The sequence below is a fragment of the Paracoccus albus genome, from assembly GCF_027913035.1.
In the GTDB taxonomy this organism is placed as follows: domain Bacteria; phylum Pseudomonadota; class Alphaproteobacteria; order Rhodobacterales; family Rhodobacteraceae; genus Paracoccus; species Paracoccus albus.
The window spans coordinates 1-56,725 of record NZ_CP115778.1 but is presented as its reverse complement, the minus strand read 5'-3'; the positions used below and the strand labels follow the sequence as shown (position 1 = coordinate 56,725).

General features: G+C 59.9%; 54 protein-coding genes (1 of these 54 cut by a window edge). 36 read left to right on the top strand and 18 right to left on the bottom strand.

Annotated elements, in window-relative coordinates; all coding sequences use genetic code 11:
• The 10 genes from PAF20_RS18510 to PAF20_RS18465 form a co-directional block, all read left to right on the top strand.
• Positions 1-1,111 carry the 3' portion of a CaiB/BaiF CoA transferase family protein gene (locus PAF20_RS18510; RefSeq protein WP_353620632.1) on the top strand. The gene continues 38 nt to the left of window position 1, outside the view, so only the last 1,111 of its 1,149 coding nucleotides appear in the window; its start codon lies beyond the left edge, outside the window; its stop codon occupies positions 1,109-1,111.
• The gene (locus PAF20_RS18505) at positions 1,108-1,989 is read left to right on the top strand and encodes a branched-chain amino acid ABC transporter permease (protein ID WP_271073633.1); all 882 of its coding nucleotides are present in this window, start codon (positions 1,108-1,110) and stop codon (positions 1,987-1,989) included. Before PAF20_RS18510 ends, PAF20_RS18505 begins: the two co-directional genes overlap by 4 nt.
• Before the next feature lie 3 nt (positions 1,990-1,992).
• On the top strand, positions 1,993-3,072 hold the full coding sequence (locus tag PAF20_RS18500) for a branched-chain amino acid ABC transporter permease (RefSeq protein WP_271073632.1): 1,080 nt from the start codon (positions 1,993-1,995) through the stop codon (positions 3,070-3,072).
• Complete coding sequence (locus PAF20_RS18495) at positions 3,069-3,836, top strand: ABC transporter ATP-binding protein (RefSeq protein WP_271073631.1); 768 nt, start codon at positions 3,069-3,071, stop codon at positions 3,834-3,836. The genes PAF20_RS18500 and PAF20_RS18495 overlap by 4 nt, the downstream gene beginning before the upstream one ends.
• Positions 3,833-4,603, top strand: a complete 771-nt coding sequence (locus PAF20_RS18490) for an ABC transporter ATP-binding protein (RefSeq protein ID WP_271073630.1) — start codon at positions 3,833-3,835, stop codon at positions 4,601-4,603. Before PAF20_RS18495 ends, PAF20_RS18490 begins: the two co-directional genes overlap by 4 nt.
• A 32-nt stretch (positions 4,604-4,635) precedes the next feature.
• On the top strand, positions 4,636-6,447 hold the full coding sequence (locus PAF20_RS18485) for an AMP-dependent synthetase/ligase (RefSeq protein ID WP_271073629.1): 1,812 nt from the start codon (positions 4,636-4,638) through the stop codon (positions 6,445-6,447).
• A 20-nt stretch (positions 6,448-6,467) separates the two neighbouring features.
• Entirely contained in the window at positions 6,468-7,631 is a 1,164-nt protein-coding gene (locus tag PAF20_RS18480; RefSeq protein WP_271073628.1) for an ABC transporter substrate-binding protein, read from the top strand.
• A gap of 23 nt (positions 7,632-7,654) precedes the next feature.
• Entirely contained in the window at positions 7,655-8,314 is a 660-nt protein-coding gene (locus PAF20_RS18475) for a TetR/AcrR family transcriptional regulator (RefSeq protein ID WP_271073627.1), read from the top strand.
• A 309-nt stretch (positions 8,315-8,623) separates the two neighbouring features.
• On the top strand, positions 8,624-8,794 hold the full coding sequence (locus tag PAF20_RS18470; RefSeq protein WP_240504174.1) for a helix-turn-helix transcriptional regulator: 171 nt from the start codon (positions 8,624-8,626) through the stop codon (positions 8,792-8,794).
• Positions 8,795-8,870: 76 nt separating this feature from the next.
• Positions 8,871-9,071 carry a hypothetical protein gene (locus tag PAF20_RS18465; protein WP_207020711.1) on the top strand — a complete coding sequence of 67 codons (201 nt, stop codon included), beginning with the start codon at positions 8,871-8,873 and terminating at the stop codon, positions 9,069-9,071.
• Here PAF20_RS18465 and PAF20_RS18460 read toward each other — a convergent pair.
• Positions 9,065-9,643, bottom strand: coding sequence for a hypothetical protein (locus tag PAF20_RS18460; RefSeq protein WP_207020712.1), 579 nt, complete (start codon positions 9,641-9,643; stop codon positions 9,065-9,067). The two genes, PAF20_RS18465 and PAF20_RS18460, sit on opposite strands and share 7 nt — an antisense overlap.
• A gap of 132 nt (positions 9,644-9,775) precedes the next feature.
• Between PAF20_RS18460 and PAF20_RS18455 the strand changes: the two genes are divergently transcribed.
• The 14 genes from PAF20_RS18455 (at position 9,776) to PAF20_RS18390 (ending at position 21,167) form a co-directional block, all read left to right on the top strand.
• Positions 9,776-10,090, top strand: a complete 315-nt coding sequence (locus PAF20_RS18455) for a hypothetical protein (protein ID WP_080458281.1) — start codon at positions 9,776-9,778, stop codon at positions 10,088-10,090.
• On the top strand, positions 10,029-10,727 hold the full coding sequence (locus PAF20_RS18450; protein ID WP_434802971.1) for a lytic transglycosylase domain-containing protein: 699 nt from the start codon (positions 10,029-10,031) through the stop codon (positions 10,725-10,727). The genes PAF20_RS18455 and PAF20_RS18450 overlap by 62 nt, the downstream gene beginning before the upstream one ends.
• A 16-nt stretch (positions 10,728-10,743) precedes the next feature.
• Complete coding sequence (locus PAF20_RS18445) at positions 10,744-11,025, top strand: TrbC/VirB2 family protein (RefSeq protein WP_009574106.1); 282 nt, start codon at positions 10,744-10,746, stop codon at positions 11,023-11,025.
• 129 nt (positions 11,026-11,154) lie between these two features.
• Positions 11,155-11,433 (top strand): VirB3 family type IV secretion system protein, encoded by a 279-nt coding sequence (locus PAF20_RS18440; protein WP_271073626.1) that lies wholly within the window; start codon positions 11,155-11,157, stop codon positions 11,431-11,433.
• Complete coding sequence (locus PAF20_RS18435; RefSeq protein WP_271073625.1) at positions 11,372-13,801, top strand: VirB4 family type IV secretion/conjugal transfer ATPase; 2,430 nt, start codon at positions 11,372-11,374, stop codon at positions 13,799-13,801. The genes PAF20_RS18440 and PAF20_RS18435 overlap by 62 nt, the downstream gene beginning before the upstream one ends.
• Positions 13,798-14,007 carry a hypothetical protein gene (locus PAF20_RS18430; RefSeq protein WP_207020715.1) on the top strand — a complete coding sequence of 70 codons (210 nt, stop codon included), beginning with the start codon at positions 13,798-13,800 and terminating at the stop codon, positions 14,005-14,007. The genes PAF20_RS18435 and PAF20_RS18430 overlap by 4 nt, the downstream gene beginning before the upstream one ends.
• Entirely contained in the window at positions 14,004-15,116 is a 1,113-nt protein-coding gene (locus tag PAF20_RS18425) for a lytic transglycosylase domain-containing protein (RefSeq protein WP_207020716.1), read from the top strand. The genes PAF20_RS18430 and PAF20_RS18425 overlap by 4 nt, the downstream gene beginning before the upstream one ends.
• Positions 15,113-15,880: a type IV secretion system protein gene (locus tag PAF20_RS18420; protein ID WP_065818621.1), complete on the top strand. Its 768-nt coding sequence runs from the start codon at positions 15,113-15,115 to the stop codon at positions 15,878-15,880. Before PAF20_RS18425 ends, PAF20_RS18420 begins: the two co-directional genes overlap by 4 nt.
• An 8-nt stretch (positions 15,881-15,888) precedes the next feature.
• Positions 15,889-16,314: a hypothetical protein gene (locus tag PAF20_RS18415; RefSeq protein ID WP_083213174.1), complete on the top strand. Its 426-nt coding sequence runs from the start codon at positions 15,889-15,891 to the stop codon at positions 16,312-16,314.
• Positions 16,315-17,328, top strand: a complete 1,014-nt coding sequence (locus PAF20_RS18410) for a TrbL/VirB6 family protein (protein WP_065818623.1) — start codon at positions 16,315-16,317, stop codon at positions 17,326-17,328.
• Positions 17,329-17,345: 17 nt separating this feature from the next.
• Positions 17,346-18,026: a VirB8 family type IV secretion system protein gene (locus PAF20_RS18405; RefSeq protein WP_065818624.1), complete on the top strand. Its 681-nt coding sequence runs from the start codon at positions 17,346-17,348 to the stop codon at positions 18,024-18,026.
• A 5-nt stretch (positions 18,027-18,031) separates the two neighbouring features.
• On the top strand, positions 18,032-18,754 hold the full coding sequence (locus PAF20_RS18400; RefSeq protein WP_065818625.1) for a TrbG/VirB9 family P-type conjugative transfer protein: 723 nt from the start codon (positions 18,032-18,034) through the stop codon (positions 18,752-18,754).
• A 2-nt stretch (positions 18,755-18,756) separates the two neighbouring features.
• The gene (locus PAF20_RS18395; RefSeq protein WP_271073675.1) at positions 18,757-20,178 is read left to right on the top strand and encodes a TraB/TrbI/VirB10 family type IV secretion system protein; all 1,422 of its coding nucleotides are present in this window, start codon (positions 18,757-18,759) and stop codon (positions 20,176-20,178) included.
• Positions 20,178-21,167 carry an ATPase, T2SS/T4P/T4SS family gene (locus PAF20_RS18390; RefSeq protein WP_271073674.1) on the top strand — a complete coding sequence of 330 codons (990 nt, stop codon included), beginning with the start codon at positions 20,178-20,180 and terminating at the stop codon, positions 21,165-21,167. The genes PAF20_RS18395 and PAF20_RS18390 overlap by 1 nt, the downstream gene beginning before the upstream one ends.
• Positions 21,168-21,306: 139 nt before the next feature.
• On the opposite strand, the gene PAF20_RS18385 is transcribed toward PAF20_RS18390, so the two are convergent.
• The 5 genes from PAF20_RS18385 to PAF20_RS18365 form a co-directional block, all read right to left on the bottom strand.
• A complete protein-coding gene (locus PAF20_RS18385; RefSeq protein WP_271073673.1) occupies positions 21,307-21,828 on the bottom strand; it encodes a hypothetical protein in 522 nt (173 codons plus the stop codon).
• A 179-nt stretch (positions 21,829-22,007) separates the two neighbouring features.
• Positions 22,008-22,949, bottom strand: a complete 942-nt coding sequence (locus PAF20_RS18380; protein WP_271073672.1) for a toll/interleukin-1 receptor domain-containing protein — start codon at positions 22,947-22,949, stop codon at positions 22,008-22,010.
• Positions 22,950-23,058: 109 nt separating this feature from the next.
• Positions 23,059-23,307: a hypothetical protein gene (locus PAF20_RS18375; protein ID WP_065331062.1), complete on the bottom strand. Its 249-nt coding sequence runs from the start codon at positions 23,305-23,307 to the stop codon at positions 23,059-23,061.
• Positions 23,308-23,700: 393 nt separating this feature from the next.
• The gene (locus PAF20_RS18370) at positions 23,701-26,781 is read right to left on the bottom strand and encodes an AAA family ATPase (RefSeq protein ID WP_271073671.1); all 3,081 of its coding nucleotides are present in this window, start codon (positions 26,779-26,781) and stop codon (positions 23,701-23,703) included.
• Positions 26,778-27,914: an exonuclease SbcCD subunit D gene (locus PAF20_RS18365; RefSeq protein ID WP_271073670.1), complete on the bottom strand. Its 1,137-nt coding sequence runs from the start codon at positions 27,912-27,914 to the stop codon at positions 26,778-26,780. The genes PAF20_RS18370 and PAF20_RS18365 overlap by 4 nt, the downstream gene beginning before the upstream one ends.
• Positions 27,915-27,986: 72 nt before the next feature.
• On the opposite strand from PAF20_RS18365, the gene PAF20_RS18360 reads away from it, so the two are divergent.
• Positions 27,987-28,778, top strand: a complete 792-nt coding sequence (locus PAF20_RS18360; RefSeq protein ID WP_271073669.1) for a BrxR family transcriptional regulator — start codon at positions 27,987-27,989, stop codon at positions 28,776-28,778.
• 247 nt (positions 28,779-29,025) lie between these two features.
• Positions 29,026-29,754: an HNH endonuclease gene (locus PAF20_RS18355; RefSeq protein WP_271073668.1), complete on the top strand. Its 729-nt coding sequence runs from the start codon at positions 29,026-29,028 to the stop codon at positions 29,752-29,754.
• Positions 29,755-29,823: 69 nt separating this feature from the next.
• Here PAF20_RS18355 and PAF20_RS18350 read toward each other — a convergent pair whose 3' ends face one another.
• The 5 genes from PAF20_RS18350 to PAF20_RS18330 all read right to left on the bottom strand — a co-directional run bounded on the left by PAF20_RS18350 (position 29,824) and on the right by PAF20_RS18330 (position 35,963).
• Positions 29,824-31,737, bottom strand: coding sequence for a type IV secretory system conjugative DNA transfer family protein (locus tag PAF20_RS18350; RefSeq protein WP_271073667.1), 1,914 nt, complete (start codon positions 31,735-31,737; stop codon positions 29,824-29,826).
• A gap of 14 nt (positions 31,738-31,751) precedes the next feature.
• On the bottom strand, positions 31,752-33,680 hold the full coding sequence (locus PAF20_RS18345; RefSeq protein WP_271073666.1) for a relaxase/mobilization nuclease domain-containing protein: 1,929 nt from the start codon (positions 33,678-33,680) through the stop codon (positions 31,752-31,754).
• Positions 33,673-34,395 carry a helix-turn-helix domain-containing protein gene (locus PAF20_RS18340; RefSeq protein WP_271073665.1) on the bottom strand — a complete coding sequence of 241 codons (723 nt, stop codon included), beginning with the start codon at positions 34,393-34,395 and terminating at the stop codon, positions 33,673-33,675. Before PAF20_RS18340 ends, PAF20_RS18345 begins: the two co-directional genes overlap by 8 nt.
• A 412-nt stretch (positions 34,396-34,807) precedes the next feature.
• Entirely contained in the window at positions 34,808-34,984 is a 177-nt protein-coding gene (locus PAF20_RS18335) for a hypothetical protein (RefSeq protein ID WP_231580204.1), read from the bottom strand.
• Between the two features lie 640 nt (positions 34,985-35,624).
• Positions 35,625-35,963, bottom strand: coding sequence for a DUF736 domain-containing protein (locus PAF20_RS18330; RefSeq protein ID WP_207020756.1), 339 nt, complete (start codon positions 35,961-35,963; stop codon positions 35,625-35,627).
• 905 nt (positions 35,964-36,868) lie between these two features.
• Here PAF20_RS18330 and PAF20_RS18325 point away from each other — a divergent pair.
• The 9 genes from PAF20_RS18325 (at position 36,869) to PAF20_RS18285 (ending at position 48,815) form a co-directional block, all read left to right on the top strand.
• Complete coding sequence (locus tag PAF20_RS18325; RefSeq protein ID WP_271073664.1) at positions 36,869-37,471, top strand: plasmid pRiA4b ORF-3 family protein; 603 nt, start codon at positions 36,869-36,871, stop codon at positions 37,469-37,471.
• Between the two features lie 246 nt (positions 37,472-37,717).
• Positions 37,718-38,548 (top strand): type IV toxin-antitoxin system AbiEi family antitoxin domain-containing protein, encoded by an 831-nt coding sequence (locus PAF20_RS18320; RefSeq protein ID WP_271073663.1) that lies wholly within the window; start codon positions 37,718-37,720, stop codon positions 38,546-38,548.
• Complete coding sequence (locus PAF20_RS18315; RefSeq protein ID WP_271073662.1) at positions 38,538-39,455, top strand: nucleotidyl transferase AbiEii/AbiGii toxin family protein; 918 nt, start codon at positions 38,538-38,540, stop codon at positions 39,453-39,455. The genes PAF20_RS18320 and PAF20_RS18315 overlap by 11 nt, the downstream gene beginning before the upstream one ends.
• Positions 39,456-39,851: 396 nt before the next feature.
• Positions 39,852-40,445 carry a restriction endonuclease subunit S gene (locus PAF20_RS18310; protein WP_039983903.1) on the top strand — a complete coding sequence of 198 codons (594 nt, stop codon included), beginning with the start codon at positions 39,852-39,854 and terminating at the stop codon, positions 40,443-40,445.
• Positions 40,442-41,959, top strand: a complete 1,518-nt coding sequence (locus PAF20_RS18305) for a type I restriction-modification system subunit M (protein WP_271073661.1) — start codon at positions 40,442-40,444, stop codon at positions 41,957-41,959. Before PAF20_RS18310 ends, PAF20_RS18305 begins: the two co-directional genes overlap by 4 nt.
• Positions 41,952-43,154, top strand: coding sequence for a restriction endonuclease subunit S (locus PAF20_RS18300; RefSeq protein ID WP_271073660.1), 1,203 nt, complete (start codon positions 41,952-41,954; stop codon positions 43,152-43,154). The genes PAF20_RS18305 and PAF20_RS18300 overlap by 8 nt, the downstream gene beginning before the upstream one ends.
• Entirely contained in the window at positions 43,154-44,881 is a 1,728-nt protein-coding gene (locus tag PAF20_RS18295; protein WP_271073659.1) for a TIGR04141 family sporadically distributed protein, read from the top strand. Before PAF20_RS18300 ends, PAF20_RS18295 begins: the two co-directional genes overlap by 1 nt.
• Positions 44,878-48,102 (top strand): type I restriction endonuclease subunit R, encoded by a 3,225-nt coding sequence (locus tag PAF20_RS18290; protein ID WP_271073658.1) that lies wholly within the window; start codon positions 44,878-44,880, stop codon positions 48,100-48,102. The genes PAF20_RS18295 and PAF20_RS18290 overlap by 4 nt, the downstream gene beginning before the upstream one ends.
• Positions 48,099-48,815, top strand: coding sequence for a M48 family metallopeptidase (locus tag PAF20_RS18285; RefSeq protein ID WP_009179413.1), 717 nt, complete (start codon positions 48,099-48,101; stop codon positions 48,813-48,815). The genes PAF20_RS18290 and PAF20_RS18285 overlap by 4 nt, the downstream gene beginning before the upstream one ends.
• A 52-nt stretch (positions 48,816-48,867) precedes the next feature.
• Here PAF20_RS18285 and PAF20_RS18280 read toward each other — a convergent pair whose 3' ends face one another.
• From PAF20_RS18280 to PAF20_RS18265, 4 genes are all read right to left on the bottom strand, one after another.
• Positions 48,868-49,443: a PIN domain-containing protein gene (locus PAF20_RS18280; protein ID WP_009179450.1), complete on the bottom strand. Its 576-nt coding sequence runs from the start codon at positions 49,441-49,443 to the stop codon at positions 48,868-48,870.
• Positions 49,440-49,904: a helix-turn-helix domain-containing protein gene (locus tag PAF20_RS18275; RefSeq protein WP_271073657.1), complete on the bottom strand. Its 465-nt coding sequence runs from the start codon at positions 49,902-49,904 to the stop codon at positions 49,440-49,442. Before PAF20_RS18275 ends, PAF20_RS18280 begins: the two co-directional genes overlap by 4 nt.
• A 133-nt stretch (positions 49,905-50,037) precedes the next feature.
• Entirely contained in the window at positions 50,038-50,634 is a 597-nt protein-coding gene (gene scpB / locus PAF20_RS18270) for an SMC-Scp complex subunit ScpB (protein ID WP_271073656.1), read from the bottom strand.
• 2 nt (positions 50,635-50,636) lie between these two features.
• The gene (locus tag PAF20_RS18265) at positions 50,637-51,521 is read right to left on the bottom strand and encodes a DUF1403 family protein (protein WP_271073655.1); all 885 of its coding nucleotides are present in this window, start codon (positions 51,519-51,521) and stop codon (positions 50,637-50,639) included.
• 113 nt (positions 51,522-51,634) lie between these two features.
• On the opposite strand from PAF20_RS18265, the gene PAF20_RS18260 reads away from it, so the two are divergent.
• Positions 51,635-52,762: a tyrosine-type recombinase/integrase gene (locus tag PAF20_RS18260; protein WP_434802972.1), complete on the top strand. Its 1,128-nt coding sequence runs from the start codon at positions 51,635-51,637 to the stop codon at positions 52,760-52,762.
• 12 nt (positions 52,763-52,774) lie between these two features.
• Here the strand turns inward: PAF20_RS18260 and repC are convergent, their stop codons facing one another.
• The 3 genes from repC to PAF20_RS18245 all read right to left on the bottom strand — a co-directional run bounded on the left by repC (position 52,775) and on the right by PAF20_RS18245 (position 56,647).
• The gene (repC, locus tag PAF20_RS18255; protein ID WP_271073653.1) at positions 52,775-54,055 is read right to left on the bottom strand and encodes a plasmid replication protein RepC; all 1,281 of its coding nucleotides are present in this window, start codon (positions 54,053-54,055) and stop codon (positions 52,775-52,777) included.
• Positions 54,056-54,275: 220 nt separating this feature from the next.
• A complete protein-coding gene (locus PAF20_RS18250; RefSeq protein ID WP_271073652.1) occupies positions 54,276-55,292 on the bottom strand; it encodes a ParB N-terminal domain-containing protein in 1,017 nt (338 codons plus the stop codon).
• On the bottom strand, positions 55,289-56,647 hold the full coding sequence (locus tag PAF20_RS18245) for a ParA family protein (protein ID WP_190285508.1): 1,359 nt from the start codon (positions 56,645-56,647) through the stop codon (positions 55,289-55,291). Before PAF20_RS18245 ends, PAF20_RS18250 begins: the two co-directional genes overlap by 4 nt.
• Positions 56,648-56,725: the final 78 nt, after the last annotated feature.

The window sequence follows — 56,725 nt, the reverse complement described above, 5'->3', positions numbered from 1 at the left end:
GCAACGCTCAGGTCCCCTCAAAGGTGTACGCATTGTTGAAATGGCGGGTCTTGGCCCTGCGCCGTTTGCTGCGATGCATCTGGCTGATCTAGGCGCTGAAGTGGTGCGCATTGCGCGGCCGGGTCAGACGTTTCCCCTACCGATTGATGCGAAATACAACCTGCTCAACCGCTCTCGTCGCAGCTTGACACTTGATCTGACACAGAACGGTGATGTCGACCGGCTTTGGCAGTTGATCGAACGTGCCGAGGTCCTGATCGAAGGGTTCAGACCCGGTAAAATGGAGAAGCTTGGGTTTGGGCCGGATCAGGTTCATGCGCGCAATCCGGCGCTGGTCTATGGTCGGTTGACCGGATGGGGACAGGACGGGCCGCTTGCACATGCAGCGGGACACGACATGAATTACGCCGCGATCACCGGTGCGATCTGGGGTTTGGGCGAAGCAGACCGCCCGCCCCCCCCACCCATGAACCTGATCGCGGATCAGGGCGGTGGTGCAATGATGCTGAACCTTGGGATACTCGCGGCGCTGACCCATGCGCGCGCGACAGGACAAGGCCAAGTGGTCGACGCGGCGATGACGGATGGGGTTAACCTGCTGATGACTATGCAGCACGGCTTGGCCGCCGGTGGCGCGTGGACCGACAGGCGGTCCGGTGATTTTATCAATGGCGGCGTCGCCTGGTATCGCTGTTATAAAACAGGCGATGGCAAATATGTCTCCGTCGGATGTCTCGAACCACAATTTTTTGCCGAACTTCTGGCACTTCTGGGCCTCACAGACGATCCGCGCTTTGCCGATCAATACGCACCCAACGCGCAGGCCGGAATGATGGACGCGCTTACGGAGATATTCCTGACTGCGACCCAACAGGAATGGTGCGATATTCTGGAAGGCAGCGACGCGTGTTTCGCACCTGTGGTTTCTCTGGCTGACGCATCGGATCATGCTCATAATCGCGCCCGGGGCAGCTTTGTCACAGTAGGTGGCATCGAGATGCCGGCCCCCGCACCGCGATTCTCGCGAACACAACCCGACACACCGACGACCGGAGATGCGGGAGAAATCAGCCTTGATGAAATCCTTGAACACTGGGGGAACAACGCGTGACTGCCTTGTCTTTTGCCGATGCGATGCAGCTTTTTGTGGTCGGCCTGTCACAAGGGTGCCTTTATAGCCTGATCGCGATTGGTCTGGTGCTTGTGTATAAGGCGACTGAGCAGGTGAATTTTGCCCAAGGCGAATTCATGATGCTGGGTGCATTTGTCGGGTATCAGTTCATCGTGCTGATGGGGATGCCCTACTGGCTGGGTGCCATGTTGACATTGGCCTTCATGGGCGCATTCGGCTACGGCGTCGAAGCGCTTGTGGTGCGGCGCCTGACGGGCCAGCCGGTGTTCACTGTCTTTATCCTGACGCTGGCATTGGGTATCGCGCTCAGGGCGGTTGCAGGGATAATTTGGGGGTTTGGCAACTATTTGTTGCCTGCTCCGGTTGATGGCAATCTTACACTGGGCCCAGTGATCATTTCTTGGGCCAGCGTGCTGTCGATTGTTGTCACCGCGGTTGTCGCCAGCGCGCTGTACCTGTTTTTCCGTTACGCTCGGCAGGGTATCGCCATGCAGGCGTTGTCCCTGAATCAGTTAGCAGCGTTCTACATGGGTATTCCTGTGAAACGGCTGACATCCTCGATCTGGGCAATGTCCGCGATTTTTGGCGGGATTGCCGGGTTGCTCCTGGGGCCAATGACGTTGGTTTCGACGCAGATGGGTTTTATCGGGTTCAAGGCATTTGCAGGGGCAATTGTCGGTGGTTTCGGCTCCATCCCCGGTGCGGTGATCGGTTGCTTGCTTATCGGTGTGACGGAACCGTTTTTCGATATCATGTTCCCGACCCTCAAAGGAATTGGGGCCTACTTGATCATGTTCCTGGTGCTGTTGATCCGTCCGCAAGGCCTGCTGGCCCAAATTTATGCAAAGAAGGTCTAAGCCATGCGCGTAATTTTTCGCAAATCCTATGTTCAGGACATCCAGCTTTTCCGCGACCGTGGACAGGCATTCTGGTATCTGCTGTTTGCCGCGATCGCACTGGCCGCGCCGCTGTTTCTGGACGGCTATTTTCTGGACGAACTTTCATTCGTATTCATCTATGCTATCGCGGGTCTTGGGCTAATGGTGCTGACCGGATTTTCTGGGCAGGTGAGTTTCGGACAGGCGGCGTTTGTCGCAATCGGTGCCTATACCCACACGATCCTGCTGACCCGTTACAGCGTGCCGTGGCTTTTGTCGCTGCCGATAGCGGCGTTGGTGGCTGGGCTGGTCGGGTTGGCCGTCGGACGGATCTGCGGAAAGATGCACGGGCTGTATCTGGCGATTGCCACGCTTTCGATTGCGATTGTGACCGAACGGCTCATCGGTGGTGCGGGCGATTTCACAGGTGGTCATGGTGGCCTTTCGGTGCCGGAAATCAATATTCTCGGGCTGGCCATCGACGAAAGCTGGAAAGTTTATCTGCTGAATTTTGTCATCTTCGTGGGTTGTACCCTGATCGTTCGCAACCTGACACGCACAAGGTCGGGTCGCGCCATGATTGCGATCCGCGACTCCGAAGTGTCGGCGCGGGCGTTGGGAACCAATGTGGCCTTCTTCAAGGCATATGCGTTCTTCATCTCGGCAGTTTTTGCGGGCCTCGCGGGCGGGCTGCTGGCGCACGCCTTCTTCTACATCACGCCGGAAACCTTCGGAATGGGGGAATCCATCCGTCTGCTGTTGATGATCGTCGTCGGCGGGATCGGAACCATCCACGGCGCGGTTTTTGGGGCGTTCTTTATCGTGCTGCTGCCAACCGTGTTGAGCTGGGTCAAGATCGTGCTGCCCAGTGCAGTCGCCACGTCCGGCGGTTTCGATAGTCTTGCATTCGGTGTGATCCTGCTGGGGTTCATCCTGTTCGAACCTGACGGACTTTATGGACGCTGGACCAAGATCCATCACTATTTCAACGTGTTCCCGATGTACAAGAAGCGCAGTTTCCAGCGTCAGAAGACATTCCTCAAAACGGAGCGTTTAAGATGAACGGGTTGGAGATAGATAACGTATCGCTTTCCTTTGGTGGTTTGAAAGCGGTGGATGGCTTGAGCTTTTCAGTTGAACCGGGGTCGGTGTTCACCATCATTGGCCCCAATGGCGCGGGCAAAAGCACGGTGTTCAACCTCATCTGCCGGATTTACGATCCGTCGCAAGGCGACATCCGGTTCAACGGCAAAAGCCTGCGAAAAGCGAAATCCCATGAGGTAGTCAACCACGGCATTGCGCGGACGTTCCAGAATATCGAACTGTTCGAACATGCGTCATTGCTTGATAACTTGCTGATCGGGCGCATCCGTCACGGCAAATTCGGGCCGCTGAGTGAGCTGTTTTTTACCCGTTCGCAGATGCGTCAGGAACTGGCCCACCGCCGCAAAGCCGAAGAAATAATCGAGTTTCTCGATCTCGAAGGCTACCGTCATGCACGGGTTGCGGATTTGCCGTATGGCGTGCGCAAAAAGACCGAAATGGCCCGCGCTTTGGTGTCGGAGCCAAAGATCCTGTTGCTGGACGAACCGTCAAGCGGACTGACCAGCGAGGAAACCGACGACACTGCTTTTGTGATTGAAGACATCCGCGAGGACCTGGGTGTCACCGTTGTTATGATCGAACACGACATGAAACTGGTGAACAAAGTTTCGGACATGGTGCTGGCCATCAACGAAGGCCGGTTTCTTGCAAGCGGCAGCGCATCCGAAGTTCAAAGCAATCCCGGTGTTCAGGCGGCATATCTGGGAGGGCAGGCAGCATGACCGAGGTACTGCGCGCCAGCAACGTCGAAACGATGTATGGCAGGGTGATGGCCATTCGCGGCATCAGCCTGACGGTCAAGGAAGGATCGGTCGTTACGGTCATGGGCTCCAATGGGGCGGGCAAAACGACGATTTTGAAAACCATCTCCGGCGCGCTTGATCCGTTCAAGGGGCAGGTGGAATTTGAAGGGCGCGATATCACCGGGCTTGATCCGGATGTTATCGCGCGCGCTGGCATCGCCCATTCACCCGAGGGTCGCGAGGTGTTTTCGCTGTTATCGGTCAAGGACAACCTGATGATGGGCGCCTATTGCCGCAAGGATCGCGATGCAGTGGCGCGGGATGTGGAAAAGGTGCTGGACTGGTTTCCTGTCCTGCGCACCTTTCTGGAAAAACAGGCGATCTACCTGTCGGGTGGGCAACAACAGATGTTGGCTTTGGGTCGCGCGTTTATGCAGCGTCCACACCTGATGTTGCTGGACGAACCGTCACTGGGCCTGTCGCCACTGCTGATTTCCGAGATTTTTCAGATCATCAAGCGGATCAATGTCGAAGAAGGCATGACCATGTTGCTGGTTGAACAGAACGCGAGCGTTGCCCTGCCGGCCGCCGACTTCGGTTACGTCCTTGAAACCGGCCGGATCGTTATGGAAGGCGAACGGGATGTTCTAATGAACAGTGCAGACATTCGGGAATTCTACCTTGGCATCAAAGCAGAAAGTGCGCGCGGCGACCGCCGCTGGAAAGCAAGAAAGACCTGGCGATGAACACAATGCGAAACCAATCCCCCGCAGGGTGGATGCCGCCACCGGTCCAGATTGACGGCTGTGATACCTTCTCCAAACTGTTTCGGCAGAACTGCAAGAAGTTCGGTGACAGAACCGCAATTCGTGAAAAAGACTTTGGCATCTGGGAAGAATTTAGCTGGCTGGACTATTACGCCTGCGCGCGCAGGGTCGGATGTTCACTTATGGCGTTGGGCTATCGTAAAGGTGACGTGGCCGCGATCATCAGTGAAGACAACAAGGAGTGGGTGTTTGCCGACCTTGGCATCCAGTGCATCGGGGCCACGACCCACGGGCTGTATCCCACTTTGCAGGAAAAGCAGGTTGCCTATCAGTTGAACGATAGCGGGGCGAAGGTGCTATTCGTTGAGGATGAAGAGCAGCTAGATAAGTATCTGGGTGTGGAGGACCAGCTGGATCATCTCGAAAAAGTTATCGTATTTGATATGGAAGGGTTGCGCAGTTTCCAGCATGATAAAGTCATCGGCTGGGAAGAATTTCTCGCACTGTCGGACGCTAAAATCGAAGAACTGAGCGTTGAATTCGAGCGCCGCATTGATGGGGGTGATCCCGAAGATATTGCAACACTGATCTATACGTCTGGCACAACAGGTGCGCCCAAAGGTGCCGCGATGTCGCATCGTTTTTTCCTGGCCCAGTCGGATAATTACCCCGAATTGCCGCTTGGGCCGGATGACGAAGTTTTGACTTTCCTGCCGCTGTGTCACGCCGCCGAACGAATCTTTTCTGTTTGTGTGCCGATCCGTCACGGTATAACCATCAACATTGCGGAAAGCGGCGATACATTTGCCGCCGACATTCAAGAAGTTGCGCCGACATTCATCTTTGCGGTGCCGCGCGTGTGGGAAAAATTCTATTCCCGTATCAATATTGTGATGAATGATGCCACCGCATTTGGCCGGTTTGCCTATGACCAAGCCCTGAAAACGGCTGGACGCAGGGAGGCCTTGATTGCCGCGGGAAAATCTGTGCCGATGATGCTAAGGCTTAGGCATAAGGTGCTGGACTTTCTGGTGCTTCGAAATATTAGGGTCGAACTGGGACTGGCGCGCGCGCACACGATCGTATCGGGTGCGGCACCGATTTCAGCCCGACTGCTCAGCTGGTTCACTGCCCTTGGGGTGACAGTACAAGAGGCATATGGCCAGACCGAAACCGGCATTGTGACTGCAACCATACCGGGCAGATCACCGATCGGATCCATCGGCCGGGCACTGCGCAATGTCGAAGCGAAACTGGCCGATGACGGCGAAATCCTCATCCGCTCATCCAGCAATTTTTCGGGTTACCTGAACCAGCCTGAAAAGACGGCGGAAACCGTGGTCGATGGCTGGGTCTATACGGGTGATGTTGGGACGATGGATGCCAATGGAGACCTAACTATTCTGGACCGCAAAAAGGACATAATCATCACCGCAGGCGGCAAGAATATTACGCCTTCGCAGTTGGAAAACGAGCTCAAATTCTCGCCCTATATTTCTGATGCGGTGATCATCGGGGACAAGCGCAAATACCTGAGCGTGCTGATCATGATCGACCACGAAAACGTCGAAAAATACGCGCAGGAGAAGCGTATCCCGTTTTCCAACTACAAATCCCTGTGCGCAAACACTCAAATCCAGGACTTGATCGAAGGCGAGGTAGAACGGGCGAACAGCGGTTTCTCGCCGGTCGAGCAGGTAAAGAAATTCCGGCTGATCGACGTACTTTTGACAGCCGAAGACAACGAGCTGACTCCGACGATGAAGCTGAAGCGCAACGAGATCGAGCGCAAATACAAAGACCTGATCGAAACGATGTATTGAAACAACGAAGGGAGAGACCAATGAAGAAACTAGTAACAGCATTTGCGTTTTCCGCAATGACAGCCACCGGCGCGATGGCCGACGGGCCGCAGGGCGTGACCGACGACATGATCACTCTTGGGACCTATACAGACCTAAGCGGCCCGTTGGCCGTCTGGGGTGTGCCAGAGGCCAACGGACTGCGCATGCGAGTGGATGAGATTAACGCGGCGGGCGGCATTCACGGTCGCCAGCTTGAGATTATTATAGAAGACACGCAATACCAGGTACCCCGCGCGATTCAGGTTGCAAACAAACTGATGCGCCGCGACCAGATTTTTGCGATGGTCGGCGCGCTTGGCACACCGATGAACCTAGCGATCATGCCGCAACAAATTGAAGCGGGAATTCCCAACATGTTCCCGATGTCGGCCGAGGTCGAGATGTATGAACCATTGGATCCGATGAAATACGCATTTTTTCGCAGCTATACAGACCAGTTTCGCGCGGGCGTTGCATACTTTAAGGAAAATGGTGATTTCTCAACACCCTGCATTGCGCAACTCGCCAATGAAGCTGGTGAATCAATGGCGCTTGGCGTCACGCAGCAATTGGCAGAGTATGACATGAAAGTCGCGGTCAAAACGGAACATTCGGCAACAGAATCCGATATGCTCTCGTCTGTAACCACATTGAAAAGCGCCGGTTGCGATATCGTTTTTCTGGCGGGTGGGGTGCGCGATTCAATTCTGGTTGTTGCAACATCTAAAAAGCTTGGTTTTGAACCGACTTTCGTGACTGGAATGGTGTCCTATATGGATGCAGTTGCTACTGCCGCTGATGGCGCGATGGATGGCTTGTATCTGGTATCTCCTTTTGTTTTTGCGAACGCAGAAGACTCCGAAGGGGAAGCAAAACGTATCTTGGAGAGTTACAACGAAATTTACGGTGAAAAGATGGCCCCACAAGCGCAGCTTGGTTACGTTTTCATCGACCTGATTGCCGTGGCGCTCGAAGCTGCTGGTCGCGATCTGACGACCGAAGGATTTCTGGCCGCAACCGAAGCGATCACTAGCTATGTTGATCCGATCGGCGGCCAGTTGGTCAGGTTTGGCCCCGAAGACCATCAGGGCATCGAAACTCTGATTATGGCAAAAGTCGAAGACGGTAAATGGACTATTGCGGCCCGCGGGCTCGACTACTAACCTGTCAGCGATAAATGCGGGCGGTGCTCTGGTTCCGCCCGTGTGTTTTGAAAAGAGTCGCTTTGCCCAAAACCCATTGGCATAAAAAAACCAAAGACGTCAAAGTTCAGCAAGAGCTGAAGCGGCGGGCCATGCTTAATCTGGCCGCGCATTCGTTTTCAACTGTCGGATACAAACAGACATCGCTTGATGACATCGCAGCAGCACTCGCTGTCACCAAGCCCGCGCTTTATTATTACGCCAAAAGCAAAGAAGATATCCTGATGCAATGCGCCCGCATCTCACTGGAGCGGGTCGAGCTATGCTTCATATCAGCACAGGACGTGAAGGGTAACGGGCTTGATCGTATCCGCGTTTTCTTTAGAGTCTATGCGAACATGGTTGTGAGCGAATTCGGCTCTGCCTTGATGCGCGAAGCGCGCCGCAATCTGACCGGAGAAAATCAGAAGAGTTTGCGGCAGGCACTGATAGACGGTCAGAATTTTCTTGAAAGTATTATCGCAGAAGGGATCAAAGATGGTTCTATCCGCAATTGCGACTCAAAGCGCCTCGCACAGGTGCTTTTTTCGGCCTTCAACCAGATGCCGATCTGGTATAATCCGAAAGGGCCGCTTAACCCAGAGAGTATTGCAGATGAAATTCTTGAACTAATCATCTATGGCGTGGGTGCAAAGAATACTTGATTCTAAATTTGTTGTCTATTCAAACAGCGCCGATTTTAGTCAAGATTTAACATAAACTTCATTATACGCATCTGACGCTGTTTCGTGTCATGGTGTATTGACGGCAACTACCACTCGCCCTAGTAGCATCCGCAACACCAAGTACCCGGAACTGCATGCAAATTGGTCCTCTATCTCTAAGCACCGATTTTCGACTTTTCTGCACCCTCACCTCTGAATGTAACATATATCGCGTGGTGATATTTCGTGCATCGTGCCCGTTTCGCGGGCATGAACTTGCGGGACCGTGTAGCATTGAACATCCAGGACTTGAGACGCGCCCGCGGCCTCAGCCAGGAAGCGCTTGCTCATCAGGCCAACGTAAGCCGCGGTCACATGGGCAGGCTCGAGAACTCGAAATTTGCGGCCTCACTCGACCTTCTCGAACGCATCGCCAAGGCGCTCAATGTCGATCCCGAAGAGCTTTTCGCGAGGCGTTAATCCGCTTCCTGAGGCTTTGATCCCGCCTCAATTTAAAAAGTCAAAACGGCAAGAACGGTACGAGTAGCGCGGGTACATGGCGAAGAGAAAGACAGGCTGGCCCTTCCAGGAAGGGTTTATCATCGACGGAACGAACGAAACCCATGTGTTTACCGACTACCGCTGGGATGATGGAAGCGTGAGCCGCCGCCAGTTTGTGGATCCATGCAGTTACGACCATACGCTTGTCGTAGTACGGACAGTTTCACTCAAGCTGCCGGACAGCCACGATCAGTAGGAAAACCACTCCGAGTGGCCCATGTTGCCCTCGTAGTCCCCGTATTCGACCATGATGCTGCGGGAATAGAAGTGCCACAGGCCCCCGCTGGTCGGATAGGCGATCTCCTGGCCGCTTTCCGAGACGAATGTCGCGGGCCAGGGCATGTGGGATCCGTAGACCCGTTGGATGTAGCGGCAGGTCCGGTTCTCGCGATCGCAGGAGCGTATCGACCAATCCCATTGACGCGGCTCGTCGCGCGGCTCGTAGGAGCGCCCGGTGAACCAGATCACATGAGTGCGGTTCAGCCATTCATACTCAGGCAGGTTGGTGTCGAGCTCGCCTTCTCCGCCGGGCCCGCCCAATTCGACCGGCACATGGGCAAAGGTGCAGACCCCGAAGGGCGGCAGGCTCGGCCAGGGCGTGATGCGGCGGATCATGGTGCGATAGGCCCGTGCGCAGACAGCGCTCGGGGGGAAGCCACCTGCCATGCAGAGCATGATGGCGCAGTCGATGTCATAGGCCTGCGCCTTCTCAGGGGCTCCAAACACCGCCATCACTCCCATCGCCGCTGCCATCGCCTGTCGTTTCATGTCGCTCTCCCGCAAAAGTTGCGCAGACTATCGCGCAATATGTGTTTATCTGCAATATGTCGTATTGACGACATATGACTTTATGGCCTTAGTGTCGTGAAGTAGAAGGGCTCTCGTGGGGAGAGTCCGAACATGCCGATAGCGCGCAACCAGATCCTGATCACCATCGATGGTGTCAAAGACTTGTCCGAGAAGGGCATCGCGTACCGCTGCCGGTATGAACTCGTGGGGTTCACGGACGATGGCAAGCCGCGCTACCAGTGCATCTACCTGCGCGAGGGCGAGCCGGAAGCCATTCTGGTCTCGACCCGGATCACCCCGCACGGGCCAGAGCCGCGGTATTTCAACATATGGCCAGGTCTCTTCAAACATCATCTCGAGTTCGGTGACGGGCGCGATCTGCGTTTTGGTCCTGACTACAGCATCACCCTCGAGGAGCGCGGCTGACGTCATCGCCTTCGGCCGCGACGGCACGGCCCGGACCTCCGGCTGGACCTTTCATGGCACGCGGCCTGCTTGGGCTGGTCTGGATCATAGCGCTGAGGCCGAAGTCGTTCTGGCCTCGCTGGACGCCACGCCCCCTTCCGGTCGTGACGACATCCTCTCCTTAATCCGGACGACTGCCGTCCGCCACCAAGGAAACAGCGCCCTGCGCCAGGTTGGCCTGGGTGCCGACGACTGGCAGATTCTGTTCCGCGCCCTGGTCGAGGCCGAGAGCAGCTACAACCCAACCGCCGTGAGCCCAAAGGGCGCATACGGTTTAGGCCAGCTGATGCCAGACACGGCCCGTGCGCTCGGCGTCGATCCGCGTGATTCCTCCCAGAACCTCGACGGCGCCGCACGCTACCTGCTCGCGCAACTCGGAACGTTCAAGGACATCGACCTGGCTCTTGCAGCCTATAATGCCGGGCCGCACAGGGTGGTCGGGTATTCCGGTATTCCGCCCTTCGCCGAGACCCGCGACTACATCGCGCGCATCCACCGGATCCGGTCCCAGCTGGCAGGCACGCCCGTTGCCGCGCCAGACATCCCCGTCGCGACCCGCGTGCCTGCCCGCGCGCCGGTCCTTATCGAACTTCAGTAAAACAAGGGAACTTCGCATGCTTCGACATCGCCTCAGCCGCCTCTTGCCTGCCGCCACAACCCTGGCGGCTTTCGCAACACCCGCTCTCGCGCAGGACTTGTCGCCTATCCAGACCATGCTGGAAACCGTCGAGGCCGCGCTGACCGGTCCGATCGGGATCGCGGTTGCCACGCTCGCGGTCATCGGCACCGGTTTCATGTGCATGATGGGACGGCTGAACTGGGGCTGGTTTGCCTCGGTCATCATCGGGATCGTGCTGATCTTCTCGGCCGGCACCATCGTTGACGGCTTCTCCTGAGAAGAGGCCAGTTGATGACTTCCCTGCAATCTCGCATCCTACGGTCGCCTCGAACGCGTTCTGCTTCGCAAACGCTGCCTCGAGCCGACCTGCGGATTCATTTTCATCGCTAGGCAGGGAAGCATCTAAGTGGCAGAACGATCCCCCCTCTTTCTGGGCCTCGCCCGTCCGCCCAAGTATCTGGGCCTCCCCGTCGGATACCTGGTGGTGCTGGCAACAGGGGTCGTTCTGCCGTTCATCTGGACGAAGTCGATGGTCTTCTTCGTGATCGGCCTCGTCGCCTATCCGATCCTCTGGTTCGTCGCCGACCGCGAGCCGCATTTCTTCGAAGTGCTGCGCGTCTCCTATGGATCAGTGCGCCCGACGAAGAACCGGGCCGTGCACGGAGGCGACAGCTTTGGCGCTTGATGCAGGCCCTCTTTCCACTCACGGAACCGCCCTACGTGAGGCGGGCGGCGGGGAGTTCGCGCGGGAGAGCTATCTCGCGGAGCATCTGCCGTATTTTGCGCTCGCGGATGACGATGTCATGGTGCTGCGCGAGGGCGACCTCCTCGCCACCCTGCGCCTCGACGGTCTGAACCCGATGACCACCGAGGATGCACGGCTCGACGCGCTGAAACGCGCGGTCGCGGCCATCGTCGCCCAGACCGGCAACGCCTTCGGTTTCTACATCCACCGCATCTCGGTGCCGCAGGATCTCGGGATGCGCCCCATCGAGGGTGACAGCTTCGCCGCCGCGATCGATGCGCGCTGGCAGGCCCATGTCAAAGACCTCCGACCCGCCAAGCGCCAACTCTATCTCAGCGTCATCCGGCGGCCTGATATCTCGGCCCGCATTCCGCTCCTGCGGGCGCTGGCCCGCAAGGCCTGGGTCAAGGACCGCGCGACCCGAATGCAAGAGCTGAACGAGGTCATGGGCTTCTTCGAGGTGGCGCTGGCGTCGGCCAACCCCGTTAGGCTCACGAAGTCGGGCGGTGAATGGCTGGGCTACCTCAATACGCTGAACGCCGGCAGCTTCTCCCCCATTGCGTTCGGGCGAAGTGCCTTGCCCCTCTCGCATACCCTGAGCAATTGCCGCGCGACCTTTGATGGCGATGTCGTCACCCTGACCGACGCCGTGACCGCTCAGGTCAAATACGGCGCGCTCTTTTCCATGAAAACCTATCCGGCCCTGACGGATGTGACGCTGCTCGACGCGCTCGACCTGCCACTCGACATCGTACTGACGAATTCCTTCAGCCCGATCCCGAACAACATCATGGCCGAACGCATCCAGCGGATCATCCGCCAGATGCACGCCTCAGACGATGCCGCCGTGTCCCTGCGCGAACAGCTGGGACAAGCCGCCGATGATCAGGAGGCAGGACGCATCGCGTTTGGCGACCATCACCTCTCCATCGCGGTGTACGCGCCGGACCGCGACACGCTTGAACGGGCAGCCGCCCAGATCAAGCGCGTGGGTCAGGAGATCATGTCGGTGATCGTCCGCGAAAACATGGCGCTGAAAGCCACCTACTTCGCACAATCCCCCGGCAACTTCGGCTACCGCGCGCGCAAGACGCCGATCTCCTCGATCAACTTCGCCGACTTCGCGGCCTTGCACGGTAGCGTCGAGGGACGCGGCCCCAACCAATCGCCCTGGGGCCAAACCATCTCGGTCCTGCCCACGGTCGGCACCTCGGGATATCGGTTCAATTTCCACGAGGCAGGAGCCCCAAGCAAGGAACCCACCGTCGGCCATACGCTTGTGCTCGGGCGCACCGGCACGGGCAAGACGCTGACCACCGCCTTCCTCGCAGCCCAAGCGCAGCGGGTCGGGGCGCGGCTTTTCTTCTTCGACAAGGATCGCGGCCTCGAAATGGCGGTCCGCGCCCTTGGCGGCCGCTACAACGAAATCCGTGCCGGCGTGCCGACGGGGCTGAACCCCCTCGCCACCGAGACCGACGAGCGCGGCCGCGCCTGGCTCTCGGACTGGCTTGCAACCCTTCTTACGCGCAATGGTACGCTCTCGGGCGAGCAATCCCGCCATATCCAGAGCGCCGTGGGCCAGAACGCCGATGCCGGCGCGGCCCTGCAGCGCTTCGCCAGTTTCGAGACGCTGTTTCAGTCGCTCGATGATGATGGCGAGCTGCAGTCCCGCGTTGCCGAATGGGCGCCGGGTGGGCGCTATGGCTGGGTTTTCGACGAGCCCGAGCGCGGCGCTGGCCTCAAGCTCACGGGCGATATCATCGGGTTTGATATGACCGAGATCCTCGACATGACCACCGAGCGGATGGCGGTGCTCTCCTATATCTTCCGCCAGATCGAACGCGTGGTCGAGGATCGACGTCCGACCATCATCGTGCTCGACGAGGCCTGGAAGCTGCTCGACGATCCGTATTTCGGGGCACGGCTGGAAAACTGGCTGGTGACACTTCGCAAGATGAACTGCGTCGTCATCATGATGACGCAATATCCAAGCCAGCTGCGAGACAGCCGCGTCGGTAAGACCATCGTCGAGACAGTCCCGACCCAGATCCTCTTCCCCAACGACCGCGCCACCATCTCCGATTACGATTTCCTCCGCGTCAACGCCAAGGAGGCGGCCCTCCTCGTCCAGCCCACCATTGGCCAGCGCATCGCCCTTGTCCGCTCGGCGGGCGACAGCGTTTTTGTCGATGCCGACCTTTCGGCCCTCGGCGACCTCCTCCCCATCCTCGGCGGCGGCGCCACTGGGGAGGCCCGCGTGCCTGCCGATTGGCGCGCCAATCCCGATTTCTGGAGACATGTGATATGAATTTCAAACCCCTTCTCGCGCTTTGCGCCGCCGCAAGCCTGTTGTCGGCTTGCGAGAAGTACACCGAGAAAACCTCGCCCTGTTTCGGACGCAGTGGCGAGCCGCAGGTGACGCGCGCCGCGTTTTCGGTCTCGACCATGGGCGCACCGGCTCAGGAGACGGCCAAACCCGACTGCACTTTCGAACCCCTGCCCCGTCCGGAATGAGCCGTGTCGCGATCATAACCGCGGGGCTCTGCCTCGGTCTTGGCGCTTTGCCCGCGCATGCCCAGGGCGTGCCGACGCAGGACAATTCGGCGATCGGGCGCGCCATTGCCCGGGTGACGGCGCTGGCCGAGGATCTGGGCGTCCAGCAGGACAAGGATCGGACGGAGTCCACGTTGGCCGATGTCCAAGCCGACCAGCTGCGCGTCCTCGAGGAGATGACGGCCGCGATCACCGGCCCCGGATTTGGTATTCGCGCGCTCGAGGGCAATGCGGATTTCGGGGTGGCGGCGGTCTATCCCAATTCCGATCCAAGCCCGATGAACAGCCGCCTCTTCGGCGAAGGCCGCGAGACGGTCGAGATGATGATCGTCGAGGTTGCGGGCGAATTCGCAGGCGCGCCCGGTGTGGCCCGCGCGGGTCTCTCGGCCACCCAGTGGCGCTGCCTCTTCCAGGCCCTGATCAAACAGGAGAGCCGCTTCAACGTCGCCGCCGAAAGCCCGGTCGGAGCCTATGGTCTCACGCAACTCATGCCTGGCACCGCCTCCGATCTCGGCGTCGACCGCTATGACGTGAAAGACAACCTGCGCGGCGGCGCGCGCTACATCACCACCCAGCTCAACCGTTTCGGCAACATTCCCCATGCGCTTGCGGCCTATAACGCAGGCCCCGGTCGGGTCATCGAATATGGCGGCGTGCCGCCCTTTGCCGAAACCCAAGGCTACGTCCGCAACATCTCCAAGTTCTATAACGAATACCTCGCCGTGGTGGGCGGTGCCGACGCGCTCGGGACGCTCTCGCCCTCGGATTTTGCCCTGGCCGAATATGCCAGCATCTCCGAGGCGGGCGTCTATTATGCCGCCGACAGTTCGGCCACGACCGAACAGGTCATCAATCGCCTGCGCGCGATCATCCTGCAGATCGATGCTCAGCCCAATGCCAAGGCGGCCTGGGAGCTCAACACCTACGCCAAGGCCGAGATCGGCCGCATCCTCAATCTCCGCGTCCGGCTGATGGCCGCCAACCAGCAGCGCGAGGCGGCCTATGCGCAGCACCTCGTCGCCGACCGGCTGGCCGAGCGCGACTTCATGCAGATGGGAGTTCCCGAATGAGACAGCTTCTCCTGACCGCCGCGGCGGTCGCCACGCTCGCGTTTGCCTCGCCCGCCACGGCCCAAGGCGTGCCGACCTTCGACGGCTCGCAACTTGGCCAGCTTGTCGCGCAGCTCGAGCACATGGCTGAGGACCTGAATGTCCAGATGCAGCAGCTCGCGACCATGCGGCTGGAATTGGAAACCCAGCTCTCGCAGCTCACCAACCTCGAGGCGCAACTGACCTCGCTCATTGAAGGCAGCGGGCTCGGAGAACTCTTTGCCACGGTCGAAGAATTCCGCGCGCTGCGTGGCAAACTGGTCGCCCCCCTCAACACCGCGCAGTCTTTGGCCAGCGGCGATTTCCTGAGCGGGTTCAATCCGGGCGCGGAATTGTCAGCGTCCGTCGAACGGGTGCTCTCGGGCAGCGGCTTCACCTCGGAGCGCCTGAGCACGCTCTCGGGCTCCGATCAGCCTGCCGACAACCGCATCGCCACCTCGGCCGGGGCCAGCGCCATGCTGTCCGTCGCCGCGCAGGAAAGCCACGAAGAGGCGGGCCAAAGCCTCGAACGGCTCGAGACCATGGTCGGGCTGATCGACGATCAGGACGGGCTGAAGGCCGCCGTCGATCTTAACACCCGCGTCACCGCAGAGCTTGGCATCATCCTGACCCAGATCTGGCGGCTGGAAGCGGCGCAAGGCGTAAGTGCCGGCCAGCTTGGCGTCGTCGATGCCGCGACCCTCGCGGATGAACGCAAGTTCCGGTCAATGGCGGTGGATCCATGAGTCGCCTCATGACCCACAGCTTGAAAACTTTTCGATCTCTTGGTCTCGCGGCGCTTGTCTTGGTTGCCCTGCCTTGTGCCGTGCTAGCCCAGACCCTGAGCACAGACCCCTCCAGCGAAACGCCCTTCAGCTCGATGGCCATCGCGCAGGATGAGGCCGACGCATGCCGTGTTCCGAAACCGCCCGCCGATCTGGCTGCGACCGCCTATTTGCGCAACGGCTACCGTGCGATCCTGCGCATCCTGATTGCCGAAGAAGCCCTCGCCTCGGAATCCTGCACCTGCCTGCTGGATCAGTTCACCTGGGATCAGGCCTTGGGCGCCCTCCCCCGGTTCCAGACCTCGGACAACCCACGCCTGCCCTTCAAGGTTCTCGATCTCTACGCGCAGGCCGACGCGCTCGAGGCGCAAGTTGTGGAGGCCTGTGCCGAGTAAATGGGGGTAATTCGCGACATCCTGAGCCAGGTCGACGCCGCGGTAGATACCGTGGCGCAGGACGGCTTTGTCTCCTCGGCGGGTGCTGTCGGCGACGTGATCTCCGCCGGGGCCGCGCTCCTTGTCGTGCTTCTCGGGATCAACGCGGTGATGCAACTCCGCCCCCTGCCCTTCGGCACCGGCTTTGCCTTCGGGATGAAGATCGCACTGGTCGGCATATTCGCGCAGAGCTGGGACAATTTCAGCGTGATCTATGACATCGTCACGCGGGTGCCTGACTCCGTCGGCGCCTCCATCCTGGCGCTTACCGGCTCGGGCGACGAGGCCGGGGTATATGAGAGCCTCGACAATATGGTCGCCCGCATCACCGCCTATGGCGATACGATCGGCGACCGCGCGGGCTGGGTCTTTGGCGCGGTCCTGGGCGCAATCTTCTTCGTCCTCTCCGCCGTTTTCGCTGCCGTCACCGCCGGGATTATCGCCTTCGCCCGCATCGTCTTCGCGCTGATGATCGTGATTGCCCCCTTCATGATCGTGACCTCGCTTTTCAAACCGACCCAGTCCCTCTTCGAGGCCTGGACCCGCGCCACCATCGGCTATGCGCTCATGCCCGTCGCCGCCGCCGGAGCCGCGGGCATCATCGTCGCCATCGCAGAAGCCATCGGCGACGCCTCCGCCGATCCGGGTGACGTCGAAACCGTCAGCCTCATCCTGCCCTTCCTCGTGATCCTGATCCTCAGCGCCGGGATTATGGCCTCGGTCCCCTACATCGCCTCCAACCTCACCGGCGTCGTCGGCATTGCCTCGAATGCCGTGGGTCTCACGGGCCTTGCACGTCAGGGGTTCGTGAATACGCGCCAGTATGGCTCGGGTGCCGCCTCGCGCCTCGTCACCGGCAAGTCCCCACGTGAGCTGAACCAGATGGCGAACGCGGGCGTGGTGAAGACCGGCGAGATGATCCGGCAGAGCCCCGGCGCGCTTCTCTCTGCCGCCAAGGCCTTCCGCAAACCCTGATGTGAAAGACGATTGACTTGAAGAAGAAGGTACTTAGTTCTTCCGCGCCTGACCGCGACGCCTTTGAAGCGGATTTCATCTACGGGCCTCGGCGGCGCGAGCGCTTTGCGTGGTTCGTCGCGGCGGCTGGCGTGCTGGTGGGCGTCGCCGGCATGGTCGCGGGTGCCAGCCTCTTTCCGCTCAAATCGACCGAGACCTTCGTGGTCGTCGTGGACAAGGAAACCGGCGAGATGGACCGGGTCGCCGCCGTGCAGGCGCTGAGGCTGTCGGAGAGCGACGCCATCATCCAGGCCAATCTCGTGGCCTATGTCGACGATCGAGAGACCTATGATCTGACCGACGGCGAGCAGCGCATCAACTCGGTGCTGGACCGTTCGGACGGCGACGCCGCGCGCACGCTGCGCGATCTCTGGTCCTCGACCAATGAGGACTACCCGATCACCGTCTATGGGCGCGACGCCAAGATCGAGGTGGTCATCAAGTCCGTGAACCAGATCGAGCGCGGCGTGGCCCAGGTCCGCTTCACCCGCACGCTACGCCGCCCCCGCGATACCCGCACCGTGACGCGCTCTTACGTCGCCACCGTCGGCTACGATTTCCAACCCGAAACCCGCCAGCGCCTTCAGGACGTCTGGGCCAACCCCTTGGGCTTCGTGGTGACCTCCTACCGCGTCGACGCCGAAACCCTGGAGAATTGACCAAGATGAAATCCCTGCCCGCGCTCCTCCTGGCGCTTGCCATGCCTGTTGCCGCACTCGCCGAGGCCACCCCCCAAGGCGGCCCGCTCGACATCCGCATCCGCACCGCCGTCTACAATGAAAACCAGGTCTATCGGATCGAGACCGATCTCAGGCATTCGACGACGATCCATTTCGGGGCCGGGGAGAGGTTCGAGGCGGTGATTGTCGGCGACACTGAGAGCTTTCAGGTCGATCCGATCCCCGAGCTCGGCAATGTGCTCACGATCAAACCGCATGTGGCGAATGCCTCGACCAACATGACGGTAATCACCAACCGCCGCACCTATTCCTTCCACCTGCGCGAAGGTTCGATCCCGAACCGCACCGGCATGTTCTTCGAGGTCCGCTTCCGCTACCCTGACGAGGAACGCCGCGCGGCAGGCGCCACCCAACCCAAAGGCTTTGAGGCCCCGCGCAACTACAACTACCGCGTCTCGGGCGAAGGTGACTTCCGCCCCAGCCATATCTACGACGACGGGCGCTACACGTACTTCGTCTTTCCGGAGAACGGTCGCCAGCCCGCCCTCTTCAAGGCCGATGACCAGGGCCGCGAACGCACGGTGAACTGGACCCAGCAAGGCAATACCGTCCGCGTGCTCGGGGTGAACACCTACTGGACGCTGCGCATCGGCGATGAGGCGATCTGCGCCTGGCGCGACGAAAGCGCGATCTACGTGAGCAACTGACCATGGCCGATCAAACCCCTCCCGACCTGCAGGACCGTCTCGATCAATTCAGCCAGCGCGGCAAATCCAAACGCGGCAACAGCCTCGGGGTCGGCGCGCTCGCCGCCGCCCTCGCCCTCGGCGGGGCCGGGGTCGCGTATTTCTTGGCCACCGGGTTGCAAGAGGGCGATAGCGCGCTTGAGACCTCCGATGTCGAGACCTTCCAGGACCGTCGCCCCGGCACCGGCGGGCGGCTGGAGTTTCCGCCTGACGAGACCGAGCAACGGGTCAATGATGCGCTGATCGCCGTCGAGGAAGCACTCGAGGTGCCCACGGCCCCTGCCCCGGAGGCAAGCGCCGAGGTGCTGGCCGAAATAGCCAAGCTCCGCGAGGCCCTCGCCGCAAGCCAGGCCGCGCGCAATTCAGAAATCCAGTCTGCCGTCGCTGACCTGCGCGAAGCCTTCGACGAGCAGAAGGCGGCCTTGGAAGCACTTATAGCGGAGAAGGAGGCCGAGTTGGCCAACCTGCAGCGCCAGACCGAGACCCGCATCGAAGGGCTGCAGGCCATGCTTGATGCCGAACGCGCGCAACGCGAGGGGCTCGAGGCTGAGCTCGACCGCGAAGGGCTGATCGCCGATCAACGCCTGCTCGAAGAACGCCGCCGCCAGGAAGAGGAGCAGCGCCAGCGCGAGGCCGAACGGGTCGCCGAGGAGCTTCTAACCGCGCAGATCAAATCCCCCGCCGTGGTCTATGCCGACGGTCCACGTGGTGGTACGAGTGGCGCGGCGGTGGCCGATCCTGCAGCCGCTGGCGCAAGTGGACCGGTCCTCTCGGGCAATGAACAGTTCCTGCAGAGTGCGCGACCGCTCGAAGTGCAAGAGGCCGCGCGCCTCACGCATCCTGAACGCACGCTGACCCAAGGGTCCGTCATCCAGGCGGCGCTTCAGACCGCCATCAACAGCGATCTGCCGGGCTCCGTTGTGGCGGTCGTCTCCGAACCGGTCCCGGCGTTTTCCGGGGACCGGATCCTGATCCCCCGTGGCTCCCGCCTTTTTGGCCAGTACCGCTCCGGCATCGAGATGCACCAAAAGCGCATCCTGATCCTATGGACCCGTGTCCTGACGCCGGACGGCACCTCGATGGAAATCGCCGCCGTCGGCGGGGACCAGCTTGGCCGCTCAGGCCTCACTGGTCTTGTCGATACCAAGTTCGCCGAGCGCTTCGGCGGGGCCGCGCTGATTTCCGTGATCGGGGCGGCACCATCCGTGGCGGCGGAAAGTGCCAACAATGAAACCACAAGCATCGTCCTTGGCGATGTCGGCAGCGACCTGCAGGATGCGGTTGGATCGGTTATTGCCGAGCAGGTTTCGATCGCGCCGACGATCTATGTCGATCAGGGCGCCTCGGTCACCGTGCTCGTGGACCGGGATGTGGTGATTTACTGATGGAGCAGGCATCACCAGCCTCATACCTCGAGCGCTATCTCGATCCATTCCGCGACCTGCTGAGACGCGATGACGTGGTCGAGGTCGCGATCAACCCGGACGGCAAGGTCTGGCTCGAGGTCGCGGGGGACGCCACCATGCGCCACGAAGGTCAGACCGTGGACCGGACCACAGCCCTCAACATGGCCCAGACCATCGTCGGCGATGCCAAGGCCCGCGTCTCTGAAAAGAACCCCCTCGTGTCCGGCAAGGTGGAATATGCGGGCCGCCCCCTCCGGGTCCAGGTCGCCGTGCCGCCCGCCATTGATCGCGGGGCCTCGATCACCATCCGCCTCTTCGCCTCGGGCAGCGTCCGGGACTACGCGCCGACCTATCTCTTCGGCAAGGCCGTCTCGCTCGATGCGCTCCGCGCCGAGAAGATGAAAAACATCGCCTCCCTCGCCGAAGAGAACCTTGAGGCCGCGCTGCAAACCCTGGTCGAAGCGCGGCTCAATGTCCTGATCAGTGGCGGCACCTCGACCGGCAAGACCACCTTCGCCCGGCACCTTCTGACGCATTTAAACGAACACGAACGGCTGATCACCATCGAAGACGCCTTTGAGCTTTTCCCCGGCCAGCCGAACACCGTCGCCCTCTTGGCCGACCGCGGTGCCGGGTCGCAACGCAGCGCCAACGCCCTCCTGCGAGCCTCCCTCCGCATGCGTCCCGACCGGATCATCGTCGGCGAGTTGCGCGGTGCCGAGGCGCTCACCTATCTCGAAGCGATCAACACCGGCCATGGCGGATCGGTCTCAACCATCCACGCTGAAACCGCGGAACTGGCCATCGACCGGTTGGCGATCATGGTGCTGCAGGCAGGGACGCCGCTGACATTTGCCGAGGTGCGGGAATACATCCGGAAATCCATAGATGTGATCGTCCAGCTCGGGCGGGTCGAGGGGAAGCGCGGGATTACGGAGTTCTATCTGCCGGGTGAACGAAGCCATTGAACGTTGACGCATTGAAAGCAGATTAGCGACGTCTTGAGTGCAGTGATATCGGTGAAACGTTCGGACACACATGGCGCAACGATCACCCTATGACATAGCAACTATCTGTTCCTGGCTTCGAAGGAGAGGTGGCTGTCGCCTAGACGCCGTGCTGAAAGATCGGGGGGCGCCTATTGTCCCAATCCTCTCGGTTCAAGAAGATTCGGTACGAGTTGAGGTGGAAGGCGGCATTTCCGAGATCCTTCACCGGATCTAGGGTTTCAACATGGATGAAGTGGCGATAGGAGACCCGGAATCCGTCGCCAGGTGCCGCACGGAAGTGAATGCCCTGGGGCCCGATCGTCAGACATGCCTCTTGCTGCGGATCGTTCATCTCAGACAGCGAAGAAGCCGCGAAATCAGGCTGCAATATCCAGTCGGTTCCAAAGGAGATACACCACTCGTCCGCTTCCCACTGGAATATCCGATGCCAATTGGCTTCGCCTTCACGCCCAAAGTCAGGGTTCAATAGCAGAACCGTCGGTTTGTCGTTGGGCTGATCCAATGGTTCGGAAAGCTTAATGCCATAGATTGGCTGATGGCCGTACCTCTTGAGGAGAAACAGCGTACCTTTCGGCTCCTCGGCGAGAGCGGCTGATTTTACGTTCAAAGTGCTTCGCATATGTGGTGTCCCTCACGAGCCTTCATTCCCAACCCCTCCGGATATCGGTTCGATAACATTCGGGACAATGCACCGCGCTAGTCGGCCGCTTTTCACGGCGGGCCTCGCGACGTTCGTACTCATCAAGCACTTCGACTTCGAAGCGGTGCCCACAATTGTTGCAGCGGAAATGAACACGCTCAGTCATAGCTGATACCTGCGTTACCAATGAACTCATTCCAGAGCACCTCAGCCGCTCGCTCTGGAGTCAGCCGTTCATCAGCTCTACCGAAGACGTTCATGGTTTGAATCAGGAATTGCTCGTAATCATCGGCCGAAATGTTGAAACCGCCGTTTGCTGTGTTGTCACCGGCGTTTTCGCTGAACGAGTAGTAAATATCGCCCAGGGCGACCTGCGAGCTACGGCAGTGCACCGAGATGTGGGCCGTACCATTTCGATGGCCGCTGTTGACAACCGTTGCCCCAAAAGAGGTCGCACTTCTGTCAACGAAACGTCCGCGCAATCCATCGATTGAGTCCATTTCGATGATCGCTCGTCGGAAGTAATCCTTGAAGGTGGCGAAGGCAGCATCGCGGAAATCACCCTTGTCGATTTGGTCGAACTGCCGCTTTGCTCGGTAGCGTGCCATCGAGGGGCGTGTGGCCGACGGCTCATGGGCTACCTCCGCCGCAGCTGCAGGTACAGCTTCAGCTTCGATGATGCGTCGAAGCTCCTGCACGACATTTAGGTAAGCGGTGTTTGGATTGGCCCATGCGCTGATCGCCTTGCCGTCAGTCGGCACGGCCTTCAGTTGGCGCAACTCCCTCATCGCTTTCCAATCGCATTCCTCCACGATGATCGGCACTACACGGGCGGTCCCTGCGGCGTGGCGTTCAAGCGCGCGTCTCATTTCGCGCTCGACACAGTAGTCGGATGCGATGAAGTCGGGGCTCACCAGGAGCAGGAACAGGTCGGAAGCCTCCAGTTCCCGTTCAATCTCAGCGTCCAGTTCGCCACCAGCCAAGATGTTGCGATCATACCAGGTCTCAATACGCCCTTCCCTTGTAAGGTTCTTGAGGTGGACGTGCAGCCGATCAAGCGCGGCCTTGTCGTTATGGGAATAAGAAATGAATGCCCGCATCTGCTCAACTCAAATGTTTAATGTTTGTTCATGATTTACCCAAAGCGCTACCTACGTGAGACACGGCCTGTAGCGCTTGAGCCCGAAACCACTGTAATACTGTCTACAGTCAGCGCTTCTTGTTCGACTGGGACAACACCGAAGCGGCAAGTGTCTTTGTCTTTTCAGAATAGCGATCGCTGCGAAGTACCTTTGACGCGAGGTCCTCCATTTCCGCTCCGGTTTGCCGATTGGTCTTTGACTGAGACAACGCCGAACCAGCAAGCTTGCGGGCGATCTGTGAAGAGCCAGGTTTGAAAAGGGTGTCTGCTGCAAGCGAGGCAACCTTGGTCGAAGTTCCTTTACGATTTACCGCCATACTATCCTCCATATGGTGTTTTGTTTGCTTCTAGATACTAGATGTGGGATTGGAGCCAACTTTTCGCAAGCTTCATCAGTGACATTTAAAATGGCAGCCTCGCCTCAAAAAGGTCTGGCGTGTCTTCGTCGCGCCGCCTGCTCAGGCCTTCACCAAGATGCAGGCACGGATGTTTGATACGTGTCAGGCCTTTGCCGCCCTCAAAATGGACCCACCCTCCTCTGGGCATGCCCACGCTTACGATCAGCGCCCCGCATATTGGACAAGTCCGCCTAAAGGATGCGCCCTTCTTGCTTTCACGATCGCCTCGAACTGCCCAACCTCCGCGAACGGATACCGTGCGCCCTGTCGACAGACGGCGGGTGTGTGCCTTCCTGTAATACCAACGGTCCGTCATCCCAGCCCCCTCCTTTCCTCGACCCGGCTGCCGCTCGGGGTCGAACGCACGTAGAAGCCTTGTGGAATAGCCTCTTGCACCAGCCCTACATGGGATATCAGGCCCACGGCACGACTGCCCTCTGTCAGCGCGGCAAGAACTTGGATCACTTGATCCAGCGTGCCCGCCCCATTCTCGGTGTCGAGGCTCCCAAAGCCTTCGTCGATAAAGATTGTGTCCATCCGGATCTTGCCCGAAAGGCTCTCGACCACATCAGCTAGCCCAAGCGCGAGGGCCAGTGCCGCGATAAAGGTCTCGCCGCCTGACAGCGTGGCTGTCGGGCGCGCCTTGCCGGTGTTGATGTCGAAGACCTCGATTTCGAGCCCACGCTTGCCGCGACCGCCAGATGCCTCGAGCCCGCGCGTTAGCCGGTAGCGACCACGTGTCATTGGGTCGAGCCTCATATTCGCCGCCTCGAGAACCTGGTCGAACATTGCTCCGATCGCGAAGGTCTCGAGTGTCATCTTGAAATCGTTCTTGCCGTTAGCCAGATCGGCCAGCCCCCGAAGCGGACCGGTCTCGGTTTCGAGCCGCTCGGTTTCGGTCAGAGCCGCGGCAAGCGATTCCTTGAATTTGGCCAGTGACGATACATCCGTTCTCGCTGTGGCAAGTGCAGCGTTGGCCGCGTTCAAGGTCTGGGTGGCGTCTGCCAACGCCAGCTGTAGCGGGGCAAGATCCGGGCGTTCACGATCTGCACAAGCGGCTATGGCGTTCTGCAATGTCGTGCGAGCAGCGATCAATCCATCGCGGTGATCGGTCACCTTCTTGCGGTCGGCGTCGAGAGTCGGGAAATGGCTCTTGCAGGCATCATATCCCGCTTTGTCCAGCCCAACCTCGGTAAGCCGAGCGACAAAATCACCTTGTGCCTTCTTCACGCGCTGCTGCTGCCCGTCGCGCGCCCGCTTCGCTGCTTCTAGCTGCTCTTGCGACCGGGTGAGCACTTCACTGGCGGCTCGGTCCTGTTGCGTCGCCACTTCCAGCGCCTCGGAGAGTTGCCTTTGCTCTCTCTGCAAAGCCTCCCGTCGAACGACAACCGCCTCGGGCGTGCGCAGACCTTCCGGCAGGGCCTCGATCACTGTGTCCAGCTTGGCGCGCGCGCCGGCAAGAGCGGTCTCAGCCTTTCCCGCAGCGGTGCGCGCCGTAGCCTCGGCAGTTTCAGCCTCGGTCAGTTTCAGCTTGAGTTGAGCCAACTGCTCCGCCATCGTGTCTACATCGACCGCTTCTCCGAGCTCGGCGACATCGCCTTCAAGTCGTGCGATTTCAGCTTCGAGTTCCACCAACGTGCGCTCAGGACTTTCCTGTTCCTCCAGCGACCGCTTCTTTTCGTCGAGCCGGATTCGAAAATTGCCGAGTTCGCTTTCGGCCCGAACTCTGGCTTCGGACGCAGTTCTCGCCAGAACCTGCGCGCTCCGAAATGCTTCGGTCAAACCAGATTGTTCGGGCGTACCATGGGCAGGCGCAGGATGATCATGGGAACCACAGACAGGGCAGGGCGCCCCTTCGGTCAACTTTTCCGCGAGAATGATCGCTTGCGTGCGCGAAAGCCGTGCCTCGGCATCTACCAAGTCCGCGTCAGCGGTTCGCGTCGCATCGGTTCTTGTCGCCAATTCGTTCGATGCCGCTTCGACATTTCGTTGGGCATCAGCGACAGCTTCTTGCGCCTTAGCATACGCCGCTGCCTTGACCCTTTCTCGGTTGACCTCGGCCAGCTCACCGGTCAGCTGGCCTAGCTCCGTTTCGGTCTTTCGCGCTTGATCAAGCGCCAGATCGGTCTCATCGCGCTGAGACTTGAGCTTCTCTCGGGCATCTATGGCCTCGGTCAGAGCCTTTTTCGCTGAAGCTTCGTCCTCCGCAGCTTCGTCAAACGCGCGTCTAAGATCCGCTGCCTGCCCGACCTGCTTCTCGATCGCCTCCAACCTTGTCAGGTCAGCCTGAACTTGTTGCCGTCGGTCCTCGCCAGACTGTGCCTCAGCAAGTTTCTTTTCCGCCAACTCCTTCACGCCAGTGGCGATCTTGAGTTCTGCCTCGGCCTTCGTGACAGCCTCCACCGCATTCAGGCTTTCCTGCTCCGCATCGCACCAAGCCGTCTCAAGATCACGGGCCTGCATGGCATTCCGGACAGCCTCAATCCGCTTGGCCAGTTCTTCGACCTCGCCCGTTTTCCTTTCTAGATCATCGAATGCCTGCTGTGCCGTGTCGACAGCAGAAAATGCTGTCGCGATTTGCTCGCCTTCGGTCAGAGCTTTGCGCGCGGCTTCGGTAGCCATCGCCGCGCCGTGCTGAATTCCCTGCTTTTCTTCGACTTTTGCTTCGGCTGCGGCAATCCCGAGTTCTAACGCCTCCGCGCTCTCAAAACCACGTTCCTCGAGTCGAGCCACGTAGAGAGCGCGCTGGTCGCGCAACGCTCGTTCTGCCTCTGAGGCTTCTTCTTTCAGCCGTGCGGCGAGATCGCGATAGATCTTCACGTCGAAGAGATCCCGCAATATCTCGACACGCGCATCCGTTTTTGCCGCCAAGAACGTCTCGAACTTGCCTTGCGGTAAGAGCACGATCTGTCGAAACTGTTCTGCCCCGTAGCCAAGCAGCGCCTCGACCTGCTGCCCCACTAGCGAGACCTTCTTTTCCGCAATGACACGGCCAGACTGACTCGGACCAAGAGTGTCCACCGGAATCCCGGTGACGTCGAACAGCGAGGCTTCTGCGGCGTCCTCAGTGGTCCCTTCACCGCGCGCCTTTGGACGTTCCTGCGCCGGACGACGACGGATCAGGTAGGTCTTGGCGCCCAGCTCAAAGACAAATTCCACTTCGGTAGGTAGATCCGACGCGGCGTGATCCGAGCGTAGTGAACGTGGTTCCTGATCAGTCTTGGTCGGCGCCCCGAATAGCGCGAAGGACATCGCCGAAAACAGCGTCGACTTTCCCGCGCCGGTCTGACCATAAATTCCGAACAGACCCGTCTCCAGCGCGGACCGGAAATCGACTACCTCGGTTGTCGCAAATGGCCCGAAGGCTTGAAGCGATAGGCGAACGGGTCTCATGTCTGCTCCTCCCCGGAGGATGCTGCGTGGAGCTTTTCCGCGACGATCGCGACTTCGGTGGCGTTTGGTTCCCGGCCGCGCACAACTTTCACGAAGTCGTTAATCATCTCGATTGGCGTGACCGCGGCCCGCCCGCTGCCGAGCGCCTTGGTCTCCGCAGCGCGCTCCTGCCGGGCATAGGCCAGATGGCAAGCATTGGGATAGGTCGCGCGTAACCGCTTCATCGGATCGATCAGAGGGTTTTCATCCGTCAGGATAGCCTGGATGAAGTCATCAGACGGCGTTCCTGCCAGAAGATCCGAGAATGCCCCGGTAAGCGAGCGGACCTGCCGGATCGGTCGGAACGGTACGGTGCGGATGTCGACACCTTCAGCTTTCAGATCGACGACAGTCATGGATTTTTCGTTTCCCACCTCGTCGAAACCGAAAGCGAGCGGTGCGCCGGAGTAACGAGTATGGCTCGCGCCCACTTCCTGCGGCTTGTGCAAATGCCCCAGTGCAACATAGTCCACCCCATCGAAGACATCGGAGGGAACAGTTTCGATGCCCCCGACTCGCGTCAGGGCGCGCTCGGTCTCGCCGACCGCACCCCCCGCGACGAAAGCATGGGCCACGACGACCCAACGCGCCCCATCAGGCACCTGCCCCCTCGCAGCTGCGATCTGGGCGGCAACTACCTCCGCCGGCGCACTAATGCTTTCATCCCCGAACACCTCGCGTGCGGCGTATTCATAGGAAAAAGGCAGCGCGGAAAAGGCGACCTCGCCATGCGCGTCACGCAGCACCAGCGGCTCTTCCACCGCATCGGCAATCCCGCGCACCAGCACACGAGACGCGGTGGAAAAGACAGACATTGCCTCGATCCGGTCGCCAGAATCGTGGTTTCCAGAGATCATAACCACAGCGGCTTCGGTCTCCTCTGCCACGCGTTTGAGGAAGCGATTGAACTGCCGAATCGACGAACTGGGCGGCGAGGCACGGTCAAAAACGTCCCCGGCGATGACAAGAACATCGACCCGATCGGCGACAAGCGTTTCAAGGATCTGACCCAGGATGACCTCATGATCCTCCTCGAGGCTCAACCCCATGAACTGCCGCCCCAGGTGCAGATCTGCCGTATGAAGTATTCGCATCAGATCAATCCATTTTCTATACGTATAGTAAATGTATGGACTATGCGAGCGGAGTCAAGTATTACTCGGCGTATGAGCCTGAAAGCCCTCAAACACGCGCAACGCGAGCGAATTTTGTTCCTCGACCAATGTCTGACCTGGAGAGGTCAGGCGAACCGCCGCGACTTGATCGAACGCTTCAATATCTCGATGGCACAGGCTGCGGTTGACTTTCGAACCTATCTTTCTCTGACGAATACGCCACCGGTCTACGATGCCGCAGTGAAGGCCTATTTCTCGACCGGCGACCACTGCGCATTGACTGAGGCTGGCCCGGAACAAGTTTTCGAATTACTTGATAGCAAGGCGACATCGCTTGGCGCGAGCATCCCGCTTCCCACTCGCGTGATGGATTCCACCGTTGTCGCACAACTCTACCGCGCCAGGATGGGCGAACGCGACATCCAGATTACCTACACCTCGATGACAAGCGGCCTATCCGACCCGCAGTGGATCAGTCCAGTTCAGTTCCATTTTGACGGAGAGGCAATTTATCTCCGCGCCTGGAGCTATAATCACGAGGCGTACCGCGATTATCTCCCAATACGAATAACGAGACAAACTGAGATGAAAACGCGGGAGCGGCCTGCTCCCCTGCCTTTTGACACGGACTGGAACAGCTTGGTGCGCATGTGGATACGCCCGCGTTCAGATCTATCCGATGCACAAGCGCGAGCCGTCCGGCTAGAGTATGGCTTTGACGAAAAGACGCACTTACTGATCGAAACGCGCAAGGCGCTCGTGTTTTATGTCGTTAGACGATGGCGACTGAACCAGGAAAAGGCGCGTTTGGAATTGGAAACAGTTGAAGAGGTGAATGCATGAATGGTCTTTTCGAAAGGTGAAGTTCTGACCAACTCCGGAATTGAGCTTTAAGGACTGAATATGATGCCCCATTCGCTCTTCGAAATTCGCACAGTCGCGTTGCTCGCTGGAAGCGAGTGGCGGGAATGGGTCGACCAAGGTCAATAGCATCTACCTTGGTCAAATATTTTTCAGGTTTCACTCTGACGACCTAGGGGGGGGTGGGCGGCGACAAAACAGTTCATGGACGAGCGAGGCGAGATGACACATGGCAATACTTGATCCCGACACCAACCAGCGCGTCCCCTTGGATCGCGATCTTGCAGAGCGATATGCGAAAGAGGTGAACGCTTTTAACGCGACCGAGTGCCAGCACACGCGCAGCGAACTTCGTCGTGGCTTCAACAAGGGCGGCGGGCCAATCGTCAAAAAGCAGTGCCTCGACTGCGGCTTGCTTCTGGGCAACCCGGTGAAGCGCACGACCGAGACTGAACTATTGCCCGAGATCGACGAAGCGCACAACCCGGACTACGAGGCGAAACGGAAGGGCGAGTGGGACACAGTGCGCCGCCGCTACGTCGCCATCCAAGAGAGCCGGTGGCGCGGCAGTGTTGAGGGCAAATCATACTTCCAAAGATCTCATGCCGACTATCTTGCATCCCGCGAGTGGGCCGAACGGCGATCGCTAGTGATGGATCGTGCTGCTGGCCTATGCGAGGGGTGCCGCAAAGCGCGAGCAGCCGAGGTACATCACCTCAGTTATCGCAATTGGGGTAGCGAGTTTCTGTTCGAACTAGTGGCATTGTGTGGCGACTGTCACGACCGCATCCACCGCTTGAATGAAGACCGCGAGACAGGTTGCACCGGCTGCGTGCACGCTGGGGACGATGGCGAGTGGTGCCATCAGTTTGGCATGCCTAGTGGCGCCGCTTCAATTCCTGGCGGAGCCTGCGGCAGCGACCGACAAGGTTTTGTAGACGCAGAAGACTATGGGTGAGCGCACTACAATTGTCGCCTACTGCAATTCGCACACCTGTCCTTTGGACGTTTCACAACGTGACCACCCTCATCCACCCAATAACTCCTCAATGAAATCCTCCTGCCGGTCGAGCGCTGCCTCCCATTCCTTCGGCACGGCAGCTTCCCGGTCGAGCGTCTCGAGCTCGGGCTGCCCGCGCCCCGCCTCCATCGCCAATACGCTCATCGTGCGCGCTTCGCGCCGCTGTGATCGGTCCCGGACTGATGCGCGTTCGGTTGGTTTCGCCTGCTCGTCTGCGCCGGCATTATCACTACCGTCGTTACCCCAAGGCCCCACGCCCTTCACACACGGCGGATAGGGGAACGGCTTGCCCTCCTGGCGGATCAACATCCCCTTGAAGAAGGGATCATCGTAATACTTGATCCGGCTCGCCTTGATCGGATGCTGGGGCGAGGCGAGGATGATGACCTCGTCGGGGTCCATCAAGCGCGCCTCTGTTTCGGACAGAAGCGGTCGCTCTTCCAGCCGCTCTGACGTCGAAGTCGCGCCGAGGAATCCTTTGTTGCGGCCATACATCCGGGTGACCGCCTCGCGGGTGGTGCTGCCGACCGCGGCCGAAACCTCTTTTACAGTGCGCTGGTCACGCGGGGTGATGTAGAGCTTGAGCCCCGCCCCGTTCTCGAGGCTTTCGCGACCCTCGGGGCCGTAGATCCGGTCTAGCGAGGCCAGCGACTGCGCAATCATCGCGACGCGGCCGCCATAGCTTGCCAGCGAATGGATCGCGCGCTCGAGATAGGGCATGGCCCCCATCTGCTGGAATTCGTCGATCATCATCATGACAGGCCAGGGCTCATCCGGGCCGGGCTCGTTCAGCCGGATCGACGCGATGAGATCGGCGAACATCAGACGCAGGAGCGGGGCGAGGGTGGCGATGTGATCCTCGGAGACCGCGATGTAGAGCGACTGTGAGGTCTTGCGGAAGGTCGAGAAATCGAAATCACTCGCCTCTGTGGCCGAGCGCACCGCCGGGTTGTCCCATTGCTTGAGGCCGGCCGTCATCAGCGCCTGAATGTTCGAGGTCAGCAGGCGCGATGAGGCCGAGGCCGCGTTGGTCCAGAGCTCGCGCAGGATGTCTTCCTCGGCCTCGTCTGCATAGGTCTTGTATTGCGCGTTCTTGTACTCGCCCCCGGCGACGATCTTGTTCACCTCGCCAAGGTTCGGTGTGCCGCGCTGGATCGCCAGCAGGCAGGCCGCGACAAAGATCGACTTGCCGGCCTCGGAGAAGGTGTCGAGCGTCTTGTTGTCCTTGTCGAGGAAGAGGTCGGCCAGGATCGAGACCTCGGTGAAGCGCTGCGCGAATGTCGGGGCCTTCGCGATCCGCGCAAGCGGGTTGTAGCGATGCGTGGCATTGGCCCAGTCGAAGGGGCTGAAGCGATAGACCTCGTCTCCGTTCAACGCCCGGAGCCGTGCAGTCTTCTCGAAGTTCTCGCCCTTCACGTCGAGCACCACGACCGAGCCCGCGAAGCTCAGAAGGTTCGGGATCACGAAGCCGACGCCCTTACCCGCGCGGGTGGGCGCCACCATCATCACATGCGGGATCGTGGTCGAGGATATGAACTCGGCTTTCAAACGCGGCGCGCCAAGCTTGCCGCAGACGAAGCCCTTGCCCGGCGCCTGCAACATGTCGTTCTTCTTCAACTCCGCCTTTGTCTGCCAATGGGCCGAACCATAGTCGTCTCTCTCCTTTTTCCAGGTCCAGGCCAGCGCCAGGGCGCCAAGCCCGATGGCTCCGAAGCCGACGGCGCCAAACCCCACCTTAAAGGCCTCAGGATGTGCCGCGCGTGTTGCGGCGCTGGCCTTCCAGAGCGCCAACATGTCGAAACTGCCGAAGCCGGTTTTCAGGGCCAGGGTCAGGTAGAAGGCGGCAACGATGGTGCCGATGACAGCGCCGCAGATCACGCCGAAGAGGAGCGCGGCCCAGAGGGGAAGTGTCTTGGTCATGGTGGTCATCTCCCTCAGAATTCCATCTCGTCATCGAGACCGCGGTCGCGGCCAAGATCGCGATCCAACTCCTGCGCCTCCTGCTGGCCGCGCAACCGCGCCACTTCGGTCGCCTTGTCCTGCTGCAACCCGGCGGCACGGTCGGTGAAGACCTGGTCGCCAGTTTCTTCAAAGGTCATTTCGAGGAATTCCTGCGTGACGGTGATCTGGTCGAGCTTGCTCGGCAGCGCCGCATCCAGCACCTCGTAGTTGCCACGGCGAAGCTCGGCCAGGCCCTCCTCGCCCAACTCCTTGAAGAGCTCGGATTGCAGGGTCCGCTCGATGGTCTCTTCCTGTTCCTCGGTGAGCTTGCCATCGCGCAACATGTCGGCGAGGTCCTGCAGGTAGGGATTTGGCGTCCGGTCGTCCTCGTCGATGAGCGGCAGCGTCGCCTCTTCCTCATCGGCAAGGGTTCGGCCGATCTCGACGCCCATCTCTTTCGCCCGCTCCATCAGCGCGTCCATCACGCCATCGACCTTTTCCAGCGCGGCATCGAGCTGGTCGTCATTGGCGGTCTCGACGCTGAGACCATCCTTCGCCAGCACCGCGTTCATGTCCCGCTCGACCCAGTCCTGTGCCATGCCGTAGTTCCGCGTGCCGCCCGCCGCGATCCGGGCCACCAGTTCCTCGCTGTCCATGCCCACCTCCTCGGCGCGCACGAGAACGTCGCGCAGCCCTTCGTCATTGCCGGACTGAAGCGCGGCGATCAGCACCTCGCTGCCCGCCCCCGGGGGATAGGGTTCTTCGAGCTGCTTGCCAAAGCGAGCGCGCAGCTCCGGGTCTGGAACCATCTGCGAAAGGTCCGCGATAATCGGAGCGGCCTTGGCTTCAAAAGCGGCACGCTCGGCCGGATCCAGTTCCTCAGCCTTGAGCCTGAGCGCCTCGATCGTGCGCTCGGAATAGTCGATCGCGTCACCGACGGTTTTGATGTCCTTCATGTCTATCTCTCCTTCGGTGAAGTTCCACGGCGTGCCGGAACCGAGCCCGTCCGCCATGCCGCGCACGGCGCGCGCCATGTGGCGCTGGTCCATCCGGTCCAGCAGGTCGGCGAGGTTCTTGTAGTCCTTGGCGAAGCCCACCACCTGCGCCTGCGCGATGGCAGATTCCTGGGCCGTCATGACGATCTCGCGTGGCAGGCGGGCCTCTTCCTTGGCGCGGTAGATCTCCTCGATCCCGGCGGGCTTCTCGAAGATGCCGCGCTCGAGCCGGGTGGTGGCGTCGAGCATCACGCCATAGCGTTCCGCGATCTCGGCCTGTTTCTCGCGCATCAGCTGCGGCGACATCACGCCTTCGGCCCAGCAGGAGAACCAGGTGCCGTTTTCAACGCCGCGATTATTCAGGATTATGTGGGCGTGCTTGTGCGCCCGGTCGTCATGGACCGCGAGGACATAGTCCCACTGGTCGCCGTATTCGCCGCTCTCGAAGAAATGCTCCGTCCAGTCCATCGCGATGTCGCGGACTTGGGTTGCCGTCACGTCGGTCGGGAAGGACAGCAGCATGTGCGAGGTGAAGCCGAGCTTGGTCGAGCCGCGCCAGGTCCCGGCCCAGTCCTCGATGATGTCCTCTTTCTGATCCTCAGACAGCACCGCCGCATCGGTCAGCGTGTTAGTCATCGTCGAATAAGTGTAGACCGCCTTGTCGTTGATGTAGGAGAGCTGCGCCCCAAGCGAGGCACGCGTCTTGCAGCCCCCTGCCCGGATCCGTTTGAACACCGCCGCGCGGCTCTGACCCGACGCGGCCTTCAGCGCGTTGCGTGCCGACATCGAGCCGACGCGCGCAAAACTCCGCCCCTGCCGACGCCCCGCCAGCCGCGCGTCGATCCGCGCCGCGGCCTGACCCCGGATGCGCTCATCTTCCCAGAGCCGCCCCATGACCGAGGTATAGAGGGCGAGCGGATCAGCCATTTCGAGAGTTCCGGTTCTTCAGAAAATCATCGGGTATCGCCGTTCGCGTTCGAGGCTTGCCGAGAGGCAGCGAAGGGCGATCCAATTCTGAACCGGAACTCTCACGCACCAGCCTCAGACCGCGTTCGATCGTGCGCTGGCCATCCTCCAGAACCGCGCTCTCCGCCCCCTGCCCTTCTTCCTTTTTCGGCCACTCCTGATGACGCAGCACCTGCGCCGCATCCTTCATCCGACCCATCTCACTGCTCATCGACTGCGCCAGATCGAGCAACTCGATCAGCACCGCCCGGTCCGCCTCCGAGACCTCCAGCCGACCGCGATGGACCGCCTTGGCGAGCACCAATCCGGCGTCGCTCACGTCCTTCGCCTGACGCCATGCGGAGCAGAACTCCGCGACCAGATCACGGGGTACATCGAGGAAACCGCAGCGACCGCGCAGCACCGCATTGAGTGCCTGAGACCGGTTTGCATAGCCCCGTTCGCGCCACTCCGCATCGAAGGCGTCCAGCTCGGATCGGCTGGCCCTGAACGCCACTGTTTCGCTCGGATCGCGCACGGCAATGCCCTCGCCCGCCTCTTCTTTCGCGAGCCGGTTCACATGACGCGGAGAGATGCCAAATGCCGCCGCCAGGTCCTTCGCGCTTTCGCCCGCCGCGAAGCGCCGCGCCACTTCGATGCGCTCTTCAAGCTTCAGGTTTTTTGCTGGCCTCGGCACGGGTCAGACCCCTCGGACAAAATGTGCAAACATTGGCCATATCCTGCCAACGTCTTCCTTCTCTCCTTCGCTTATACTTCAATACATCACATTGCGCAATATTACGTTTTGCATGTTGTGTCTTTTTGCTGGCATTGGGCGTCATCGAGACCCCTCGCCGCGGCGCGACATGGAACGGGGTCCGCCCTCATCGGTGCAGGACAACCAGGTCGCAAAAGCTTCCGAAACTTGTGTTCAAGACGCACGCGATGTCAGGCAATCCGAGCGCGCGAGCCAGTCACGGATCGGGCACCAGGTACACGAAAATGGCCCGTGCTGGATGGCGCGGGTCACACCCTCTGAGGGCGTCACGAAGCTTCTGAAAGACAGCGTCAGACCCCTGCGGATCCGAAGACCCGCAGGGGTCTCTGGGTCAGTGACCCAGTCCCTGAGAGCGCAGGTCGTCGTAGCGGCTGCGGGCGATCAGCGCCTCGGTCTCGAGGCTGTCGAGGGTCTGTGGATGGGCGTCTTCATCGAAGGCGGCGAGGTAGGCCTCGAAGGCCATGTCGGCTTGCAGTTCGGCGAGGTCGATGGATTGTTCGAGCGTCATGGTGTGATCCTTTCCGTTGATCGTCGTTGGACGGATCGTGGAAAAGACCGGGGGCATGAGAGCGGGCTGCACCCGGCACGGGGCGAAATGAAATGGAGCACGCCGGGGGCAGGTTTGTTGTGAGCGATGCCCCGCAGCGCTCAAGGCGCAGCCGTCCAGAAACCTGCCCTCGGCGTTGCCGACCGCTCGACCCCGGGCTAGCGATCTGAAAGGCCAACAGGTCGACGGAAATGCGCGCGGCGGTGACCCTCACGTGAGACGTTGCCCCGGGATGCATGACGATGATTTTCGATTTCGTTGCCGGCGGCGCAGGGCGAGTTCGCCGCCCCAGGGAGCTTCGCCAAGACGACCCAGGCACGGGTTGCTCGACTGAGAGAAGGGGTGCGCTTACCTCGCACAGCGGACTGCCAGTTCTCGCTGCTGACATTCAGTCCCGCCTCGGGTTCGTGCGATCCACGCTGTCCCTCAACAGAAAGATCAGAGCCGCTACTGCGACCGATCCAGTCAGACTATCCGCCTCGGTGTCAGCGTCCGCGTCCGAAATATACCGCATCCTTCGGACACCGATAGTGCACCAGTCGAGGACAAGTTCCCCCGGAACAAGAAAGAGCCAGACCGCCGGAGCGGTCTGGCCGTTGGCTTAGGCTGCGTCTTTGGGACCCCAGGGGATGACGGCCTGCAGGGACAGATCGTCCTGGTTCGCGGCCTTGCCGAGATTGGCGTTGAAGCCGTGGTCGCGGATGGTCAGCGTGTAGTAGTCGGCGCCGGTCTCCTTGTTCTGCTTTTTCCAGATGCCGCCGCACTCGACCAGCTTGCCGCGCGGGGAGCGGCCGAGGACGCGGTGCGTGGGGGCCATCGGGTTCGTGCTCGCGACGGGTTCGACCGAGATGTCGAGGTCGAAGGTCAGGGTCGAGATGGAGCCTGTGCCCTTGGCGGTTTCGATGTCGGCGCTGGTGAATTTGATGCAGTTCGTGGTCATTGCTCTTCTCCTTGTTTGCGTTGCAATGATGGTCACCTTGCAGCTGGCCAAGGCCCGGCCACACCGAAGGCGAAGCGCAGCGGAGAGGGGCAGGCGCCGGTCTTTTTGCCTCGCGAGGAATGGCCCGCAGGGGCAGGGGAAAAAGATCGGCGGCAACCTTTGTGAACGGGACGACAGCTGCGACCAGCATGTCATGCAACTCAGACAAAAGGAGAAGTGCGGTGGCCACGAAGGAAACTGGGTGAACAGCCGAAAGAGAGAAATGCCTGTGGTGGCGATATTTCTGTCCTGTCGCTCCGAGCCGCACCCGGACGAGTTCGAGCTTTGCCGAGCCTTGCCTAACGCGACGGGACGGCCGGCATCCGTGGCACCGCGATGTGTGTCATCAGGCAGGGCAGCATCAAAGAGACGGTCGAAGCCTCGATACCCTGCTGGGCTCACCCGGATTTCGAACGGGCCTCTATGGCAGCCCATAACTTGCGATTTGCGCATAAAGACCATCACCGGCCTTATGCTAGCTGCGGCCAATGCGATCCTGCGGTCGTCAACCATCTTCTGCGATCCAAGATGACGGAGCGGCACAGCATGTCCGGCAAAGCAAGGAACAACACCGACCGACACGCGCGGTACGAGATCACTGATGTCACGCGTCCGCCCCAGCGACCGTGACCGGAACGGCCGAGATGAAGCGTTGCCACGACCATGCGACGGCTGGACGGGTTGGCTCCGGAGGAGACTGCCCGGCCAGCGACACGTCGCAGGGAGTGGCGGCGTTTCAGCTCGGGGAGGGCGGCTGCGCGCAGCCGACCGAGTAGGGCGCGGTCCTGACCAAAGGGCAGGAGGGGCCAATGTTCCCCTTGAATGCTTCAACTTAAGAATCAAAAGTTACTTCAACGTCAGGGGCATTGAGACAGGCGGAACACATTTTGATTGAGCTGAAAATCGAACTTATTGGCATCAAACCACCCATCTGGCGCCGGATCCTCGTGCCGAATGACATCAGCTTGGACATCCTGCATTCCGTTCTCCAGGGCGCTATGCCTTGGCAAGACTATCATTTGCATGAGTTCGAGATTGGCGAAGACAGGTTCGAGGCCCGCGACGAAAGTGACGACAGCTGGGACCCTACCGATGGGCGGAAGGACGAGAAGAGGTTTACTCTTGGAAAGCTGGTCAAGAAAGGCAGTCAGTTCACATACACTTATGATTTCGGCGATGGCTGGCGGCACCTCGTCACTGTCGAGAAGGTTGGCAAACCAACCGGAAGGCCAGATCAGGACTTTCCCGCCTGTGTGGCAGGAGAGCGCGCATGTCCGCCAGAGGATAGTGGCGGGCCCTATTCTTACGAAGAATTTCTCGACGCGCTGACCGACAAACACCACCCGGAACATCGTGATACAAAGCAATGGGCGGGCGCGTTCGAACCGGAAGTGTTCAGCGTGCAGCAAGCCAATGCTGCCGTCGGTGCGATGTTTGTATGGGCAAAAGAACGCCACAATCGAAAGTGAAACCTGACTCTGGTTTGGCGCAGCGGCTTCGACAGGGGCACATAGCTTCGACTGTTCGATCCGAATGGCCGGATGTCTTCTCAGCCCTCCGAGGGCATCCACGCCCTGCTTTGCTGGTGAGCTTCAGAGCTGACAACCACCAGTCTCTTTGAAAATTCCAGAATTTGTCGATCCTTGACGGACTATCTCACAGGTTATCACAGAAACAAGTGGCGGCATCTTTAAAAATACATCATTATGTCGCCCATGAATGGACAAGAACACGAAAAACTAAAGAACCTTCTTGAGGCTGTCCCCACGGGGTTCCTCGTGGACTCCACCTGGCTGGAGCACCACGGGATAGGCCGGCGTTCGTCGTACGCCTATGTCCAACGCGGCTGGCTAGAACGCCTTGGACGCGGCGTCTTCCGCCGCCCGGCACCAGGCAACGCCACCACGAACACGCTCGACTGGAAGACCTGCCTGCTCTCGCTCCAGCACATCATGCACTACCCTGTCCATGTCGGGGGCGCGACGGCATTGGGCCTGCAAGGCTATGCGCACTATCTCTCCCTCGGCGACAAGAGCACGGTCTGGCTCTACGGCGCAAAAATCCCAAACTGGCTCGAAAAACTGCCGCTCAACGCCGAACTCCGCACGCGCAGCGTATCGCTGTTTTCAGATCCAGAGTTGGGTGTCAATGACGCACGAAAAAATCTCAACGAGACAGCATCGTCCCTGCCATGGGACTGGAAACTGGTGATGTCTTCGCCGGAACGCGCCATCCTCGAAGCGCTTGACGAGTTGCCGGATCAGGAGAGCTTTCACAACCTCGACATGGTGTTCGAAAGCCTGACGACGTTGCGCCCAAGAACCCTCTCAGCACTGCTCAGAAGTTGCAAGAAGATCAAGGTCAAACGCCTGTTCTTCGTGTTTGCCGACCGCCACGACCATGCCTGGCGCAAGCGTCTCGATCCGGAAGAGTTCGACCTCGGCAGCGGGGATCGCGCATTGGTCAAAGGCGGCAAGATACATCCGCGCTACAGGATCATGGTGCCCGAAGAGTTTGTAGGAAAGGAACGTGGTCATGGCGCGTGAAGACTATGCCGCCCAAGTGGCGCTGCTCGTGCGGATACTGCCGTATGTCGCAAAGGAGAAAATATTTGCGCTCAAAGGTGGGACGGCCATCAACCTCTTCTATCGCGACCTTCCGCGCCTCTCGGTCGATATCGATTTGACCTATCTGCCTGTCAAGGACCGCGCCGAAAGCCTCGTCGAGATCAACGACGCGATGGACCGAATTGCCGCCGCCATCGAAAGCGGAATCACCGGCGCCAAAGCGCAGCGCATTGCCGGCGGTGGCGGCGGCGCCACGCGTGCGCTCGCCCGCCTCGGCACAGCCGAAATCAAGATCGAAACCTCCCCCGTCACCCGGGGCGTCGTGCATGATCCGGAACAACGCGAAGTCTCCGAAGCCGTCGAGGAGGCGTTCGGATATGCGGCGATGAACATCGTCTCTTTCGAGGATTTGTTCGGCGGCAAGCTACATGCGGCCCTCGATCGTCAGCACCCGCGAGACCTCTACGACGTCAAACTGCTCTACGAGAACGAAGGGTTTACCGACGCGTTGTTCCGCACTTTTCTGATCTACGTCGCGAGTTCCCCACGCCCGCCGCACGAACTGCTGAACCCAAACCTGATCGATCTTGATCAGCCCTACGCGCGGGAATTCGAGGGAATGACGAAGGAAGCGGTCGACCTTGCGGAATTGGTCTCAACGCGCGACCGCCTGATCGGTGATATCCAATCCCGCTTAGATGAGGGCGCGAAGAGGTTTCTGAGAACCCTGCATGACGGCGATCCAGACTTCGACGCGATCGACCGCCCTCAAGCGGCCGAGCTTCCAGCGGTCCGATGGAAGCTCATCAACGTGAACAAGCTGAAAGCAGAAAACCCCAAGAAGCATGCCGCCCAAGGGGAAGAGCTGGAGAAGCTCCTCGGCTGAAGATGGGGGCTCATGGGAAAATCGGCTCAAAGAGCTCGGAATCAAAGCCTGAGTTCTCTCTACAAGTCACGATCGGGAACTTGCTGTCCTTGATCTTCGCCAACCAGAACCGTTCGAACCCGAAGGCCTCGACCCAGACGATCAAAACGGACCGTTCGCCGCAGCTCGGCAGTGTTGGCAGTATTGGCAGTAAGCTAGAACGATGGTGCATTGACCAGTCCAGAGACAGGCCAGCGATTAACTTGACCTGAATTGAGAGGTAGCCGGCTCCTCAAGCTGTCTGCCAGAAGCAGCACCGCATTCAGAAAACTCTGTAGTCCATCTACTGAGTTAGCGGACCTTGACAACCCAACTGATATGGTCTAACTCTGTATTTGCAATACAGAGGAATCGACCTTGAAGCTTGGTGACATTTGCGAAATCGGGTCAGGGCACACCTCAAGGGGGCGCCTGGAGGTTTCCCCGGAAGGCGGGCGGCTTGCCGTCCAGCTTCGCGACATCCAGCCCGATGATGATTTGGCGGTAAGGCCCTTGCAGCGCTATCTGCTGGATGATCTACCCGAGCGCCATGTTGTCCGCGGGGGAGAAGTGATCTTCAAATCCCGCGGCGAACCAAACGTAGCGGCTCCGGTCACCAAAAACCTCGAAGAACCGATTGCCGTTATCCTGCCGCTTGTCATTTTGCGCCCTAGAGCAGGTCTCACGCTACCAGATTACCTCGCCTGGGCGATCAACCAGCCGAGATCTCAGAGATACTTCGACACAGAAGCACAGGGGACCAGCATGCGGATGATTTCCAAGGCGGTACTCGAGGAGCTGGATGTGCCACTGCCGGATTTAGAAACTCAAGCGCGTATTGTGGCAATTTATAAGCTTGCCAAGCGAGAAGGTGCACTGCTCCGTGATCTGGCTGAGCGCAGGGAACAGCTTTCATCCATCATTCTGGCTGAGCGCGCCCGCGCCGGTCGCAAAAAGGAACTCTCCCAATGACCGATCAGGTTACCCAGCAGCAGATCAACCAGACCGCCTGGGCGGCTTGTGACACCTTCCGCGGTGCCGTCGATGCCGGCCAGTACAAAGACTACATTCTTGTGATGTTGTTCCTGAAGTACATTTCGGACCTCTGGAACGACCATCTCGAGACCTACCGCAAGCAGTATGGCGACGACGAGGCCCGCATTCGCCGCCGCCTCGAACGCGAACGGTTTATCCTGCCCGAGGGCGCCAGCTTCTACGACCTCTACGCCCAGCGGAACGAGGCCAACATCGGCGAGCGGATCAATATCGCGCTGGAGAAGATCGAGGACGCGAACCGTGCCAAGCTTGAAGGCGTCTTCCGCAACATCGACTTCAACTCCGAGGCCAACCTCGGACGCCCGAAGGATCGCAACCGCCGCCTCAAGAACATGCTTGAAGACTTCGCCAAGCCGGCGCTCGACCTGCGCCCGTCGCGGGTGACCGAGGACATCATCGGCGAATGCTACATCTACTTGATTTCACGCTTTGCATCGGACGCCGGGAAGAAGGCCGGAGAATTTTTTACCCCTGCACCTGTCTCGCGCCTGCTGGCCAAGCTCGCCGCACCGCAGCCCGGCAACACGATCTGCGACCCCGCCTGCGGGTCAGGCTCTCTGCTGATCCAGGCCTCGCAGGAGGTCGGGTCGGAGAACTTCGCCCTCTACGGGCAGGAGGTGAACGGGGCAACTTGGGCGCTGGCCCGGATGAACATGTTCCTGCACGCCAAGGACGCCGCCCGCATCGAATGGTGCGACACGCTCAACAGCCCGGCGCTGGTTGAAGCCGACCATCTCCAGCGCTTCGACGTGGTGCTCGCCAATCCGCCGTTCTCGCTCGACAAATGGGGCGCGGAGGACGCAGCCGGCGACCAGTACAAGCGTTTCTGGCGCGGCGTGCCGCCCAAGTCCAAGGGCGACTACGCCTTCATCACCCACATGATCGAGATCGCCAAGCGGCAGTCCGGTCGCGTGGCAGTGATCGTGCCGCATGGCGTGCTGTTTCGGGGCGGCGCCGAGGGACGCATCCGCCAGCAACTGATCGAGGAGAACCTGCTTGACGCCGTCGTCGGCCTGCCCGCCAACCTGTTTACCACCACGGGGATCCCGGTCGCCATCCTGATCTTCGACCGCTCGCGCGAGGAAGGCGGCGCGAACACGGACCGGCGCGACGTGCTGTTCATCGACGCCAGCAAGGAGTTCACGCCGGGCAAGACCCAGAACGTGATGGACGAGGTGCATGTCGCCAGGGTGCTGGAAACCTACGCCACCCGCGCCGAGGTCGAGCGGTATTCACATCGGGCGAGCCCCGAGGAGATCGCCGAGAACGGCTACAACCTCAACATCCCCCGCTACGTCGACACCTTCGAGCCCGAGGAAGAGATCGACGTCGCCGCCGTGCAGAAGGACATCCAGCGGATCGAGGCCGAGCTGGCCGAGGTGCGGGTGAAGATGGCCGGGTATCTGAAGGAGCTCGGTGTTGATGCGTGATGGGCAAGAGACTGGCGTATCGACGACGCCTCTCGCGAAGGTAGCCGACGCACGCGCGCCGATCGTGTACGGGATCGTGCAGCCTGGCCCTGAATGCCCCGGCGGCGTGCCGTTTGTTCAGAGCCGGGACGTCGGCGGCGCAGTCGATGTAAATGTGTTGAACCGGACATCTCAGCAGATCGCTGAACAATACCGGCGGTCCAAGATCGCCCTTGGCGACATTCTGTTCTCGCTGCGGGGAAACATCGGGCAATCCTCCATTACACCGGCCGAGCTGGACGGCGCGAACATCGCAAGAGGTGTCGCTCGCATCCGTGTTGGTGCCAAAGGCGACCCAGAGTTCGTCCGTTACGTCCTTCAGGGCCCTGTTTTGCAGAGGCTGATCGCGCGCAACGCCAACGGCAGCACCTTTCGCGAGCTTTCAATTGAAGAGCTGCGGAAGTTGCCGATTCCTGATGTAAGTCTCCCCGAACAGCTCAAGATCGCCGAGATCCTGCGCACCTGGGACGAGGCGCTCGAAAAGCTCACCGTCCTCCGCGCAGCGAAAGAGCGTCGGCTCGGCGCCCTCCGCGCTGCATTGCTGTTCGGGAGACTCCGCCAGAAGGGCCTCCGCCATAACTGGGCACCGACCCGGCTAGAGGCGGTGACCCACGAACTGACCAAGCGGAACGGCACCAAGGGTCTCGGCCGGGAGAGCGTCATGGGCGTCACCAAGGCAGAGGGCGTCGTGCCGATGCGCGAGCAGACCATCGCCGCCGATATCAGCCGATACAAACGCCTGCCGCCGCGCGCTTTCGCCTACAATCCGATGCGCATCAACGTCGGGTCCATCGCCATGAACGATCGCGACGAAGCGGTGCTGGTCAGTCCCGACTATGTCGTGTTCGCCTGCAACGCTGACGGGCTAGACCCCGACTATCTCGACCACCTGCGCAAGACATCCTGGTGGGCCCACTACATCAACAGCGGCGGTTCGGGCAGCGTTCGGCAGCGCACCTACTATGCCGATCTCGCCGCGCTGAAGTTGCCCTTGCCGGACCTCGATGAGCAGAAGGCCATCGCCGCCGTGCTGAACACCGCACGGGCGGACCTGATCGCGACAGAGCGCGAGATCGAAGCTGTCACCCGGCAAAAGCGCGGCCTCATGCAGAAGCTACTGACGGGTGAGTGGCAGGTCGAGGAGGAGGATTCCTGATGGCAAAAAAGATGCAAACCCTGACATTCCGCCTTCTCAGAAAAGGACGGGCACCCGCAAGAGCGATCTCTCCGACCTTTGCGGAGGACGGTGACAAACCCCTTACATCAGAGCCTTGGCCTCCAATCGAGGGTAGTGAGGTCTTCTTTGGGCAAATATATCGCAAGCCGCCAGTTTGGGCGGACTTCATTTCCACCGGCCTTGAGAGGGCGCTTGATGGCATGATGACTGGCGGTGCCGGTGCGGTCATTTTCGTCCCAGTCAAAGGCAGGTATGTTGCTGTCTGTTTTGGCCAGATCCATATGGCGCTGAATGACGATGCGTTCGAACGTCAGTTCGGCTTGAAGGTCACGCTGAATTCCGTTCCAGGGAGCAGCATTCGTTCGCTTGACCTTGCAACGCCTGATGCAGTGACTTTTCAAAAGCGAGTGCAAGCCAGCCGAGACAGCGACGTGAACACCTTTGGTGTCGATCAACTGCGCGACATAGCAAGGGTTGCAGGCGGCACGCCTAAGGACCCAAATTTCGCACGCTTCGTTGCAGGCAAAGACTCCTTGTCAATTACCTGTGAGATCGGCCCAGGCGATATCGCGGCTAAATGTGCAGAGATATTCCAGGTTTATGAGAAGAAGGACTATCGAACCGATTTCAAATGGGTCGATAATCTGCGGCCCGTCATCGAAAAGGACCTCATAGAACAGTTGGACCAAGAGTTGTTTTCGGAACTGAGTGAGTTGCGAAAGGGCAATCCAGCGGATCTACACATGTCACCACCGGAAGTGGTCGACTACACGGAAGGAAGTGAACTGCACTACAACGGTTTCCGCAGCCACGGCGTCACATTCCATAGCTTGGCGATCGCCGACTATGTCAGCGAGTTGAACAGATGCAAATTCGCCGGTGACATCAAGGAGATTAAGGAAAAGCATCGAATATCGGCAAAGCCTTCTGACAAGGACGAGTTCTCAGAAAAGTGGAAGGTGTACGATTGCTTCGTCCACGAGGCATCTTTAACCTCGGGTGCCAACACACGGCATTTTATCCTGTTCGCAGGGAACTGGTTTCAGGTCGAAGCATCTTTCAAGGACAGCGTGGACAAGTTCTTCGACGGCATTGATAGGGTCACGATTGTTGGCAAAACCTCTGCACATAACGAACAAGAGCTTATAGAAGATCTAGTCAACACGCGGGCTGGAGACTTGCTCAAGCTCGACAGAACCAAGATCAACCCGACTGGTGTGAAAAACGCAAATCTGGAACCAGCTGATTTCCTCTCCGACAAGAAGCACTTCATCCATCTAAAGGACGGGCACTCCTCCGGCCCCATTAGCCATCTTTGGTCACAGGGTGTCGTCAGCGCAGAAGCCTTCGTTGGAGACAGTGGTTTTCGCAAGAAGCTTCGAGCCGTGGTCAAATCGGAAAAGAAGGGTTTCGAAGCACATTTGCCAAAATCAACAGATCGTGTCATCCGCGAAGACTACACGATCGTCTATGGCGTCATGCGTCAACCCTATGCCAACAAGAAACTGGATCTGCCCTTTTTTAGCAAGGTTAGCCTGCAAGTAGCGATCGAACGTCTTCGTAGGCTTGGTTTCGAAGTAGCAATCGAGCTGATTGAAAAGCCGGCTTCTTCAGCTGGCAAGAATACGAGTTCCAAGAAGAAAAGTACGGCGCGGCCGCCCAAACCCATCGCTGACGCTGATGGCGAAGTTTTGGAAGAGGCATGATGGAAAAGGGCTTCATTGCAGCCGAAAAACACCAGTCCCAGGTGCCAGCGCTTCAGATGCTTGTAGCGCTTGGGTTCACCCCGCTCTCGCAGGAGGAGACGCTTCGCCTGCGCGGCGCGCGCCTGCGGAACGTGGTGCTGGACGATGTGCTCGCTGAGCAACTCATGCGCATCAACCGCTTCACGCATCGCGGCCGCGAGTATGGGTTCGATCTTGAGGATGCGCACGAGGCGATGCGACGGCTAAAGCCCACGCCAGATCGGCTGAAGGGGCTGCGCGGCACGAACCAGGACATCTACGACACGCTCGTCCTCGGCACGACCATCACGAAGTCCATCGACGGCGACTCGAAGAGCTACTCGTTCCGCTACATCGATTGGGAGCGGCCGGAAAACAACGTCTTCCACGTCACTGCCGAGTTCTCGGTAGAGAGGACGGCGTCAAGCCAGACCAAGCGCTGCGACATCGTCGCGTTCGTGAACGGCATCCCGATCCTGGTGATCGAGAACAAGCGGCCGACCGAGAGCCTGAAGAAGGCGGACAGCCAGCTGATCGGCTATCAGAACGAGGACAACATCCCGCAGCTTTTCCACTTCGCCCAGCTGCTGATCGGCATGAACCGCAACGAGGCGCGCTATGCAACTGTCGGTACGCCGAGGAAGTTCTGGCAGACCTGGCGCGATGAGGAAGACACCGACGAGGCCATCGCGCCCTTTGCCAACCGCGTGCTCACCGCGGCGGAAAAGGACGCCATCTTTTCCGGCGACTTTGCGAGCGCACGCACGTATTTCGACGCGATGGCTGCCGAGGGTGACCGCGCGGTCACGGTTCAGGACCGGACAGTGTACGCGCTGTGTCGCCCCGAGCGGTTGCTCGATCTCATCCGCCGATTCACCGTGTTCGACGGAGGTGTCCGCAAAGTCGCGCGGCATCAGCAGTTTTTCGGGATCCGTCGCGCGGTCGCGACGGTCAAACAGCACGATGTCAGCGGCGCCCGAAAGGGCGGCGTGATCTGGCACACGCAGGGCTCGGGCAAGTCGCTCACCATGGTGATGCTGGGGCGCTCGCTCGCACTCGAGCGCAGCATCGAGAACCCACGGATCATCATCGTCACGGACCGTGACGATCTCGACAAACAGATCAAGGACACCTTCAAGTCCTGCGACCTCGAGCCGGTCCGTGCGACGAGCGGGGCGCACCTTCTGGACCTCGTCCATAACAAGGCTCCACTGGTCACCACGATCATCAACAAGTTCGATACGGCGCTGAAGAACAGCAAGCTGGTGGACGAGGATCCGAACATCTTCGTGCTGGTCGACGAGAGCCACAGGACGCAGACGGGTCGCTACGGCGGCCACAGCCAGTTCGCCGCCAAGATGCGGCGCCTTCTGCCCAAGGCCTGCTACCTCGGCTTCACCGGCACGCCACTGCTGAAGAAGGAGAAGAACACGCTTTCGACCTTCGGGCGGCTGATCCACCGCTACGCGATCGACGAGGCGGTCGCCGACGGCGCCGTCGTGCCGCTACTCTACGAGGGACGGCTTGTCGAGCAACAGGTCTCAGGCACCGTAATCGACCGCTGGTTCGAGAAGATCAGCGACGGGTTGACTGAAAGCCAGAAGGCCGACCTTAAGCGCAAGTTCTCCCGGATGGACGCGCTTGCCAAGACTGACCAGGCTATCCGAGCCAAGGCCTTCGACATCTCCGAACACTATCGCCAGCACTGGCAGGGGACCGGGTTCAAGGCGCAGCTCGTTGCCCCCTCGAAGGCCGCCGCCGTCCGCTTCAAGGAAGTTCTCGACGAGATCGGCCACGTCACGAGCGCGATCGTCATCTCGCCGCCAGACGAAAACGAGGGCAACGAGGAGGTTGACCAGGAATCCAAGGACCTCGTGCGCCGCTTCTGGTCGCAGATGATGGCGCGGTACAAGACCGAGGAGGAGTACAACCGCCAGATCATCGATGCCTTCAAGGGCTCCGGCGACCCGGAGATCCTGATCGTCGTTTCCAAGCTCCTCACCGGCTTCGACGCGCCCCGGAACACGGTGCTCTATGTCTGCAAGTCCCTGAAGGAACACAATCTTTTGCAGGCGATTGCGCGGGTGAACCGGCTCTACGAGGACGGCGGAACAGAGAAGCAGTTCGGTTTCATCGTCGATTACGAGGGGCTACTGGGCGAGCTGGACAGCGCCTTGACCACGTACAGCGCCTTTGAGGGTTTCGAGGCCGCGGACCTCGCAGGGACGGTGCACGATGTCCGGGAAGAGATCCGCAAACTGCCCCAGCTGCACGACCAGCTCTGGGACCTTTTCAAGCCGGTTCGGAACAAGAAGGACATGGAGCAGTTCGAGCAGCACCTAAGTGACGAGGCGATGCGCCACGAGTTCTACGCGCGCCTCAAGGCATTCAGCCGGTGCCTGCACATCTCGCTCTCGTCGGACACGCTGTTCGATGTCTTCGACGAAGCCAAGGTCGATGCCCTGAAGCGGGACTGGAAACAGTTCTCCGAACTCAAGCGCTCGGTCCAGCTCCGCTATCAGGAGACGGTCGATGTCCGCGAGTTCGAGCCGAAGATCCAGAAGCTGCTCGATGACCACGTGGTGGCGATGCCGGCGGAGACCATCATCGAGGTGGTCAACATCAACGACCCTGAGGCGCTGAAAGCAGTTGTCGGTGAAACGAGCGTCTCCGAAGCCTCAAGAGCAGACCGCATTGCCAGCGCGACGCGGAAGGCGATCACTGAGAAAATGGATGAAGACCCGACGTTCTACAAACAGTTCTCCGAACTGCTCGAAGAGACCATCCGCGCCTATCGCGAGAAGCGGCTGTCCGAGCGCGACTACCTGAACAGCGTCGTGGACCTCGCAAGCAAAGTTGCGCGCAAGGATCGCGGTCGGGATGTTCCGGAAGGCATCCGTGGCGATGAGGATGCGCTGGCGTTCTTCGGGATCCTTGACGGTCAGCTTAAGTCCAAGGGTGATGAGCCGGTAGCCAGCGACGATGTCGCAGCGATCGCTCAACAGATCATCGACATCATCAAGTCGCACTTGATCGTGGACATCTGGTCGAACGAGGTGGCCCAGAACAATCTGCGCAACGCCATCGATGACTACTTCTTTGACGTCCTGCGTGACGAGGGGGGCGTCGACCTACCCGTGGAGGTGCTCGACGATCTCGAGCTGAAGATCATGGACCTCGCCCGGGCGCGGTTTGCGGCATGACGCGGGAGTTGCATCGCCTGCAGTACGGCGAGCAGGAAATCCAGTACGAAATCGTTCGCCGGCCGAGGAAGACATTGGAGATCGCCGTCGAACCGGATGCGTCGGTGGTGATCGCCGCCCCGGAGGACGCGACACTAGACGCCATCGAAGCCAAGCTGCGGAAGCGCGCAGCATGGGTGACGCGGCAGCAGCGGTACTTCGCCCAGTTCCTGCCACGCACGCCGGAGCGCAGGTTCATCGCCGGGGAAACCCATCTCTACCTCGGGCGCCAGTACCGGCTGAAGGTCGTCCCGCACGTCCAGGAAAGCGTGAAGCTGATCCGCGGTTTCATCGTCGTGCAGACGCACCGGCCGACCAAGCCAGAGGTGACACGCGAACTGGTCGAGGCATGGTACCGCGATCGGGCCCACATCAAGTTTCCGGAACGGATCGAACTTTGTCTCGGTCAGTTCCCGGTTCCCGAGGCCTTCAGGCCGAAGGGACTCATCGTTCGTCAGACTCGGCAGAGGTGGGGGTCCATGTCACCGGCCGGACGTCTGCTACTGAACCGCCGCCTCGTGCAGGCGCCCGTCGACGCGATCGACTACGTGATCACCCACGAGCTCTGCCACGTGGCGGAGCCTCATCACGGGGCTGCCTTCTTCGAGCTCCTCGACAAGGTGATGCCCGACTGGGAGCGTCGGAAGCAGAGACTGGAACGGGCGATGGCGTGATTAGCACCGCCAAGGAAACTAGTTCTTCATCCGTTCGCCAGGAAGTAGCAATCTACAGGAACGACTGATACTCGTCCATGAAGGTTGCAACCTGCAATAGGCCTTGCGCTTCTGACTTGTGAATCAAAGCCGCAACATCGAGCGCTGGATTTTTGAAGCGCTCCCGCATGCGACGCAGGGCCAGAATGGCCTCCGAGGGATCCAGCTCGATTGTATCGGCGATGAAGTCGTCGGCGGAAATCGCCTGGATGGCGTGCGGGTCCAGAACGGCGGAAGGAAAGTCGGCGAGATTGTCCGTCACGATGACTGAAGCAGATGTCGCGATGGCCGCTGCCAGCACGTGGTTGTCGTTGGGGTCGGGCAACGCGAGCTTTTCTTCGAAGATCTCATAACCCGTCACCAGCGCTTCAGGGAACGCCGCCTCGATTGCCGCCCTCTGCCGGGAACCATCGGTTTCGCCCTTGGTGATCTGGGTGATCGCTTTCTGGGTCTCGTCAAGAATGCGACTGCTCCACCGAGGCCGGAACAAGCCGGCCTCGGCCAGGCTCAGGAGCATGTTTCTGCGAAGCGCTCCGCCCAGGACGCAGGCATCGAGGAGAGCCGTGAACCGATCAGCGTATCGGCTCATACAAGACCTTCTTCCGCATCCATTGCAGCAAGGCCACTCAAAGCATCAGAGCGAGACGCGTCACGCTTCTCCTTGTAGGCAAAAAGATCGTCTGCACGAACACGGCGATGACGGCCGGTCTTCGCAAACGGAATCTCGCCTTCCTCGAGAAGCTTCACCAGGAACGGGCGGGACACATTGAGAAGGTCCGCCGCCTGCTGCGTGGTCAGCTCTGACTCGACGGGAATCATCCGGAACCCGCGACCGCTCGACACAAGTCGCAGCACCTCGAGCAGCGAAGCCGTCAGGGCGGGCGCAAGTGTCACGGTGCGAACTTCGCCGCCTTCTAGGGCGAGCGACAGCTTTGTCGGTTCGCCTTCCTTGATCTGGGAGGCGACAATCGTTCTGAGTTGTTCGGCGTTCTTGATCTCGACCTCGTCGGGCAAACGATCAAAGAACGCCTCTTTTCTGAGGGCGTTCATCTTCTCTCTCCGGTTCTCTCTTCTCGTGTTGGATATAGGGTATCCGTTATTCGAAACAATCGCAACACTCGAAATATTCGAAACTCGCTAAAATCATGTAAATAGGTTGCATGACGGGAGCACCTCATCGCTCTCATGAAGAACCGACCACGCCCGCATCGACCAGCTGTTCCCGATCAGGAAGGTCCCGCAACGAAGTCAGACCGAACGCGACAAGGAACTGCTCGGTGGTCACGAAGGTATAGGGCGCCCCGCGCCGAGGGGACCTTGGCCCAGTCCCGATTAGCTCGCGTGCATGCAGTCGCCCAATCAGGTCACGGCTGATCTCCTTACCGAAGATGTCCTTGAGCCCATCTCGCGTGATCGGCTGGTGATAGGCGATGGCGGCCAGGACCGCGACGTCGAATTCACTCAGGTCTATCAGTTGGTCGCCGACATCCGCGGCGGCCCGGATCGCGGGGGCGTAGGCGGGTCGCGTGCGGAATATCCAGCCGCCAGCGACCTGCGCAACTTCAAAAGCCCGCCCCTCCAGATCGGCGACGAGGTCCTCGACCAGCAGATCAACCGAGGCCCCCTGCCCCACCACGCGTGCCAGGTCGTCGCGCGGCACCGGCGAAGCTGAGGCAAAGAGCACCGCCTCGATCCGGCGCATCCATTCCCGCCAGCGCAGCTCGGGCGGCAAGTCGGTCAGCTCACGATCCAGTTCGGGGTCAGAGCGATCCTTAGCCATCGTCATACCCCATAGAGCCGGAACGTATCTCGGCCCGTCAGCTCGCGTACCGCGCCGAGCTCAACCAGCCGGTCACAGAGCCGCCGCGCGGCGCGATCCAGCAAAGGCAAGGCCGAAGGCGCCACGGCGTCCCGGGTCAGGAACATCTCGACCGCGTCGCCCGCCCCCTTGGCCCGCAGCTTGGGTGCGACCGCCTTCAGATGCGCCGCCCGACGCGCAAGATCGGCGGCCTGCCGCACGGCCTCGACTGCCGATGAGACGAGCGCCCGATGGCAGGCGAGCCTCAAGTCGTCCCCATGCTTGCGCAGGTCAGCGCGTTTCAGCCCCGCAGCCAGCAGCGGCACAAGATGCTCCCAACCGAGTGCCTGAGCGAGGGCCCCGTCGGCGAGGATCAACGCCGTGGTCTCCATACGGGGCGCCTCAATCAGCACCGCCTCCAGCACCCGTGCCGCGCGGTTGACCGGCGCCCCCTGCCCCGCGTCGAGCCACGTGGCAATCTGCCCCGGCTCAAGGGTCGGCAAGGCGCGACCCAGAGTCTTGAACGACATCGGTCGCTCCACCGCGCGGCGCCAGGCAAGGCAGACCTCGCCCGCCGGTCCGGGCAGGTCGCCGGGGCGCAGGAGATGCACCGCATCACGCAACTCCGCTTCCCGCTCCGGTCGCCCGGAGAACGTGACACAGGCCTCTGCCGCGCGCAGCGCGAGCCGGTCCCGCAACAAGGCCTGGGTCACCTCCTCGCGTCCCAACACAAGATGCAGGTGGTTCAGCGCGGCGCCCGACAAAAACGCCAAATCTTCAAGGGTTTCAGCCCGCGCGGAGGTGACCCATGCGGGCATCCGGGGTAGCGTGTCGAGGTCGCTGATGGGATCATGTCGGGCAAATGTCATGCCCAGAGCCTACACCAGCGCGGCGCTTTAAGCCACAAAATAGAGGCCTAACCGCCTCGTCTTACGGTTCTAAACTATGTCCAATAAGTTTGCCTTATCGGACACAAAAAGATATGCTCAGCGGCATGTCAGAAACCACCGAGAAATCGAGCTCAGACGTGCCAATCGGGCCTTCGTCCAACGAGGACAACGAGAGAAATCGTCCTGACGGCGAGGCCTTGAGCCTTCCGTCCTTTGTAGCGGGCTCAGGCACGCTCGATCGGCTGGTCGATACGGCCCGCGACTACGCGCGCGCGGCCGCGTCGGATAACACGCTGAAGGCTTATGCAAAGGACTGGGCGCATTTCGCGCGCTGGTGCCGGATGAAGGGCGCGGAGCCGTTGCCCCCCTCCCCTGAGATGATCGGGCTTTACCTCGCCGATCTGGCGTCCGGGTCGGGCCCCTCCCCTTCGCAGTCGGCGTCCCGACCCCTGTCGGTCAGCACTATCGACCGCCGCCTGTCGGGTCTCGCCTGGAACTACGCGCAGCGCGGCTTTTTCCTCGATCGCAAGAACCGCCACATCGCGACGGTGCTAGCGGGGATCAAACGCAAGCACGCGCGACCACCGGTTCAGAAGGAAGCGATCCTGGCAGAAGACATCCTCGCGATGGTCGCCACCCTGCCCTTTGATCTGCGTGGGCTGCGGGATCGCGCCATCCTGCTGCTTGGTTACGCCGGGGGGCTGCGCCGCTCGGAGATCGTCAGCCTCGACGTGCACAAAGACGATACGCCGGATTCCGGCGGCTGGATCGAGATCTTCGAGAAAGGCGCCCTCCTGACCCTCAACGCCAAGACCGGTTGGCGTGGAGTCGAGATTGGCCGCGGCTCCAAGGATCAGACCTGCCCGGTTCATGCGTTGGAACAATGGCTGCACTTTGCGAAGATCGACTTCGGCCCTGTCTTCGTCGGCACCTCACGGGACGGCAAACGCGCATCCGAAACGCGCCTGAACGACAAACATGTCGCGCGGCTGATCAAGCGCACGGTTTTGGATGCCGGCATCCGATCAGAACTGCCCGAGAAAGAACGACTGGCGCTGTTCTCCGGCCACTCGCTGCGCGCCGGTCTCGCCAGCTCCGCCGAAGTCGACGAGCGCTACGTCCAGAAGCAGCTCGGACACGCATCTGCCGAGATGACCCGGCGCTACCAGCGCCGTCGCGACCGGTTCCGGGTGAACCTGACCAAGGCCGCCGGTCTCTGACCCCGCGCCCCATCATGCCGCCTGCCCACTGAGCCTACCGAAGAAGCTGCGCTCGAGATGCAGTTCCCCTGCCCCGGCCTTCTCGACCATGCCACGCAGATAGCCGCCCGGCGAGGACACTTCGCCTGCGCAATGCTTCTCGAAGACAAGCGCCAGCGCCGCTGTCGCCACCTGTTTGCCCAGCCGGTCCTGTGCCACGTTCCAGGCATGCTCGGACACCCCGATCATCGGCCTGAGTTGACCAGCAACCCGGTGCAGATCGCCCCAATCTTTCAGGAACCCGCCCATATTGCGGGCCCAGGACGCAAATTCGGGACAGGCCTGCATCACTGTGGGCAGATCCAGCGCTGCGCGCTTCTTGCGCACCTCGGCCACCCACTCTTCCAGCTCCCTATCAACCTGATCTTCGGGCTGAGCATTGGGCACCACGGCCGCGACTTCCTCATTTTCTGAGGAATTACGAGTTACAGGATTAAGTTGGTTTGTAATTAGTATATGAGGGTCAGAAATGACCTCCCTGGGGTTCATTTCTTGAGTCTTCTCAGAAACTTGTTCCCTGGTTTCAGGCGTGTTTTCCACAGGTTGAACGACCTCGGTTGCCTTGAGATAGGCTGCTTCGACGCGCTCTTGAAGCTCCTTGAACCAGGTGAGTAGCCGGGCAAGCTGCTCGGACGCTTCATGGCGACGCGGAAGCCGGTCCAGAAGCTCCTCGAAGAGCCCCGTGAACTGCGCCCAGGGCCCGCGCAGCGCGCTGCTGACGGCCGCCTCGATCCGCGCGCGGATCATGCGGCGTGCCACGGTGATCTGACGCTTCAGGCGTTGGCAGAGCTCGCGCTCGGCCTGCAAATCGGCATGAAGTTCCTCGAACTCATCGACACGGGCTGAAAGCGGCGACAGATCGAAGCCATAGGCCTCGACGATGCGCCCCTCGGCGTCCCTGCGGCCCCACCGTTTGCCGTTTGGGCTATCCTGGAAGGAGATCACACCGATCTCGGCCAGGCGCCGAGCATGGCGCTTGAGCGCCGAGAGCGAGAACCCGGTCTGCTCCATCAGATAGGCGTTTGACGCCCAGACGATCGGGCGCTGCCCCTCCTCCCAGTCTTGGGCCTGGGTGAAGGCCCCGAGCGTGTCGAGGAGCATCGTGTCTCCGGCCTTGAGGCCAATGTAGGCTCCTACCCGCTTCACAGCCACGAAGGCCCGCGTTTTGGGTACAGCTACCTGTTCACCGGCTTGGGCAAGCTGCTCTGCAATGCCAAGACCCGGTGTCGGCTTGCGCCAACCTGTATGTTTCATGCCTGTTTCTCACCTCCAGTTATGTGGAGGCAAAAGAAAGCCGTTCGCTCAGAAGCGTTCGTCGTTGACAGTGATTCGAGAGAGACTTATCTTCAAGGCGACCAAACCAATAAGATCAGCTCTCAGGCCCTCAGCTTGGGGGCTTTTCTTTTGCCTCTAGATCACATTCTTCCTTCTTGCTCGTTGCCTCAATGTATGGAGATGCACCGGTATTCAGGCTTTAGCCCGTCGGTGGAACCTCCTTATTCTTCGCCAAGAAGTCCGCGATCAGATCGCTCAACTCCTCAAGCTTCTCTTGGCTCAGCGGTACGCTTGCGGCTTTGATCGAGAGATTGCCGTTCGCTGACGTGAGCGAGAGATTACGACCCCCTACCTTGCGCTTGGCGGTGATTTTCTTAGCGGACTTTCTGACTTGCTTCTTCGGCTTGCCCTCAAGGCTGGCCAGTGCTTTTTGCAGATCCTGGAAGCTCATGTCGTAAGCGTTCTTGAACGCGTTCAAGATTTGATCTCGAGCCCCGAAAACTGCGCGAGCGCGCGACACGATACTCTCGTGGACACCGATACGTGCAGCAAACGCCACCGCGGTCGTCTTCTCACCAGATTCACGAAGCGTCTCGTACATCTCTCCGATAGCCAGTAGGCGCTCGAAAGCGCCAAGGTTTTCCCTTTCCTCGTTTTCCCGGAAACGAAGAAACAGCATCTCGAACTGCGCGTTCTCCGCGCCTCGCTTATCTGGGGGCGCCAAGATGGCTCTTAGCTTAAGCCCCAGGGTCTTCGCTGCAGCATGACGACGTCTGCCGGTCAGCATGATAAAGCGAGCATCCGCAACGTCAGTCGGGTTCAACGGGTCAGGCTTCCAATTCGGATCCTCTGGCCAAACAAGGATGGGCGTGTCTTGGCCGTTGATTTCGATGCTCTTAAGAAGCGTTTGAAAGGCCTCTTGTGCCAGCCAGTCATCACGACGATCTGAACCTAACGGGTCCTCCACTTGTTCCGGTGAAATCTGAAGCTCGTGACGGCCGTTCAGAATGTCTTCGACGAGCTGCGCACGACCCTGCTCGACCGCTGCCTGCGATTGGGCAAGTGCGCCGGCCTTCCAAGCACTACCCGCTCCCTTGAAAGCTGCAGTAGTAGAAGACGGTGCAGTGTCGACCTTTGCCTCGTCGTCATTGCCACTCGGCTCAGCTGATTGGTTCAAAGCTTTCGAAACCAGCGACCTCGGGATAGTTCGCTTCATGCTGCGGTCTCCCCGTCATCGTCATCATAGAAGGTGTCCATCCAAGCATTCGCATAACCACGTTCGAGGCCTGGCCACAGACGGCTGACGATTGCATCGTTCACCGCGTCTGCGTTCTCGATAAATCTGTTGATACCTTTTCGTTTGCCAGGCGTGTCAGGCTCATATTCGTAGACCGACTGATAAACGTCTGAAGCGTTCGAAATCGCGTCTGACCGAAGATAGAACACGGGCAAGATCTCCGTGGGGCAGTGCTCGAGAAGATTGCCGATGTGGTTGAGATCCTGACCGTTGGAACGCTGCACAATGGTTGGCAAAAGCATGTTGGCACCCGAGCCAATATCGATACGCTCATGTGCTAGGATGTGCTGCAGCATACCTAGCAGGCCGGTGACAAAGGTCGAAAGAGTTGCGATGTCGAACCCCTTCATGGTCTGAGGAATAACGAGGGATGAAGAGGCAATCACATTATTGAGCTGGAAAAGCGTCAGCGCCGGTTGATAATCAATGATGATGCAATCCAGCGTTTCGTTCAGCGCTTGCTCAAGTCGGACAGGATCGACCTTACCATCCGTAGCAAGTTCGTTGGGAGCTGTTGCCGGAGGGTGCGCTTCTTTCCAGCGATCAATCGCGTCCCGAAGGTAGCGGTAGAAACTCTTCCCTGCAGGAGCTTCGCGAACCAAGCGGGCGATCTGAATTTCGCCCTCAGAGGTCTCTCCGTGCGCGGGAACCAATCGAAGCCCCGGCCAAGAAGTCTTCAAAAAGAAGCTATCCAGCGTCTCCGCAGAGTGATCCGTGTACGGTGCCTCCTCGGACTGGAAGAGGCCCGCGAAGTCCACCATCGATGGCGTTTCTTCAGTAGGCATTTGAGACAACCCCTCACCGCCTACAAAGTAAAGTGTGATCGTGCTCTGCGGGTCCGCATCCATCACGCCAACGCGCATTCCGTAGTGTAGGCTCAGGTACTGTGCGAAATGTGCAGCGCTAAGGCTTTTGGCGGTGCCGCCCTTTTGGCTGGCAAATGAAATGACTGGAAGCGGATCGCCGGGCTTGCGCCACGCAAGATAGTCAAAAGGACGCTTTGCAGACGCCGCCATCAAAGCGCGCATATGCATCAGTTCATGAAGGTTGAAGACACGTTCGCGTCCAACGTATTCACCCTTTGGAAAGTCGTCGTTGCCATTCGCGAACTTGGTCAAATATTGGATGCTGACGTTCAAGAAGCGAGCGCACTGTCGCATCGACCATGTGCGCTTGATACGATGGCGCAGCGTCAACTCTTTGTTGACGGCAACCATTGTGCGCTCCAGACCTCGTGACAGGTCGGTCAAAAACTGTTCTAGACTTCCGCTCATATCGCTGCCCCGACTTCGGTTGATTCCGAGTTCGACTCGTTTCGCCACTCATAGTAGCACTATTATGGGCGCAATTGG

Excerpts from the sequence above, each read along its gene's own strand:
- PAF20_RS18500 (WP_271073632.1), top strand. The coding sequence starts at position 1,993 with ATGCGCGTAATTTTTCGCAAATCCTATGTTCAGGACATCCAGCTTTTC.
- PAF20_RS18495 (WP_271073631.1), top strand. The coding sequence starts at position 3,069 with ATGAACGGGTTGGAGATAGATAACGTATCGCTTTCCTTTGGTGGTTTG.
- PAF20_RS18490 (WP_271073630.1), top strand. The coding sequence starts at position 3,833 with ATGACCGAGGTACTGCGCGCCAGCAACGTCGAAACGATGTATGGCAGG.
- PAF20_RS18485 (WP_271073629.1), top strand. The coding sequence starts at position 4,636 with ATGCCGCCACCGGTCCAGATTGACGGCTGTGATACCTTCTCCAAACTG.
- PAF20_RS18480 (WP_271073628.1), top strand. The coding sequence starts at position 6,468 with ATGAAGAAACTAGTAACAGCATTTGCGTTTTCCGCAATGACAGCCACC.
- PAF20_RS18465 (WP_207020711.1), top strand. The coding sequence starts at position 8,871 with ATGGCGAAGAGAAAGACAGGCTGGCCCTTCCAGGAAGGGTTTATCATC.
- PAF20_RS18460 (WP_207020712.1), bottom strand. The coding sequence starts at position 9,643 with ATGAAACGACAGGCGATGGCAGCGGCGATGGGAGTGATGGCGGTGTTT.
- PAF20_RS18455 (WP_080458281.1), top strand. The coding sequence starts at position 9,776 with ATGCCGATAGCGCGCAACCAGATCCTGATCACCATCGATGGTGTCAAA.
- PAF20_RS18445 (WP_009574106.1), top strand. The coding sequence starts at position 10,744 with ATGCTTCGACATCGCCTCAGCCGCCTCTTGCCTGCCGCCACAACCCTG.
- PAF20_RS18435 (WP_271073625.1), top strand. The coding sequence starts at position 11,372 with ATGGATCAGTGCGCCCGACGAAGAACCGGGCCGTGCACGGAGGCGACA.
- PAF20_RS18430 (WP_207020715.1), top strand. The coding sequence starts at position 13,798 with ATGAATTTCAAACCCCTTCTCGCGCTTTGCGCCGCCGCAAGCCTGTTG.
- PAF20_RS18425 (WP_207020716.1), top strand. The coding sequence starts at position 14,004 with ATGAGCCGTGTCGCGATCATAACCGCGGGGCTCTGCCTCGGTCTTGGC.
- PAF20_RS18420 (WP_065818621.1), top strand. The coding sequence starts at position 15,113 with ATGAGACAGCTTCTCCTGACCGCCGCGGCGGTCGCCACGCTCGCGTTT.
- PAF20_RS18415 (WP_083213174.1), top strand. The coding sequence starts at position 15,889 with ATGACCCACAGCTTGAAAACTTTTCGATCTCTTGGTCTCGCGGCGCTT.
- PAF20_RS18410 (WP_065818623.1), top strand. The coding sequence starts at position 16,315 with ATGGGGGTAATTCGCGACATCCTGAGCCAGGTCGACGCCGCGGTAGAT.
- PAF20_RS18400 (WP_065818625.1), top strand. The coding sequence starts at position 18,032 with ATGAAATCCCTGCCCGCGCTCCTCCTGGCGCTTGCCATGCCTGTTGCC.
- PAF20_RS18395 (WP_271073675.1), top strand. The coding sequence starts at position 18,757 with ATGGCCGATCAAACCCCTCCCGACCTGCAGGACCGTCTCGATCAATTC.
- PAF20_RS18390 (WP_271073674.1), top strand. The coding sequence starts at position 20,178 with ATGGAGCAGGCATCACCAGCCTCATACCTCGAGCGCTATCTCGATCCA.
- PAF20_RS18385 (WP_271073673.1), bottom strand. The coding sequence starts at position 21,828 with ATGCGAAGCACTTTGAACGTAAAATCAGCCGCTCTCGCCGAGGAGCCG.
- PAF20_RS18380 (WP_271073672.1), bottom strand. The coding sequence starts at position 22,949 with ATGCGGGCATTCATTTCTTATTCCCATAACGACAAGGCCGCGCTTGAT.
- PAF20_RS18375 (WP_065331062.1), bottom strand. The coding sequence starts at position 23,307 with ATGGCGGTAAATCGTAAAGGAACTTCGACCAAGGTTGCCTCGCTTGCA.
- PAF20_RS18370 (WP_271073671.1), bottom strand. The coding sequence starts at position 26,781 with ATGAGACCCGTTCGCCTATCGCTTCAAGCCTTCGGGCCATTTGCGACA.
- PAF20_RS18365 (WP_271073670.1), bottom strand. The coding sequence starts at position 27,914 with ATGCGAATACTTCATACGGCAGATCTGCACCTGGGGCGGCAGTTCATG.
- PAF20_RS18360 (WP_271073669.1), top strand. The coding sequence starts at position 27,987 with ATGAGCCTGAAAGCCCTCAAACACGCGCAACGCGAGCGAATTTTGTTC.
- PAF20_RS18355 (WP_271073668.1), top strand. The coding sequence starts at position 29,026 with ATGGCAATACTTGATCCCGACACCAACCAGCGCGTCCCCTTGGATCGC.
- PAF20_RS18350 (WP_271073667.1), bottom strand. The coding sequence starts at position 31,737 with ATGACCAAGACACTTCCCCTCTGGGCCGCGCTCCTCTTCGGCGTGATC.
- PAF20_RS18345 (WP_271073666.1), bottom strand. The coding sequence starts at position 33,680 with ATGGCTGATCCGCTCGCCCTCTATACCTCGGTCATGGGGCGGCTCTGG.
- PAF20_RS18335 (WP_231580204.1), bottom strand. The coding sequence starts at position 34,984 with ATGACGCTCGAACAATCCATCGACCTCGCCGAACTGCAAGCCGACATG.
- PAF20_RS18330 (WP_207020756.1), bottom strand. The coding sequence starts at position 35,963 with ATGACCACGAACTGCATCAAATTCACCAGCGCCGACATCGAAACCGCC.
- PAF20_RS18320 (WP_271073663.1), top strand. The coding sequence starts at position 37,718 with ATGAATGGACAAGAACACGAAAAACTAAAGAACCTTCTTGAGGCTGTC.
- PAF20_RS18315 (WP_271073662.1), top strand. The coding sequence starts at position 38,538 with ATGGCGCGTGAAGACTATGCCGCCCAAGTGGCGCTGCTCGTGCGGATA.
- PAF20_RS18305 (WP_271073661.1), top strand. The coding sequence starts at position 40,442 with ATGACCGATCAGGTTACCCAGCAGCAGATCAACCAGACCGCCTGGGCG.
- PAF20_RS18300 (WP_271073660.1), top strand. The coding sequence starts at position 41,952 with ATGCGTGATGGGCAAGAGACTGGCGTATCGACGACGCCTCTCGCGAAG.
- PAF20_RS18295 (WP_271073659.1), top strand. The coding sequence starts at position 43,154 with ATGGCAAAAAAGATGCAAACCCTGACATTCCGCCTTCTCAGAAAAGGA.
- PAF20_RS18290 (WP_271073658.1), top strand. The coding sequence starts at position 44,878 with ATGATGGAAAAGGGCTTCATTGCAGCCGAAAAACACCAGTCCCAGGTG.
- PAF20_RS18285 (WP_009179413.1), top strand. The coding sequence starts at position 48,099 with ATGACGCGGGAGTTGCATCGCCTGCAGTACGGCGAGCAGGAAATCCAG.
- PAF20_RS18280 (WP_009179450.1), bottom strand. The coding sequence starts at position 49,443 with ATGAGCCGATACGCTGATCGGTTCACGGCTCTCCTCGATGCCTGCGTC.
- PAF20_RS18275 (WP_271073657.1), bottom strand. The coding sequence starts at position 49,904 with ATGAACGCCCTCAGAAAAGAGGCGTTCTTTGATCGTTTGCCCGACGAG.
- scpB (WP_271073656.1), bottom strand. The coding sequence starts at position 50,634 with ATGGCTAAGGATCGCTCTGACCCCGAACTGGATCGTGAGCTGACCGAC.
- PAF20_RS18265 (WP_271073655.1), bottom strand. The coding sequence starts at position 51,521 with ATGACATTTGCCCGACATGATCCCATCAGCGACCTCGACACGCTACCC.
- PAF20_RS18260 (WP_434802972.1), top strand. The coding sequence starts at position 51,635 with ATGCTCAGCGGCATGTCAGAAACCACCGAGAAATCGAGCTCAGACGTG.
- repC (WP_271073653.1), bottom strand. The coding sequence starts at position 54,055 with ATGAAACATACAGGTTGGCGCAAGCCGACACCGGGTCTTGGCATTGCA.
- PAF20_RS18250 (WP_271073652.1), bottom strand. The coding sequence starts at position 55,292 with ATGAAGCGAACTATCCCGAGGTCGCTGGTTTCGAAAGCTTTGAACCAA.
- PAF20_RS18245 (WP_190285508.1), bottom strand. The coding sequence starts at position 56,647 with ATGAGCGGAAGTCTAGAACAGTTTTTGACCGACCTGTCACGAGGTCTG.